This window comes from Kitasatospora cinereorecta (genome assembly GCF_024172095.1).
Classification (GTDB): domain Bacteria; phylum Actinomycetota; class Actinomycetes; order Streptomycetales; family Streptomycetaceae; genus Kitasatospora; species Kitasatospora cinereorecta.
Genome location: NZ_JAMZDX010000002.1, coordinates 569,353 through 625,481 on the forward strand (window position 1 = coordinate 569,353; position 56,129 = coordinate 625,481).

Here is a 56,129-nt window from a genome sequence, read left to right on the forward strand (position 1 = left end):
GCCAGCAGGACGTCCCGGAAGCCCGAGCGGACCAGCCAGATCGACTCGGCCAGGGTGAAGCTCATGATCCCGGCGAAACCGTCCGTCGCCAGCACCCGCTCCAGCAGCGCCCGGCAGCGCACCGACTTGCTGGCCACCCGGATCGGCTTCCCCGCCGCCCGGCGGACCAGATCGGCCGCGTTGGCGTCGAACGCCGCCAGGTCGACGATGGCCAGCGGGGCGTCCAGGTGCGCGGTGGCCCGGTCGTAGCGGGCGCGGTCGGAGGCGGTGGCGCCGAGAACCGGCGCGAGATCCAGGGCCATGCGCGCAGACTGCCACATCGCGCTACCGGTGGGTAGAGGTGTCGCGCGAGGCCGGGGGAGCCGCCGCCGTTCGGTGGCATACGCTCACGGGGTGGAGCGCAAGAACATTCCGAACCCCGGATTCGCCGAGGACGACGGCACCGCCGATCCCCGACTCGCCGCCGCCCTGGCCGCCTGGGCCGCCGACCCCGCCACCGAGCCCGACGTGCTGGCCGCGCTGCGGCCCAGCCGGCTGATGGTGCCGATCGTGGCGCTGCTCGGGGAGGTGGAGATCGATGCCCACGGCCACAAGCACGAGAAGACCAGCGACATGGCCGTCCCGGTGGTCCAGGCCGCCGACGGTCGCCGCGCGCTGCCGGCCTTCACCTCGCTGGACGCGATGGCCCGCTGGCGCGCGGACGCCCGCCCCGCCCCGGTGGCCGCGCCGCAGGCCGCAATGGTCGCCTACTCCGAGCAGGCCGACACCCTGCTGGTCGACCCGGCCGGCCCGGTCGCGTACCGGCTGAGCGGCGCCCGGCTGCGCGCCCTCGCCGAGAACCGGCCCTACCTGCCGCCGCTGGAGGACCCCGACGTCCGGGACGCCGTCCGCGCCCTGCTCGCCGCCCAGCCCGCCGTGGTCGCCGCCCACCTGGTCCCCGCCACCGACGCCGACGGCACCCTCGCCGTCCTGCTCGACGCCGACGCCGACCCCCGCGAGCTGGTCACCGCCCTCACCGGCGACCCCACCCTCCGCGTCCGCCTCGACCGCGGCCTTCAACTCGCCGTCCTCCGCGAGCCCCTGCCGGGCGAGCCCTTCTATTCACGCTGACGTGAAAACAGGGGCGCGTGGGGGCACCTCCCGGCCGAAGGCTGGGGGAGAACTGCGCGCCAGCCGAAGGCTCAGGTAGAGCGATGGGCTGGTCGCGCAGTTCCTCGCGCCCCTGAAAAGCCTGCCGGCGCCGCCCCCGCGAGCCCTTGGCGGGCGAGCCTTTCCAAGTGAGGTGAACCCAAAAGGGGCGCGGGGAACTGCGCGCCCAGCCATGCACTCAGGTAGAGCGATGGCTGGTCGCGCAGTTCCCCGCGCCCCTGAAAAAACTTACGAGTACACGGGCCCCGTGAACTTCTCGCCCGGCCCCGCCCCCGGCGCGTCCGGCACCAGCGACGCCTCGCGGAACGCGAGCTGCAGCGAGCGCAGCCCGTCCCGCAGCGGCGCGGCGTGGAAGTTGGAGATCTCCGGCGCACCGGCGGTGACCAGCCCGGCCAGAGCGGTGATCAGCTTGCGGGCCTCGTCGAGGTCCTTGTCGGCCTCGCCGCCCTCGGCGAGCCCGCACTTGACGGCCGCGGCGCTCATCAGGTGCACCGCCACGGTGGTGATCACCTCGACGGCCGGGACCTCCGCGATGTCGCGGGTCAGGTCGTCGAAGCCGAGGGCCTCGTCAGTGTTCTCGGGCTGGCTGGTCAAGGTGGGCTCACTCCGTCGTGCCGACTGCGTACACAGGGAGGGTACAAGGGCGGCTCGCCGGGCCCGGAATACCGGTGGCCCCCGGAACGCTGCTATGATTCGAGACTGACCGGCCAGGAATCCGTAACGGAGACCCGGCCAGCAAGTGGAGGCTCCACCCAGGAGGCCCGAGAGGGCAACCGCGACAGTCTCCCACCCGATCGACCTCCGGGTCGACGGGTCCGGTCCGCGACAGGCGCCGCAAGGATGCCGGTCGCCAGTGGTGTCCGTGAGGACATCCCGGAATCGTGGAGCCCCGCCTGTACCGTGCGGGGCTTTTTTCGTGCGTTCGGTGCCTCTGTCCGAGGACAGTGGCAGCGGAGCATGAATGAAGCCCCGCCCAGTGGTCGAAACCACTACGTGCGACCGCCGCCCGACGGTCGCAACGAAGAAGGTGCAACCGAGGAGGCCCCATCAGCACCGAGCCCCGCATCAACGACCGGATTCGCGTCCCCGAGGTGCGACTCGTCGGTCCCAGCGGCGAGCAGGTCGGCATCGTCCCGCTCGCGAAGGCGCTGGAGCTTGCCCAGGAGTACGACCTCGACCTGGTCGAGGTCGCGGCGACCGCCAGGCCGCCCGTGTGCAAGCTCATGGACTACGGCAAGTTCAAGTACGAGTCGGCGATGAAGGCCCGTGAGGCGCGCAAGAACCAGGCGCACACGGTCATCAAGGAGATGAAGCTCCGGCCGAAGATCGACCCGCACGACTATGACACCAAGAAGGGTCACGTCGTCCGGTTCCTCAAGCAGGGCGACAAGGTCAAGATCACGATCATGTTCCGCGGTCGTGAGCAGTCCCGCCCCGAGCTGGGCTTCCGACTGCTGCAGCGGCTCGCGGACGACGTCCAGGAGCTCGGCTTCGTCGAGTCCTCCGCCAAGCAGGACGGCCGGAACATGATCATGGTTCTTGGCCCGCACAAGAAGAAGACCGAGGCAATGGCCGAGGCCCGCGCCATCGCGGACGCCCGCAAGGCCGAGCGCCAGGGCCGCACCGCTGTCGCGGACGCCGAGGAGTCGGAGGAGGCCGTCGAGGCGGCCGAGACCGTCGAGGCGACCGAGACCGCCGAGGCGCCGGAGGCCCCCGAGGCCGCCGAGGCCGCCGAGGTCGAGCAGCCGGCCGAGGCCGCTCAGGACGTCTGAGCCTGCGGGCTCACGGCGGATCCGAGCGGATCGGCCACGTGGTACCGGGGCACCCGCCCCGGCGACCGAGATCAACACCGGTTCCGGCCCGCACCCCGGGGTGCGGGCCGGAACGGACCGACGAGGAGAAACGGCGACATGCCGAAGCAGAAGACGCACAGCGGCGCCAGCAAGCGCTTCAAGATCACTGGCTCCGGGAAGGTGCTCCGCGAGCGCGCCGGCCGTCGCCACCTGCTCGAGCACAAGCCCTCGACGCTGACCCGCAAGCTGGCCGGCAACGCCGAGATGGCCCCCGGCGACGCCAAGAAGATCAAGAAGCTTCTCGGCAAGTGATCGCCCGCCCGCGGCCCCGCCGCGGGACCAGCTGATCCTTACCGACCGAATCGAATAACGGACCGCCGGCACGACCCACGGTCCGGAACCAAGGAGTAATCAAGTGGCACGCGTCAAGCGGGCAGTCAACGCCCACAAGAAGCGCCGGGTCATCCTCGAGCGGGCCAGCGGTTACCGCGGCCAGCGCTCCCGCCTTTACCGCAAGGCCAAGGAGCAGGTCACCCACTCGCTCGTCTACAACTTCAACGACCGCAAGAAGCGCAAGGGCGACTTCCGTCAGCTGTGGATCCAGCGCATCAACGCTGCGGCCCGCGCCAACGGCATGACCTACAACCGCTTCGTGCAGGGCCTGAAGGCCGCCGGCGTCGAGATCGACCGCAAGATGCTCGCCGAGCTCGCGGTCAACGACGCCGCCACCTTCGCCGCCCTCGTCGAGGTCGCGAAGAAGGCGCTGCCGGAGGACGTCAACGCGCCCAAGGTCGCCGCCTGATCCAGGCAACGCGTCAGTTGAGCTTCTCGGACCCGCAGGTGCCAGTGCCTGCGGGTCCGAGCCGCATTCAGGCCGCTGCGGCCCCTTCAGAGAACGAGACCATGCAGAGCACCGACACCCCCCTGCTCACCTCCGTCCGCTCGCCGCGCGTGGTCGCCGCCCGCAAGCTGGCCCGGCGCAACCAGCGGAGCAAGGAGCGCCGTTTCCTCGCCGAGGGCCCGCAGGCCGTCCGGGAGGCGGTGGCGTACGGCCGGGCACCGGGCTCGAGCGAGCACGCCGTGGTGGAGATCTACCTCACCCAGGACGCCGCCGAGCGGCACGCCGCGATCGTCGCGGACGCGCGGGAGGCCGGCCTGCCGGTGCTCACCGCCACCGACGAGGTGATCGCCGAGATCTGCGACACCGTGACCCCGCAGGGCATCGTGGCGCTCTGCCGCTTCATCGACACCCCGTTCGAGGAGGTGCTGCGGGCCCGCCCGCAGCTGGTCGCCGTGCTGGCGCACGTCCGCGACCCCGGGAACGCGGGCACCGTGCTGCGCACCGCCGACGCGGCCGGCGCGGACGCGGTGATCCTCACCGACGCCTCGGTCGACCCGTACAACCCGAAGGCCGTCCGGGCCTCCGTCGGCAGCCTGTTCCACCTGCCGTTCGCCACCGGGGTGCCGATCGAGGAGGCTGTCGCCCGGCTGCGCGAGGCCGGGGTACGGGTGCTCGCCGCCGACGGCGCGGGGGAGCGCGACTTGGACCAGGAGCTCGACGAGGGCACCCTCGGCGCGCCCGGCGCATGGGTGTTCGGGAACGAGGCGTGGGGTCTGCCGGAGGAGACCCGCGCACTGGCCGACGAGGTGGTGCGCGTCCCCATCCACGGGCATGCCGAGAGTCTCAACCTCGCCACGGCCGCCGCCGTGTGCCTCTACGCCTCCGCCCGCGCCCAGCGCTCTCCCGGAGGGTGTCGCGCGAAGGGCCAGTAGCGCTAGGGTCTGGGGCGGGGAGAAGCGCCGGGGAGGACAGCGATGGGCGGCAGCAGTCGGGCCGAGCTCGACCCGGACGACCTGCCGGACGGCCTGGTCGTCGCCGACGAGCAGGGCCGGGTGACGGTGTTCAACCGGGCGGCCGCCCGGATCACGGGGCTGAGCCCGCAGGCGGTCCTGGGCCGCCCGCTGGAGCAGGCCCTGCCGCTGGAGGACCTGGACGGCCGCCGCTGGTGGCCGCTGACCGACCCGTACGGCGGCCTGGCCATCCGGACCGGACAGCCCGAGCGCAACCTGTTACTGCCCGGCGGCCGCGAGGTGCTGGTCTGCGCCCGCTACCTCCGGGACCGGCCGCTCGGGCCGGTGCGGCGGGTCACCGTCGCGCTGCGCGGCACCGAGGCCCGCCGGCGCACCGAGCGCAGCCACGCCGAGCTGATCGCCACCGTCGCGCACGAGCTGCGCTCCCCGCTGACCAGCGTGAAGGGGTTCACCGCGACCCTGCTGGCCAAGTGGGAGCGGTTCAACGACGGGCAGAAGCGGGTGATGCTGGAGACCGTCGATGCCGACGCGGACCGGGTCACCCGGCTGATCGCCGAGCTGCTGGACATCTCCCGGATCGACGCCGGCCGGCTGGAGCTGCGCAAGCAGCGGGTCGACCTGGCCGCGGCGGTCCGCCGGCACGTGGACGGCAAGGTCGCCGCGGGCACCCCCGCCGAGCGCTTCGACATCCGGATCGCCGAGCCGCTCGGCGAGCTGTGGGCGGACCCGGACAAGGTCGACCAGGTGCTCGCCAACCTGCTGGAAAATGCGGTGCGGCACGGCGAGGGAACTGTCACGATCGAACTGGCGCCCGCCAAGGAAGTGGTCGAGGCGGCCGGCTGGGAGCCCACGGGCACCCCGCCCCGAGTGCTGGAAGGTACGGCGGTCACGGTGAGCGACGAAGGCGGAGGCATCCCCGAGGAGTCGATGCCGCGCGTCTTCACCCGCTTCTGGCGCGGCTCCAAGCGCGGCGGCACCGGCCTCGGCCTCTATATCGTCAAGGGCATCGTGGAGGCCCACGGCGGCGCGATCCGGATCAGCCGGGCGCCCGGCGGCGGTGCTCAGTTCCGATTTATCCTGCCCGCCGCGATCCCGGACTTCATGTACTGACGTCCCCGGCGGGCTTCCCAGCGGGCGGTCACGCGCGGTAGGCGCGTGCGCGCTACGACTACACTCGACCTTTGGCGTTGTGGGACGCCCTGCGCGGCCGCGCCGCGGACACCCCTCCCGATCCCGGGTCCGGGGGCTGCCCGTGCCCCGGCCACGCCGGGCGTGACGCAAGGGCGAGCAACACCCCCTGATCACGAGCAGGAGCACGGGAAAGATAGAGATGTCCGCACCCAACAAGTCGTACGACCCGGTCGAGGTCGAGGCACTCAAGCCCGAGGTGGTGGAGCAGGCGCGGGACGAGGCGTTCGCCGCGTTCGCCGCCGCCGCCAGCCTGGAGGAGCTGAAGCAGGCGAAGGTCGCCCACACCGGGGACCGCTCGCCGCTGGCCCTCGCCAACCGCGAGATCGGCGCCCTGCCCCCGCACGCCAAGGCTGCCGCCGGCAAGCTCATCGGCCAGGCCCGCGGCGCGGTCAACCAGGCCCTGGCCAAGCGCCAGACCGAGCTGGAGGCCGAGCGCGACGCCCGGGTCCTGGTCGAGGAGGCGGTGGACGTCACGCTGCCGTACGACCGGGTTCCGCGCGGCGCCCGGCACCCGCTGACCACCCTGGCCGAGCGGATCGAGGACACCTTCGTGGCCATGGGCTACGAGGTCGCCTCCGGCCCCGAGGTCGAGGCGGAGTGGCTCAACTTCGACGCCCTCAACCTGCACCAGGACCACCCGGCCCGCTCGATGCAGGACACCTTCTTCGTGCAGGCCCCGGACGGCTCGGCCGACTCCGGCGTGGTCATGCGCACCCAGACGTCCCCGGTGCAGATCCGCACCATGCTGGACCGCCGGCCGCCGCTCTACGCGGTCAGCCCCGGCCGGGTCTACCGCACCGACGAGCTGGACGCCACCCACACCCCCGTGTTCCGCCAGGTCGAGGCCATCGCGGTGGACGAGGGCATCACCTTCGCCGACCTCAAGGGCACCATCGAGGCGCTGGTCGAGAAGCTCATCGGCACCGGCCTGGAGTTGCGCTGGCGCCCCTCGTACTTCCCGTTCACCGAGCCCAGCGCCGAGATCGACCTGCAGTGCTTCGTCTGCCGCGGCGCGTCCGTCGGCAACCCCGACCGCCCTTGTCGCACCTGCTCCTCCGAGGGCTGGATCGAGCTGGGCGGCTGCGGCGTGGTCAACCCCCGCGTGCTGGTCGCGGCCGGTGTCGACCCCGACCGCTACAGCGGCTTCGCCTTCGGCCTGGGCCTGGAGCGAATCCTCATGAACCGCCACAACGTCGCCGACATGCGCGACATGGTCGAGGGTGACGTCCGCTTCACCCTCCCGTTCGGGATGGAGATCTGATGCGCGTCCCGCTTTCCTGGCTGCGCGAGTACGTCGACCTGCCGGCCGGTGAGACCGGTCGCGACGTGGCGGCCCGCCTGGTCCGCGCCGGGCTCGAGGTCGAGACCGTCGAGCAGCTCGGCGCCGACCTCAAGGGCCCGCTGGTGGTCGGCGAGGTGCTCTCCATCGACGAGCTCTCCGGCTTCAAGAAGCCGATCCGGCACTGCTTCGTCAACGTCGGCACCGCCAACGGCACCGGCGAGCCGCAGGAGATCGTCTGCGGCGCGACCAACTTCGCCGTCGGCGACAAGGTCGTCGTGGTCCTGCCGGGCGCCGTGCTGCCCGGCCCGTTCCCGATCGCCGCGCGGCAGACCTACGGCCACACCTCGGCCGGCATGATCTGCTCCGCCCGCGAGCTCGGCATGGGTGACGACCACAACGGCATCATCGTGCTGGAGTCGCACCACGAGCCCGGCACCGACGCCGTCGAGCTGCTCCAGCTGGTCGACGAGGTCCTCGACATCGCCGTCACCCCGGACCGCGGCTACTGCCTGTCCATGCGCGGCGTGGCCCGCGAGGCCGCCGCCGCGTACGGCCTTCCGCTGGCCGACCCGGCGCTGCTGGACGTGCCCCCGGCCAACTCCTACGGCTACCCGGTCAAGGTCGCCGACCCGGCCGGCTGCGACCGCTTCGTCGCCCGCACCGTCACCGGCGTCGAGCCGTCCGCCCGGACCCCGATCTGGATGCAGCGCCGCCTGCAGAAGGCCGGCATCCGCCCGATCTCGCTGACCGTCGACATCACCAACTACGTGATGCTCGAGGTCGGCCAGCCGCTGCACGCCTACGACCGGAACCGGGTCGACGGCCCGATCCAGGTCCGCCGGGCCGAGGAGGGCGAGATCCTCACCACCCTCGACGGGGTCAAGCGCAAGCTGTCCGCCGAGGACCTGCTGATCTGCGACAACTCCGGCCCGATCGGTCTGGCCGGCGTCATGGGCGGCGCCACCACCGAGATCCTCGACCCGGTGCTCGACCCGGAGACCGGCCTGGTCACCGGCTCCACCGAGGTGATCGTCGAGGCGGCGCACTTCGACCCGATCGCGGTCGCCCGCACTGCCAAGCGCCACAAGCTGCCCTCCGAGGCGTCCAAGCGCTTCGAGCGCGGCGTCGACCCGGAGGCCGCCCGCGCCGCCGCCCAGCGCGCGGTCGACCTGCTGGTCCTGATCGCCGGCGGCACCGCCGAGGCCGGTGTCACCGACATCGCGGCCCCGCACCCCGTGCGCACCATCTCCATCGCCGCGGACCTGCCGGACCGCGTCGCCGGCACCGAGTACGGCCGCGAGACCGTCACCCGGCGCCTGCAGGAGATCGGCTGCGGCGTGGTCGGCGCCGACACCCTCGAGGTCACCCCGCCGTCCTGGCGCCCCGACCTCACCGACCCGTACGACCTCGCGGAGGAGGTCATCCGGCTGGAGGGCTACGACAACGTGCCCGCCCGGATGCCCACCGTCCCGCCGGGCCGCGGCCTGAGCGAGGCCCAGCGCTTCCACCGCCGGGTCGGCGTGGCGCTGGCCGGCGCCGGCTACGTCGAGATCAACGCCTACCCGTTCCTCGGCGAGGCCGCGTTCGACGGCCTCGGCCTGGACAAGGACGACCGGCGCCGCCGTACCGTCAAGCTGGTCAACCCGCTCAACGACGAGGAGCCGGCGCTGCGCACCACGCTGCTGCCCGGCCTGCTCGGGGCGCTGCGCCGCAACATCGGCCGCGGCAACACCGACCTCGCCCTGTTCGAGACCGGCACCGTCTTCCTGCCCAAGGACGAGCTCAAGGTCGCCCCGCGCCTGCCGGTCGACCGCCGGCCCAGCGACACCGAGATCGCCGAGCTGAACGCCGCCCTCCCGCACCAGCCGCGCCGGGTCGCCGTCGCGCTGGCCGGCGAGCGGCTGCCGTCCGGCTGGTGGGGCAAGGGCTCCGGCGCCGTGTGGGCCGACGCGATCGAGGCCGGCCGTACGGTCGCCGCCGCCGCCGGCGTCGAACTGACCGTCCGCCAGGCCCAGTACGCGCCCTGGCACCCGGGCCGCTGCGCCGAACTGCTGGTCGGCGACGTGGTCGTCGGCCACGCCGGCGAGCTGCACCCGCGGGTCATCAAGGCGCTGCACCTGCCCGAGCGCACCAGCGTGATGGAGCTCGACCTCGACCTGGTCTTCGAGGACGGCCGCCGCGTCAGCGGCCCCGCCGTCTCCGCGTACCCGGTCGCGACCCAGGACGTCGCGCTGATCGTCGACAGCTCGGTGCCGGCCGCCGAGGTCGAGGCCGCGCTGCGCGAGGGCGCCGGCGAGCTGCTGGAGGCGATCCGGCTGTTCGACGTCTTCACCGGCGAGCAGGCGGGCGAGGGCAAGAAGTCGCTGGCGTACACGCTGCGGTTCCGCGCCGCGGACCGCACGCTGACCGCCGACGAGGCCACCGCCGCACGCGAGGCCGCGGTCGCCCTGGCGGGCAGCCGTACGGGCGCGACGCTGCGCGGCTAGTTTCCTTCAGGGGCGCGGGGAACTGCGCGACCAAGCCATCGCTCCACGTGAGCGCGTGGCTGGGCGCGCAGGCCCCGCGCCCCTCGTGGTTGGCCCGCCAGGACCGGTGCCGTCAAGCTGGAGGGAGGGTCCTGCGACCTCCGGAGGCGAGCGTGCCGTGAACATCCACCGCATCGGGCGAGAGATCAGCGTCCTCAGCGACTGCCTGGAGGTGCCCGGGCTGGGCTTCCTCCCGGTGAACGCGTTCGTGCTGCACGCGGCCGAGCCGGTCGTGGTGGACACCGGACTCGGGCTGCCGGACCGGGACTTCCTGGCGGCGGTCGGTGAGGTGCTGGACCCGTCCGAGGTGCGGTGGATCTGGCTGACCCACCCCGACCGCGACCACACCGGCGGCCTGTTCGCGCTGCTGGAGGCGGCCCCCGAGGCGCGACTGGTCACCACCTTCGTGGGAGTGGGCATCCTGTCGTGCGAGACCCCGGTGCCGCTCGACCGGGTGCACCTGCTCAACCCCGGCCAGTCGCTGCCGGTGGGGGACCGGACCCTGCACGCGTTCCGTCCGCCGCTGTGGGACAACCCGGCGACGGTGGGCTTCTACGACGACCGCACCCGCGCCTGCTTCAGCTCGGACTGCTTCGGCGGCGTGATGCCGACCGCCGACGTCGCGGCCGGCGACGACGCGGGGGTGCTGGCCCCCGCCGACCTGCGGGACTCGCAGCTGCTCTGGGCGAGTGTGGACAGCCCGTGGCTGGAACTGGTGGACCGGGACACGTTCCTGACCACGGTGCACCCGCTGCGCGACATGGCGCCGGAGTCGGTGCTGTCGACCCATCTGCCGCCCGCGGTGGACCTGTTGCCCGCGCTGCTGGACTTCGTCAGCGGTGCGCCGGGGCTGACCCCGTTCGTCGGCCCGGACCAGCAGGCGCTGGAGCGGATGCTGGCCGGGTTCGAGCCCGCGGCGCCGTAGCGACCTCTGACGGTCCTCTGTCACAAACCGCCGCAACCCCTTGCGGGGACGGTGGACCTGACGCTTCAATCCTGGTTAGGAAAGTTTCCTATCCTTCCTGCGCGGCACCCCCATGCCCGCACCGAAGCAGACGGAGCGTCACATGCACTCAGCACAGCACCGCGCCGCCCGCACCACCCGTACGAGCCGTACGACCCGCACCGCCCTCGCAGTCCTGCTGGCCGCGGTCCCCCTCACCCTGGCCACCGCGGGCGTCGGCAACGCCGCCCCGGTCCCGGCCGGGGCGGTCCAGCTCGCCGGCGTCGGCCTGGACGACGCCCACAAGAAGGAGATCGCGATGGAGCTGGTCTCCAGCGCGGAGAACTCCTCGCTGGACTGGAAGGCCCAGTACAAGTACATCGAGGACATCCACGACGGCCGCGGCTACACCGGCGGCATCATCGGCTTCTGCTCGGGCACCGGCGATATGCTCGAACTGGTCCAGCACTACACGGACCTGAAGCCCGGCAACATCCTGGCCAAGTACCTGCCCGCGCTGAAGAAGGTCAACGGCAGCGAGTCGCACTCCGGCCTGGGCTCCGCGTTCACCAACGACTGGGCCACCGCCGCCAAGGACACCGTCTTCCAGCAGGCGCAGAACGACGAGCGCGACCGGGTCTACTTCAACCCGGCGGTCAAGCAGGGCAAGGCGGACGGACTGCGCGCGCTCGGCCAGTTCATCTACTACGACGCCATCGTGATGCACGGCCCGGGCTCGGACTCCGACAGCTTCGGCGGCATCCGCGCCGCCGCCATGAAGAAGGCCAAGACCCCGGCCCAGGGCGGCGACGAGGCGACCTACCTCAAGGCGTTCCTGGACGCCCGCAAGGTCGTCATGAAGAAGGAGGAGGCGCACGCCGACACCAGCCGGGTCGACACCGAGCAGCTGGTCTTCCTCAACGCCAAGAACTTCGACCTCAACCCGCCGCTGAAGTGGAAGGTCTACGGCGACCCGTACCAGATCAACAGCTGACCGGCGGCCCGCCCGGCATCGCCGGGAGGGGCGGTCCGCGCCGACCATGGAGACACCATGGCCGCGGCCACCCCTCCCGGCGCCGCGCGGCCTTCGCACTGGCGGCCCGCCTTCGTGCCGGTCCGATAACCGGGCGACAGGCCCGGGACGGACTTGCTAGCTTCCCCGGCATCGCGCTTCGCCGAGGGGAGATGACGGGCAGTCATGGAGTTCAGGCTCGACGGACCGGTCCTGGAAGGCGCACTCGTACGGCTCGAGCCGCTCGAACACCGCCACGCGGCCGACCTGGCCGCCGCGGTGGCGGGCGACCGCAGCTCGTACGGCTTCACCTGGGTGCCCGCGCCCGAGGAGGTGGGAGCGTACATCGACGCCCAGCAGGCCCGGGCGGCCACCGGCCGGCTCGCCCCGTACGCCCAGATCTCGCGGGCCACCGGCCGCGCGGTCGGCGCCACCGCCTACTGGGAGCCGCGGACCTGGCCGGAGAGCGGCGAGCTGTACGCGGTCGAGGTCGGCTTCACCTGGCTCGCCCCCGCGGCCCAGGGCACCGGGCTGAACACCGAGGCCAAGCTGCTGCTGCTCCGGCACGCCTTCGACACCTGGGGCGTGACCCGGGTCGACCTGAAGACCGACGCCCGCAACGCCCGCTCCCGGGCCGCGATCTCCGCGCTCGGCGCCTCCTTCGAGGGCGTGCTGCGCAGCTCCTTCCCGTCCTGGGCGCCCGGCGAGCGCGGGCGGCGGCTGCGCGACACCGCGATCTTCTCCGTCCTCGCCGACGAGTGGCCCGACTGCCGCGCCCGCCTGGAGGACCGGCTGGCCCGACGGCCTACCGGATCTTTCTGATAATCAGGCGACACGGCGCGGCGGGGACGATAGCTTTCCGGACGTGGCGAAACTCAACCAGATCATCGCGGTCGAAAAGGGCGTCAAGTCGAAGTCCTTCCAGGAGCTGACCCAGGCCCACCACGGCCTGCAGAAGCCCGCCCTGCTCGCCGGCATCTCCCGCACGTACCAGCCCAAGGACGAGGAGGGCGAGCAGCTGCCGCCCGAGTCCACCCGGGTGCAGGTGCGGGCCGAGGACATCCTGCGCGACACCGCCGCCTCGCTCACCCGGCTGTTCGACGTCACCGCGACCAAGGACTGGGCGAACTGCGCAGCCCGGGCCGACGTGGTCGTGGACGGGCAGCCGCTGCTGAAGGACGTGCCGGTCACCTATCTGCTCTTCCTGGAGAAGCAGTTGACCGACCTGTACACCTTCGTCCGCAAGCTGCCGGTGCTGGACGCCTCCGAGGCGTGGAGCCCGGACCCGTCCACCGACGCGTGGAAGACCGACCCGGTCCGCACCATCCGCACCAAGAAGGTGCCGCGCAACCACGTCAAGGCCGAGGCGACCGAGAAGCACCCGGCGCAGGTCGAGGTGTACTACGAGGACATCCCGGTCGGGTACTGGACGACGGTGAAGTTCTCCGGTGCGCTGCCCGCCCGCCGGGTCAACGAGCTGGTGCAGCGGGTCGAGAAGCTGCAGCAGGCGGTCCAGTTCGCCCGTGAGGAGGCGAACGGCGGCGACGTCACCGACAAGCGGGTCGGCGATGCCGTGTTCGGCTACCTGTTCGGGTAGCCTCCTGAACGCCCCTCGTGCGAGCGTGGGGGCGCGCCGGGTGTTCCCGGCGCAAAGCTGAAGCTGACAGTTGAAGCTGACGCGGGGTAACGGTGGAGGTTCGAATCCTCCCCCCGGCACGTCCTGCCGGGGTGGCCCAAGCGGTAGAGGCAGCCCCTCAATCTCAGACTCTCGCTCCAGTCTCAGCATTCGCCGCCGAGCGCCGGATCGACCGGACGCGGACCGAAAGTGTCGGATGCGGGTTCAAGTCCCGCCTGTGCCTCTGCTTCCTGGCACGGTAGTTCAAAGGCAGAACACGGCGCTCTTAAGCTGATCCGCGTCCTTAAACGTGCCGGTGCGAGCAATTGGGTGGCACCTCAGGGGCCCGGGAGCTGGATACCGCTCCCGGGCCCCGTCACGCCACCACGTCTGATCAGAACCCTGGAGCCCGACCCCCTGATGCCTTCGCCCGCCGTGTATCGCTCGCCCCGAGCGGCCGCCACCGCCGCCACCGTCCTGCTCGCGGTGAGTGCCGCGACCACGGTGTTCTCGCTCGCCGCCAACATCCACCTGTTCGGGGCGGCCGGTGACCTTGTCCCCGAAAGCTACCTGGTCGACAACGCCGTACTCGCCGACGCCGAGCAACTGTCGCAAAGCGCGGCCACGATCCACCTGCTGGTCCTGCTGTGCTCGGCGGCCACCTTCATCACCTGGTTCCACCGGGTGCGGGTGAATGCCGAGGTGTTCGACCCGTACGGGCACCGGCGCGGTCGAGGCTGGGCGATCGGCGGCTGGTTCACTCCGGTGGTCGTCGTCTGGTTCCCGCGGCAGATCGCCCGCGACACCTGGCAGGCCAGCGTCCGGACGGACGAGTATGGGGTGCGCGCACCGCTCTCCCCGACGCTGCTGAACCTCTGGTGGGGCACCTGGTGGGCGGCCAAACTCCTCGGCCAGATGGGATCGCGGCTCAGCACCGACGCCTTCCAGGCGTACGCCTACCAGGAGGCGGTCGGTTGGCTGATCGCCTCCGACCTGCTGGAGCTGGCCGCCGCCGGCTTCGCGATCGCGCTGGTCCGCCGCCTGACCGCGATGCAGGAGCAGCGCTTCGCCGAGGCCGCCGCCCGCGCCTACGGCGTCCCCGTCGCCACCGTTCACGGCTGATGGACAACGGAAGGGCCCCGGCGGATGCCGGGGCCCTTCGCCGTACCCGGGGTCAGGCGGCGGTGTAGTCGTAGAAGCCGCGGCCGGACTTGCGGCCGAGCAGGCCCGCGTCGACCATCCGGGAGAGCAGCGGGGGAGCGGCGTACAGCGGCTCCTTGTACTCCTCGTACATCGACTCGGCGATCGAGACGATGGTGTCGAGGCCGATCAGGTCGCACAGGCGCAGCGGCCCCATCGGGTGGGCGCAGCCGGCCTCCATGCCCTTGTCGATGTCGGCCGCGGTGGCGACACCCGACTCGAACATCCGGACGGCGGAGAGCAGGTACGGCACCAGCAGGGCGTTGACCACGAAGCCGGCCCGGTCGCGGGCGCGGATCGGCTCCTTGCCGAGCGCCTGCACGGCGAACTCCTCGACCCGGGCGGTGGTCTCGGCGGAGGTGGTGAGGGTGGGGATGACCTCGACCAGCTTCTGCACCGGGGCGGGGTTGAAGAAGTGCAGGCCGATGACCTGCTCGGGCCGGCTGGTGGCGGCGGCCAGCTTCACGATCGGGATCGAGGAGGTGTTGGAGGCCAGGATCGCGTCGCGGCGCTCGACCACGCGGTCCAGGGTCTCGAAGATCTTGATCTTGATGTCCTCGCGCTCGGCGACCGCCTCGACCACCAGGTCGCGGTCGGCGAAGTCGGCGAGGTCGGTGGTGAAGGAGAGCCGGGCGAGTGCGGAGTCGCGGTCCTCCTCGCTCAGCTTGCCGCGCTTGACCGCGGTCTCCAGCGAGTTGATCAGCCGGGTGCGGCCGAACTCGAGGGCTTCGCCGGTGGCCTCGGAGACCAGGACGTCCAGGCCGGAACGGGCGAAGACCTCGGCGATGCCCGACCCCATGAGGCCGCAGCCGACTACTCCGACGCGCGCGATGTCACTCACTCAGTTGCCCTTCACAGTGGTGCTGGGGGTGGCCCAGCCGGGTGCTTCGGCGGCTGCCGGGTGTGGTTCGCCCACAGGTCCGCCCGGACGACGGTACTACTCCGCTCAACGCCCGTTCACCCCCGGTGGCTCCCGCGGCCCGGGGTCTGTCACGTTCGGCCGGACGGGTGACATGTGCGGGGGCGGCCGTGTGGGCCCGGCCGGGGCGGTGAAACGGGGCGAGAATGCCAGGAACCCCAGGAGGGAGCACGGAATGGCGACGGGATCACTCGCGGGCCAGGTGGCGCTGATCACCGGGGCCGGCCGCGGGATCGGCCGGGACATCGCCATCGGCCTGGCCGCCGAGGGCATGGCGGTCGGACTCGTCGGCCGTACCCACCCCACCCTGGTGGAGACGCTCCGGGAGTGCGTCGGACACGGCGCCCGCGGCGTCGCGGTGGCCGCCGACGTCACCCGGCCCGGCAACGTCCGCGAGGCCGTCCGCGCGGTGGAGCGCGACCTCGGCCCGATCGACCTGCTGATCAACAACGCCGGCCAGATCGACCGCGACGAGGTGCCGATCTGGGAGGTGGACTCCACCCAGTGGTGGCAGGTGGTGGAGACCAACCTGCGCGGCCCGTTCAACCTGCTGCGCAGCGTGCTGCCCGGCATGGTCGAACGCGGCCACGGCCGGGTGATCAACCTCAACAGCGGCTTCGCGCTCCGCCCCGACGGCCACTACACCGCGTACGCCACGTCGAAGGGCGCCCTGTTGCAGCTCTCCGACAACATCGCCGACTCGGTGGCCGAGCACGGCATCGTCGTGCTGGACCTCAGCCCCGGCGCGGTCGCCACCGACATGACCGCGGGCATGCCGATGTTCAAGGACATGAAGGCCTGGGGGTCGATCCCGTACGTGGTCGCCGTCACGGTGGACGCCGCCCGCGGCCGCTTCGACGGCCTGCACGGGCGGTTCATCCACGCCGGCCGGGACAACCTGGAACAGCTGGTGGCCCGGGCCGAGGAGATCCGCGAGGCGGACGCCCGGACGCTGCGGCTGCGCCGGTACGGGCCCGACGACCCGATGGAGTGAGGCCGGGCCCGCCGGCGACCGGCGCGGTGGCCGGCGGGGCGGGGCGGGGCGGGGTCAGGAAGTCAGGAGCAGAGCTGACTGGCGGTCACCGCGTGCAGGCCGCGGGCGGCCAGCCCGTCCAGGATGCCGGGCAGCGCGTCCACGGTGCCGCGGTGGCCCATGTGCAGCGCGACCACCGAACCGCCGGTCACCGCGTTGAGCACCCGCCGCTGCACCACCTCGGCGCCCGGGTCGGAGTAGTCGCGCGGGTCCACGTCGAAGGACAGGCAGTGGTCGTAGCCGACCAGCTTCGCCTGCGTCCGAACCATCGGATTGGCGAACTGCGCGGCGGACGGCCGGAACCAGCGGCCGATCGACCCGGTCAGCCGCTGCAGCCGCTCGGCGCACTGGGCTATCTCGGCGTGCGCCCGGTCCGGGCTCATCGTGGAGATGTCGAGGTGGTTCTGGGTGTGGTTGCCGAGTTCGTGGCCGCCCGAGAGGATCCGCTCCGCCATCTGCGGCTGCTGGTCGAGCCAGCTGCCGACCGCCAGGACGGTCAGCCGGGCGCCGCGCTGCTCGGCGGCCTGCAGGATCGCCGTCGCCACCGCCGGATCACCCTGCCCGTGGAAGGTCAGCGTCACCTGCGGACGGTCGCGCGGCCCGTTGACCACCTCCTCCGGGGTGGACGCGGCCAGCGGCGGAGCGGGCGAGGGCGCGGTGGGGCTCGGCGAGGCCGAGGCGCTCGCGCTGCCGGCGTCCTCGGGCAGGCCGGAGGCGCCCGGCCCGGCCGTGGACAGGTGGCTGGGCTGCGGGCGCGCGGCGAACGAGGACGGCTCGGGCGCGGGCCCGTCCGGGGCGGCGCCGCAGGCGGCCGCGAGCCCGCCGGTGGCGGTGAGCGTGGCCAGGCGGGCCGTGGTGCGCAGCACGGTGCGTCGGTCGACAGTCATCGGACCCCACCTTATGCAGTGCGGAACGCCCGTGCGATTCAGCCTCCCGTCCGGCCCGGTCGGCGGGTCGGGCCCGACCTGGCCCGGGACGCCTGCCCAGCGGCGTCGGACCGCAGTCCGGCCGCCGGACGTTCACCGCCCGTTCGAGGCCCTCACGTCCGGCGGGATGTCACTCTTCCGTGACGACGGCCCGGGCGAGGGCGTCCGGGTTGTCCAGGCTGATGTTGTGGCCCGTGTCGGGTACCGCCACCACCCGCACCCCGGCCGCGGTCAGCTCCGCCTCGCCCGGCAGGCCGCCGTCCTCCGCCGGGTAGAGGAAGGTCCGGGGCAGCTCCAGGCCCAGCAGCAGCTCGCGCGTGCTCGGCTCGGTGCCCCGCGCGAGGTGGACCGCGCTGCGGTACAGCGCCTCCCGCCCCGCCAGGCGCATCGTCGCCCACCACTGCGGGCTCACCGCGTCGCGCACCCGCTCCCAGCCGTCGGCCAGGAACTCCTCCTCGGTGAAACTCGCGATCCCGCTGCTCCCGGCCCCCGGCGGCGCCGGGGTGGGGTTGGCGTCCAGATTCGCGTCCAGCAGCACCAGCCGGGCGACCAGCTCCGGGTGGCGCGCCGCCAGGACGATCGCCACCGCGCCGCCCATGCTGTGCGCGATCAGCTCGGCCGGCCCGGCGTCCGCCGCCTTCAGCACGGCGGCCAGCGCGTCGGCGTGTGCCTCCAGCGTGTAGGCGAAGCCGGTCGGCCGGTCGCTCAGCCCGAAGCCCAACAGGTCCACCAGCAGCGAACGCCGGCCGGCCAGCAGCGGGTGCAGCGCAACCTCGGTGAAGTACGCGCCCGAGGCGGCCCCCAGCCCGTGCACGTACACCCGGGTCGGTTCGGCGCCGGGCAGCTCGATCCAGCGGATCAGGTCGCCCTCCGGCGTCACCGGGGTGCTACGCATCGATGCTCTCCTCCTCCTGTGCGGCCTCTGCTTCCTGTGCTGCCTGGGCTTCTGCGGCCTTGGCCTGCTGCCAGGCCAGGTGCATCGCCAGGAGCCGCTCCCCGAGCGCCGCGCGCTCGGCGGGCGCGAGGTCGGTGAGCGGCAGCTCGAACACCTCGGCGGCGGTGGCGAACCACTCCTCGGCGCCGTCCAGCTCGCGGACCACCGGCTCGCCGCCGTCCTGACGGATCAGCAGCAGGCCGTACAGCGCGTCGAGGCCGTCCGGTCGGCGGCGGAAGAGCGTCAGCACCTGGGCGAACGGCGAGTCCGGCGAGGTGGACAGCCAGGTGTGCCGCTCCAGGAAGTCCGCCGGGACGGCCGGGCGGAGGTCGAAGTCCAGCCCGATCAGGGCGCCGCGCACGTCGTGGTCCAGCCGCCAGCCGCCGGGCACGCTCTGCGAGGGCGCCAGCCGGTACTCGAACGGGCCCTGCCGGTACGTCCCCGCGCGCAGCGGCAGCGGCTCGGCCGGACCGTCGCCGAGCCCCACGTCCACGTACCAGAGCTGCCCCTCGCAGCGGACCGTCAGCACCAGGTGGTCCCCGGTGGCCGGCTGCGGCTCCGGATGGCGGCGGGCCTGCACCCCGGAGAGGTGCCAGGTCACCTCGTACCCGAGCGCCGTCAGCAGCGTGCCGAACGCGCCGTTGAGGTGGTAGCAGTAGCCGCCGCGGCCGTCCAGGACCCGCCGGACCGACTCGGCCGGGTCGATGCCGGCCGCCCGGCCCAGGTGGATGTCGACCGTCTCGTACGGAATGTGTTCCACGTGCGCCCGGTGCAGCGCGGTCAGCGCCGCCACGGTCGGCGACTCGGGGCGGGGGAGGCGCAGACGGCGCAGGTACTCGTCGACGGTAGCGGAGTTGATCACCCGTGGGACCCTATCCGGTATGACCGACCGTCAACAGCGAATTCGTCCGCTCCCCGAACGCGCGCACGAGCTGCTTGCGGCGGTCGACGCGCCGCCGCGGCTGCGCGCCCACCTGGAGCTGGTGCACGACGTCGCGGCGCAGCTGCTCGACGGGCTCGCCGCGCGCTGGCCGCAGCTGGCGGTGGACGGCGAGGCGGTGCGGTTCGGGGCCGCCACCCACGACATCGGCAAGGTGCGGCACCCCGAGGAACTCACCGGACCGGGCCACGCCCACGAGCCCGCGGGCGCCGACCTGCTGGGGGAACTCGGCGTCCCGCCCCACGACGCGCGCTTCGCCCGGACCCACGCCTCCTGGCACCTGCCCGGCATCAGCACCGAGGAACTGCTGGTCAGCCTGGCCGACAAGATCTGGAAGAACCGCCGCCAGACCGACCTGGAGGACCTGGTCGTGGCCCGCCTCGCCGCCGCCTCGGGCGAGCCGTCCTGGGAGGTGTTCCTCGCCCTCGACGACCTGCTCGGCCGCCTCGGCGAGGACGCGGACCGGCGGCTGGCCCACCAGGCTGCCTTCCCGGTGGTGGGCTGACCGTGGGCGTGGCGGGAGGGTGGCCAAGGCGGTCCAGGTGGCCTCAGGCGGGTCCGGCCAGCAGGGCGGGCGGGGCGGCGCGGCGGTCGCCCTCGCGGAGCGGCCCGCCCGAGCGGGCGAGGACCGCGGCGACTGCGTCGGCGAACGGGGCGGCCGGGCCGCCGGCGGCCAGGGTCCGATAGCCGGTCAGGTAGGCGTCGGCCAGGTCGGGGGCGCCGGCGCGCAGGGCGCGGGCGAGCCACTTGCCCTTGCCCCGCCAGATGCCCGCCGCGCCCAGCAGCAGTTCGGCGGCCTGCTGGTGCAGCACCGCGGCGACGGCGAGCCGCTCGTCGGGGTCGCGGGCGTCGAGCAGGTCGTCCCGCAGGTCGGTGACCTGGTACCGCAGGGCGTCCAGGGCGGCCGGGGAGAGCGGTGCGGGGCCGGCGGTGACGGTCCGTCGCGCGTCCTCGGCCACCTGCTCGGCGCAGCCGTCCACCGAGACCAGGACCAGCCCCTCCGCGCAGAGCGACGCCATGGTGGGCACCCCGGCGGCGCGGTCCCAGGCGAACATGGTGCGGACCGACTCGGCGGTGTGGACGAAGAGTTCGGCGGGCCGCCCCTGCCAGCCGACGTTCTCCCGTCGCACCTCGACGGGGGCGCGGCAGATCACCACGACGTCCAGGTCCGAGGTGGCGGTGCCGCGGCCGCGGGCCAGCGACCCGCCGAGGAAGGCGGCCACCGCCTCCGGGAACAGCTCCCGTACCAGTGCCTGTGCCGACTCGATCGCGTCCATGCCGTTCATGGGCCCATCCTGGCTGCTCGCGGGGGGTGTCCGCACCGGGTTATCGCACCGGCTCCACGGTCCGGGAGGCCGGGGTGGTCGTGTGCGCGGCGGTCGGCGGTGCGGGCCGCCGCCCGGTCAGGCCGAGGCAGACACCGGCGCCGACCAGGACGCTGCCCGCCAGTTCACCAGGGTGCAGCACGCCGGAGCCGAGCAGCGCACCGGACAGGGCCGCGCTGACCGGGATCAGCCCGCCGAACAGGCCCGCCCGCTCCGGGCCGAGCCGGCCCAGCGCGCCGTACCAGAGCAGGAACGCCCCGCAGGTCAGCACCGCGCCGAGGTAGAGCAGCGCCAGCAGCTCGCCGCCGGTGGGCACGCGCAGGGCCGCCGATCCGTCCGCCACCAGGGCGGTCAGCGCGAACATCGGGACGGCGAGCGCGGTCGAGTACGCCGACACCCGGACCGCCCCGAGCCGCGGCAGCAGCGGCACTGCCAGCAACGAGAACGCCGCCTCGCAGACCAGGGTGCCGAGCGCGCAGAGGAAGCCGACCGCGTCGCCCGAGCCGAAGCCCTGGACGACCGCCGCGCCCGCCACCACCACGGCCGCCGCCGCGAGCAGCCGCGCCTCGGGCCGCCGTCCGGCCAGCACCGGGCCGAGCACGCCCATCAGCAGCGGGGTGCACCCGATCACGCTGCCCACCACGGCGGGGTCGGTGTGCCGCAGCGCCTGCACCATCAGCACGTTGAAGGCGAACAGGCCGGTCGCGGCCAGCGCCAGCAGCAGGCCCAGCTCGCGGCCGGTCAGCCGCGGACGCAGCCGCCCGGTGCGCCGGGCCAGCGGGAGCAGGACGGCGGCGGCCAGGGTGTAGCGCACCGCCTGCCCGCCGGGCAGCGGGTACGAGCCGAGCAGCGCGGTGACACCCGTGGAACAGCCGAGCACCGTCATCGCCACGGCGGCGCGCAGCCCGCCGGACAGGGTGGGGGAGAGAGCCATGACGGCCACGCTAGATGCGATGTGGTCCACTGGACAGGACCACTTGGCAAGCCATGGAGAGGACCACCTGTGCGGGAGCTGCTGATCACCGTCGACCACACCGCCGGCGACCTCACCGGCCAGCTCACCCGCGCCGTCCGGGCCGCCGTCCGGGACGGCCGGCTGGCCGCCGGCACCCGGCTGCCCGCCACCCGCGCGCTGGCCGGGGAACTCGGCGTCTCCCGCGGCGTCGCCGTTGAGGCGTACGCCCAACTCGTCGCCGAGGGCTACCTGGTGAGCCGCCACGGCTCCGGCACCACGGTCGCCCCCGGCGTCACCCCGACCGGCCCGGCCGCCCCGCCCCGCCCGCCCGGACCGGCGCTCGGGTACGACCTCAAGCCCGGCACCCCCGACCTGGCCGCCTTCCCCCGCGCCGCCTGGATCACCGCCGCCCGCAAGGCCCTCGCCGACGTCCCGCACCGCGACCTCGGGTACGGCGACCCGGCGGGCCTGCCGGCCGTCCGCGCCGACCTCGCCGCCTACCTCGGCCGGGTCCGCGCCGCGACCGCCACCCCGGACCGGGTGATGGTGGTCAGCGGCGTCGGCCAGAGCCTCGCCCTGCTGGTCCACCTGCTCGCCGCGCACGGCCACCGGCGGCTCGCCGTCGAGGACCCCTGCTCGCCCGGGGCACTCGGCCTGCTCCGCGCCCATGGCCTCGACCCGGTCGGCGTCCCCGTCGACGAGGAGGGCCTGCGGGTCGCCGACCTGGAGGCGAGCGGCGCCGACGCCGTCCTGCTCACCCCCGCGCACCAGTACCCGACCGGGGTGGTGCTCTCACCGGACCGCCGCACCGCCCTCGCCGCCTGGGCGCACCGCACCGGCGGCGTGGTGATCGAGGACGACTACGACGCCGAATTCCGCTACGACCGGGAGCCGGTCGGCTGCCTCCAGGGGCTGGCCCACGACCGGGTGATCCACCTCGGCTCGGTCAGCAAATCGCTCGCCCCGGGCCTGCGCCTCGGCTGGGCGGTCCTGCCGCAGTGGCTCACCGACGACTTCCGCGAGGCCAAGCGGTACGCCGACCTCGGCACCGGCGTGGTCGACCAGCTCGCCTTCGCCGGACTGCTCACCAGCGGCGGCTACGACCGCCACCTGCGCACCCTCCGCGCCCGCTACCGGCTGCGCCGCGACGCCCTGGTCGACGCGCTCGGCCGCGAGCTGCCCGGCGCCGCCGTACGCGGCGTCGCCGCCGGGCTGCACCTCTACCTCGACCTGCCGGCCGGCACCGACGAGGCCGCCGTGGTGGCCGCCGCCGCGGAGCGCGGGCTGCGGGTCGAGCCGGTCGCCCCCATGCGACTCGCTCCCGGCGGGCCCGCCCTCGCCCTCGGCTACGCGGGCCTGCCCGAGCACCGCCTGCGCGAGGCCGCCGCGCTGCTGGCGCAGGCCGTCGAGGCAGTGGGCTGACGCCAGCCACTGAGGGGCGCGTGGGGGCACCTCCCGGCCGGAGGCTGGGGGAGAACTGCGCGACCAGCCGACAGCTGAGGTAGGGCGGTGGCTGGTCGCGCAGTTCCCCGCGCCCCTCAGTGGTTGACGTCAACTCAGGTGAGGTCGGCCGCCAGGAGGTCCATCAGCAGGCCGTCGTGCCAGCGCCCGTCCGTGCCGCGTTCGTACGCCCGCAGGACGCCGACCGGGCGGAATCCCACGCGGCGGTAGCAGGCGATGGCGGCCGCGTTGTCGGCGGCCGGGTCGATGACCAGGCGGTGGTGGCCGTGGTCCTCGATCAGGTGGCGGGCCAGGGTGCGGACGGCGTCCGTGCCGAGGCCCCGGCCGTGCACCGCCGGGTCGAGGTAGACGTCGATGCCGGCGTGGCGGTACTCGGGGTCCTCCTCGGCGTACCACTGGATCTGGCCGACCACCCGGCCCTCGTACTCGATCGCGAAGACCCGGGTGTCCGCGTCGGCGAGGTCCCCGGCGACCTCCGCGGCCAGGTCCGGTCCGCCCCGCCACCACCGCCGGACCTCGGGCGTGGCCCGGATCGCGGCCAGTGCCGGGACGTCCCGCTCCTCGGCGGGCCGCAGGACGGCGCCGCGCCGGCCGTGCAGGGTGGGCAGGGCGGACGGCTCGGTGCTCATGGGCCCGACGCTACGCGCTCCAGGGGGTGTTCGCCGCGAGGTCGGCGGTCTTCAGCAGCGTCAGGACGACCAGGACGCCGAGGACGGCCACCGCGCCGGCCGCCTGCACCAGCGCCTGCCGCGACCGCGGCGCGAAGGCGTACGCCGCACCGACGGCGAGGCCCGCCAGCAGGCCGCCGAGGTGGCCCTCCCAGGACGTGAAGCCGGCCGAGACGACCATCCAGACCACGAAGGTGGCGAGCAACTGGCCGCCGCCGAGCGGGTCGTGGTGCAGCCGCCGGCTGAGCACGAAGTACCCGCCGGCCAGGCCGAAGATCGCGCCGGACGCGCCGAGCGAGGGCTGGCCGGGGTCGGCGAGCAGGTAGCCCAGCACCGAGCCGCCGAGCGCGGAGAGCAGGTAGAGGGCCAGGTAGCGGACGGCGCCGAGGCGCTCCTCGACGACCCGGCCGAGCACCCACAGCCAGTACATGTTGAACAGGATGTGGGTGATGCCGAAGACCCCGCCGGTGGGCGGCAGGTGGAGGAACGCCGAGGTGATCAGGCGGTACCACTCGCCGTGCGCCACGCCGACCGCGTGGTAGCCGGTCGGCAGCCAGGACGAGTGGACCAGGTAGTGGCCGCCGTCCGGGCCGATCACCGCCTGCCCGAGGTTGGCGAACCGGTCCACCACGTCGGGCTTGGCCAGCTCCAGCAGGTACGCCAGCACGTTGAGGACGATCAGGCCGACGGTCACCACCGGGACGCCGCCCCTCGGTATCCGTCCGCCGAACACCGACGTGGCCTGCCGGAGGCCCTTGTTGCCCTCCCGGACGCACTCCACGCACTGGTAGCCGACTGCCGCCTCGCGCCGGCAGTCCGGGCAGCTGTAGCGGTCGCAGCGGGTGCACCGCACGTACGACTCCCGCTCCGGGTGGCGGAAGCAGACGGCGGGCGGGGCGGCGGCCCCGGCCGTCGTGGTGGCGGTGTTCTCGGCGTCCATGACCTGCGTCGTTTCCCCTCGATCGGCTGACGCCCCGGCACGGGCGGCCGCGGGCGCGCCCACCCTAGGGGTAGCCACGGACAGCGATCAAGGTCCTGGTGCAGGTCAGCGGCGTACCGCGCGCAGGATCACGAACTTCGGGTTGGCCGCGACGGTCTCGCAGTTGCCGAACACCCGGCGGAGCTTGACGTGGTATCCGAGGTGCCGGTTGCCGACCACCCACAGCTCGCCGCCCGGCCGCAGCACCCGGCGCGCGCCGGTGAACATCCGCCACGCCACCGCGTCGGTGGTCGCCTGGTGGGTGTGGAACGGCGGGTTGTTGAGCACCAGGTCGGCGCAGCCGTCCGGGACGCCGGCCAGGCCGTCGCCGACCCGGAACTCGGCGGCGCGGTCCGGGCCGAGGTTCTCCCGGAAGGTCGCCTCCGCCGAGGCAACCGCCTGGAAGGACTCGTCCACGAACAGCAGTTCCGCCGCCGGATTGCCGAGCGCCGCCGCCGTACCGACCACACCGTTGCCGCAGCCCAGGTCCACCACCCGCGCCGTGTCCCGCCGCTCGGGCAGGTGCTCCAGCAGGAAGCGGGTGCCGATGTCGAGGCGCTCGGCGCAGAACACGCCCGCGTGGTTGACCACCGGACGGCCGGAGACCGCGCCCACCCCCGCAGGGAGCCGGTAGCCGTGCGGCCACGGATTGGCCGGGCGGACCAGCTCCGGGTCCGGGGTGGCGAAGATCAGCCGGGCCTTGCGCACCGCCAGCGAGGTCCTGGTCGGGCCGACCAGCTGCTCGAACAGCTTCAGCGTGGAGGTGTGGATCTCGGTCACCATGCCGGTGCCCACCACCACCGTGCCCGGGTGGAGCGACGGCGCCAGCCGGTGCAGCTGGTCCTCCAGCAGCGCCAGGCTCTTCGGCACCCGTACCAGCAGCACGTCGATCCGCTCCGGCACCGCGTCACGGGTGGTCAGCAGCCGCACCGCGTCGGCGGCGATCCCGTTGCGGGCCAGGTTGGCGGCGGCTGCGGAGCGTCCCAGGAAGGAGTCGCCGATCAGCGTCGGGCGGTGCCCCGCCAGCGCCGTGCCGAGCGCGCCCCAGCGGTCGCCGACCACCACCACGCTCCCGGAGAGGTCGACCGGTTCGGAGCGTTCGATCCCCTTGAGTTCCAGCCCCGCCAGATGGCGCAGCAGGTACTCGTCGGAGGCGTCCCAGGCACGCAGCGGGTCGCGGGGGTCCTCGGGGAACCGGGCGAGTTCGAACTCGCCCCAGGGCGTGGTGAAGCAGTTCATCGTCCCCTCAGGCTATCCGAGCCCCCACCTCGCGCCCGCCCACTACGCTGCCGCCATGGACCGCACCTCCCGTGCCGCCGGCACCGTCATCGGCTCCGCTGTCGGCGACGCCCTCGGCGCGCCCTTCGAGTTCGGCCCGGCGGGCGTCTTCGGCGGCCGCTTCCCGGTGGCCGGCGCGGGCGGCGAGATGTGCGGGGGCGGCGGCTGGGATCCGGGCGAGGCCACCGACGACACCCAGATGGCGGTCCACGTCGCCGAGTCGCTGCTCGAACGCGGCCGGCTCGACCTGCCCGACATCTACGACCGCTTCCGCCGCTGGGCCGCCGCCGATCCCAAGGACATCGGCCTGCAGACCGAGGCGGTGCTCGGCTCCGGCCTTCCGTGGGATCTGGCCGCCGAAACCCACTTCGCGACCAGCGGCCGCGCCGCCGGCAACGGCTCGCTGATGCGGGCCGCGCCGTCCGCCGTCCACTTCGCCCGGGCCGGCCGCGCCGCCACCATGGACGCCGCCCGGCGGATCGCCGCCCTCACCCACGGGGACCGCGCCGCGTGGGAGGGCACCGCGATCCTCCACGAGCTGATCCGGGTCGCCCTGGACGGCGGGGACCCGGTGGCCGCCCTGCCCGACACCCTCGCCGCCGTCCATCCCGACCACCGGGCGCGGTACGCCACCGTCCTCGCCGACGGCTGGCATCCCGACGACGCCACCGAGAACAACGGCGCGGTCTGGCCCTGCCTCGGGTCCGCGGTGTGGGCGCTGCGGACCACCGGCTCGTACGAGGACGCGGTCCGCGCCGCGATCGACCTGGGCGGCGACACCGACACCGTCGCCGCTGTCACCGGCGCGCTGGCCGGCGCGGTGTACGGCATCGATGCCGTTCCGCACCGGTGGACGGCCCCGCTGCACGTCCCGCTGCCGGGCAGCGTCCCGGGCCGGGTGCTGCGGCTGCCCGAACTCCTCGACCTGGCACGGCGCCTGACCGATGGTCCCCGCTAGCGGGGTGGTTCGGCGCCGGTGAGGTCGACGTCGTCGAAGAGTTCCAGCATCCGGGTCAGGACGCGGACGCAGGCGGTGACCTCCGCGTCGGTGAGGTCGCCGGCGGTCCGGCCGAGCAGGGCGTGCTCGCGCGAGGTGACGGCGGTGATCGCGGTGCGTCCGGCGTCGGTCAGCCGGATCAGCGAGGAGCGCTGGTGGGCGGGGTTGGGGATGGTCTCCACCAGGCCGCGCGCGGCGGCGTCGTTGACCATCCGCTGGACGAACTGGCGGCTCAGCGACTGGGCCCGGCCCATCTGCGGGACGGTCATCGGGCCGTGCTCGCGCAGCAGGTCGAGGACGGCGCGGACGCCGACGGACAGGCCCTGTGCGGCGTCCAGCTCGATCTTGCGCTGAACCCGGCGGTAGAGCGGTCCGACGAGGGCGAATACCTCCATCAGGCGCTCCGGGAGCTCTGTGGGGGAGAGGGGGCGGGCGGTCTCGGTCATGGATCCATCATGACACCTCGGTTGTCATTCTTGGAAGAACATGGCACCTTGGTTGTCATGACTGAGACCTCGATCCCCGTCGCCGGCGTCCCCACGTTCGACACCTTCGCCTCCGCGGACGGCCCGCTCGCCTACCGCGACGCCGGGCCCCGTGACGGCCGCCCGCTGGTGCTGCTGCACGCCTCGTTCGTGGACCACACCCAGTTCGACAACCTGGTGCCGGGCCTGGTCGCCCACGGCTACCGGGTGATCGCCCCGGACGCCCGCGGCCACGGCTTCTCGGCCAACGCGAGCCGGCCGTTCCGGCAGACCGACGACCTCGCCGCGCTGCTGCGCCACCTCGACCTCGACGAGCCTGCGGTGCTGGTCGGCGTGTCGATGGGCGCGATGATCGGCGTGGACACCGCCGTCGAGCACCCGGAGCTGGTCCGGGCCCTGGTGGTCAGCGGCCGCGGCATCGGCGAGCCGGACCCGTCCGACCCGTGGACCGCCGCCCGCGGGCAGGCGCAGTTCGCAGCCCTGATGGCCGGCGACATCCCGGGCTGGCTGGAGCAGTTCACGCTCTGGATCGCCGGCCCCACCCGCACCCTCGCCGACGTCGACCCCGCGCTCGTCGACCACGTCCGCGACATGGCCCTGCGGACGCTGATGAAGCACAGCCCCGGCGAGGTCGACCACACCGTGCCGGTCCAGGACGTGGCCGGCCGCGCCCGCGGGATCACCGTCCCGGTGCTGGCGATCGACGGCGCGCTCGACGCGCCCGGCGTGCTCGCCACCGTCGACGCGCTGCTCTCCGCCGTCCCGCACGGCCGCGCCACCCGGCTGGACGGCGCCGCCCACTTCACCACCTCGGAACAGCCGGAGGAGTTCACCCGGATCCTGCTCGCCTTCCTGGCGGAACTGGACGAACCGCAGGCGTGATCCGAAGGAGAAGGCCTAGCCTCGACGGCATGACCCGTGAGTTCGACCTCCGGCTCGGCGACGGCCGCACCCTGCACGCGTACGACACCGGCGACGGCCGCGCCGACGACCGGCTCGCCGTGGTCTGGCACCACGGCACCCCCAACCTCGGCTCGCCGCCCGCCCCGCTGTTCGCCGCCGCCGACCGGCTCGGGCTGCGCTGGGTGTCGTACGACCGGCCCGGCTACGGCGGTTCGACGCCCGATCCCGGTCGGGACGTGGCGTCCGCCGCGGCGTGCACGGCGGCGGTCGCCGACGCGCTGGGCATCGAGCGGTTCGCCGTGGTGGGCCACTCCGGCGGCGGCCCGCACGCCCTCGCCTGCGCCGCGCTGCTGCCGGAACGGGTGGCCGGCGTGATCGCCGCCGCCTCGCTCGCGCCGTACGACGCCGAGGGCCTCGACTGGTACGCGGGCATGGCCGACTCCGGGGTCGCCTCCCTGCGGGCCGCGGCGGCCGGGCGGGAGGCCAAGAAGCGCCACGAGCGCTCCGGCGCGGAGTACGACCCGGAGTTCACTCCCGACGACCTCGCCGCGCTGGCGGGGGAGTGGCACTGGCTGCACTCGGTCGTCGGCCCGGCCGCGGCCGCGGGTCCGGCCGCCCTGATCGACGACGACCTCGCGTACGTCCACCCGTGGGGCTTCGATCCGGCCCGGATCACCGCGCCGCTGCTGCTGCTCCACGGCGAGCGCGACCGGGTGGTGCCGGCCGCCCACGGCGCATGGCTGGCCCGGCACTGCCCCGGCGCCGAGCTGCGCCTGACCCCCGAGGACGGGCATGTCTCCGTCCTCACCGGTGCCGCCGACGCCCTCGCCCGGCTGTGCGAGCGGATGGCGGATCCGGCGTAGGAGGCCCGGTCGGGCGTAGGCGGCGCGGTCAGGCGGAGAGCGCCGAGCCGAGGGAGTCGGCGCCCAGCGGCTTGGGGGCGCCCTCCTCGTAGAAGGCGTCCACCTCGGTGAGGGCGAACCCGGCCGTGGCGAGCAGTTCCGTGATGGGACGGGTCAGGTGGCAGCCGCCGAAGACCCGCATCTGGAGCGGTTCGAGCCGGTACTGCCAGCGGCGGACCTTCACGTCCTGCTCGGGGGCGAGCCCGTGTTCCAGGAAGCGCAGCACCCCGCCGGGCTTGAGCACCCGGCGCAGTTCGGTGAGCGCGGCCTGGACGTCGGGGATGGTGCACAGCGTCCAGGTGGACAGGGCGGAGTCGAAGCTGGCGTCGGCGAACGGCAGCCGCTGCCCGTCCAGCCCGGCGCGGCGCACCAGGATGTGCGACTTCTCGACCCGCTCGGACGCCAGGCGCCAGCCCACGTCGGACGGTTCGACCGCCGACACGGAACGGACCGCGGCCGGGTAGAACGGCACGTTGTGCCCGGAGCCGAACCCGATCTCCACGACGTCGCCGACCAGGCCCGTACAGACCCGGCGGCGCAGCGGCCGGGCCGATTTCACCCCGCAGGCGACGTTGATGATCCGCGGCAGCACCTGCTCGTCGTACCAGCCCATGGCGGCCTCCGTCCCTCGACTCCAGGATGGCCGCCCGGCCCCGCCGCGCGCACCTCGCGCCACGCGGACGCCGAGGGACTCAGGGCGCCGGGGTGAAGACCAGCGAGGCGTTGTGCCCGCCGAAGCCGAAGGAGTTGGCGAGGGCCGCGGTGAGCGGGCCGCGCCGGACCCCGCCGGTGACGACGTCGAGGGCGATCCGCGGGTCGGGGGTGTCGAGGTTGCGGGTCGGCGGGATCGCGCCGTCCCGGACGGCGAGCAGGGCGGCGAGGGCACCGATCGCGCCGGCCGCGCCGAACAGGTGCCCGGTCATCGACTTGGTGGCGGTGACGGCGGCGTGGGTGCCGATCGCCTCGGTGACCGATCCGGCCTCGACCAGGTCGCCCAGCGGGGTGGAGGTGGCGTGGGCGTGGACGAGTCCGATCGCCTGCGGCGGCAGTCCGGCGGCGGCCAGCGCCAGACGCATCGCCCGCACCTGCCCGTCCGGGTGGGCGGCGGTGATGTGGTGGGCGTCGGAGGTGACGCCCGCGCCGGCCAGGGTGGCGTGGGCGCGGCCGCCGCGGGCGGCGACCCGGGAGGCCCGCTCCAGCACCAGGACGGTCGCCCCCTCGCCGATCACGAACCCGTCCCGGTCGGCGTCGAAGGGGCGGGAGGCGCGCTCGGGTTCGTCGTTGCGGGTCGAGTGCGCCTTCGCCTGGGCGAACCCGGCGAGCGGCAGCGGGTGGATGCAGGCCTCGGCGCCGCCCGCCACCACCACGTCGGCCCGGCCGAGCCGGATCAGGTCGAGCCCGAGCGCGATCGCCTCGGCGCCCGAGGCGCAGGCGCTGACCGGAGTGTGGGCGCCGCCGCGGGCGCCGAGGTCGATGGAGACCCAGGCGGCCGGACCGTTGGCCATCAGCATGGGCACGGTGTGCGGCGACACCTTCCGGACACCGGAGCGCTCCAGCACGTCGTCCTGGCCCAACAGGGTCAGGGCGCCGCCGGTGCCGGTGCCGATCACCACGGCCAGCCGTTCCGGGTCGACGTCCGGTGCGCCCGCGTCCGCCCACGCCTCGCGGGCCGCCACCAGCGCGACCTGCTCGCAGCGGTCCATCCGCCGGGCCTGCACCCGGTCCAGCTTCTCGGTCGGTTCGACCGCCAGCCGTCCGGCGAGCCGGACCGGCAGTTCGGCCGCCCAGTCCTCCTCGATCGGCCGGATCCCGTTCGCGCCCGCCAGCATCGCCGCCCAGGTGGACGCCACGTCCCCGCCGAGCGGGGTGGTCGCCCCGAGCCCGGTGACCAGCACGGCTTCGGTGTCTGTACGCACTGCCTCGACTCCTCTGTGGAATGGGTACAACAGCTCGGCGGCGGACATCGCTGCGGCGTCCGCCCCGAATGCCACCCTGCCAGCGGAGTTGTGGGGCTCCGGGTGTGATCGTCGACGGAGTATCGGCGTGGATCTTTGTAGGGTGTCGAGGCATGAACGCCGTAATTCGTGTGCGGCACGCAGGGTGGCCGGGCAGGATCGGGCCATGAACGATGTCCTGGTGGGACTGGCCGCCAATCCGTCGCTCCCGGCGGAGCTGATCGACCGTCTGATCGCCCTCGGCGATGAGGAGGTGGCCCACGAGCTGGCGTACCGCGCCGATCTCACCCGGCCGCAGGTGCTCGCGCTCGCGGCGGCCGGCGAAGGAGCGGCGATCCGCCTCGCCCGCGCCGGCCGGCTGACGGCCGGGGACGTCGACCCGGCGGCCCGGCCGGACGCCGCCCTCGCCCTGCTGGACGAGGGCGCCGGGCCACCCGCCTGGGCGCGCCTGTTCGCCGCGGACCCGCTGGCCGAGCGCCGGGAGGAGCTGGCGGGCTGCCCGTGGCTGCCGGCGGACGTGGTGGAGCTGCTCGCCGCCGACCACGCCACCGATGTGGTCGCCGAACTGGCCTGGTCGGTGCGGTCACCGCAGGTCCTGGCCCGGCTGGCCGCCCACCCCCACCTGGAGGTCCGGCGCCACGTCGCGGGCAACCCCGCCACACCGCCGGCGCAGCTCGCGGCGCTCGCGACCGGGGACGGACTGCCGCCCGCGCGCTCCTGCGAGGTCTGCGACCGGGAACCGATCCCTTTCGTCCACCCGCCGGACTGCCCGCGACCGCACTGCGCCCTGCCGCCCGGCGCGGCCTGCGACGGCGGCCACCAGTCCGCGACCCGCGCCCTCCACCACTGCCTGCTGGAGAACCCGGCGACCCCGGTCGCGGCCGTCCTGCGGTTCGCCGAGCACCCCTCCGCGCTGCTGCGGGCCGCCCTCGCCGGACGCCCCGACCTGCCGGACGAGGTGTCCGCGCGGCTGGCGGCGGACGGGATCCCGTTGGTACGGATCGCGCTGGCCCGCAACCCCGCGATCGGCGAGGCGCTCTGCCGCCGCCTGCGGGAGGACGACTACCAGGAGGTCCGGTACGAGCTGGCGCACAACCCGGCGGTGCCACTGGACGTCCTCACCGGCCTCGCCACCACCACCCGGACCGGTCCGGCCGTGCCGGCGCGGATCGCCGCCGCGAGCGAGGCCGAGATCGCGGAGCTGGCGGTGCGACCGCAGGCGGGCGTACGGCTGCTGGTGGCGCAGCGGCGGGACCTGCCGGCAGGGGTGCGGGACGCGCTCGCGGACGACCCGGACGCGAAGGTGGTGCGGGCCGTGCTCGCCCACCCCGGGCTGTCGGCGCAGCGGCTCCGTGCGGCGGTCGACCGGTTCGGGGACAAGGTCGCGGCCGGGGCGGCGGCCAACCCGGACGCGACGGCCGCACTGCTGGAACACCTCGCCGGGCAGCGGCCGCCCGCGCGCAAGGCGCTGCGCGAGATCGCCCGCCACCCGGCGGCGACGGCCGCGGCGCTGCTCCCGTGCCTCGACGACCCGAAGGCCCGCCGCCACGCGGCCGGGCACCCCGCACTCCCGCCCGCGACGATCACCGCCCTGCTCGCCGACGGCGACTACCAGGTGGCCGGTGGAGCCGCGGCCAACCCGTCGCTCCCGCGGGCCGAGATGTTCCGCCTGCTGGAGTGCTGAGCGCGCGGCCGTCCGGCGTCAGCCGCGGCGGCGGGGCTTGCCGGTGGACTTGCCGCCCTTGGTGCCGCGGCCCGGGGCGGGCTTCTGGCGGGCGGCGCCGGCGCCGGTACGCGCGGCGGGCTTGCGGCCGGCCGGCTGCTTGCCGGTCTGCTTGCCTGCCTGCTTTCCGGCCGGCTTGGAGCTCGGCTGGGCCTGGCTCTGCCCGCCGAGGCCGCGGGAGCTGTTGACGGTGCGGCCGCGGACGATGCCGATGAACTCCTCGACCAGCGGCGGCGTGGTCTCGCTCAGCGGCCAGGACAGGGCGATCCGCGAGCCGGGGGCGTCGGCGACCGGACGGAAGGTGAGGTCGCGGCGGTGGTGCAGCCGGGCGAGCGACTGCGGGACGACGAGCAGGCCGATCCCGGCGGCGACCAGTTCGATCGCGTCGCCGGTGGTGGCCGGACGCTCGAACGCGGGCCGACCGGGCGGGGCCTCCCACTCCAGGGTGTCGTCCAGCGGGTGGAGCAGGATGTCGTCCGCCAGGTCGGCGCAGGTGACCTCCTCGGCGGCGGTGACCACGTGGTCCTTGGGGCAGACGGCGACCGTGGTCTCGGTGTAGAGCGGGATGGCGCTGAGGGCGCTCTTGTCGACCGGAAGCCGCAGCAGCGCGGCGTCCAGCTCGCCGGCGAGCAGCAGCCCGGGCGCCTCGGCGGCGGTGGCCGCGACCAGGGTGAGCGGGACGTCGGGCAGTCGCTCGGTCCAGATCCGGACCCACTTGGCGGGCGTCACCCCCGGCACGTAGCCGAGCCGGAAGCTGGCGGGCCGGTGGGCGGCGGGTGCGTCGGAGCTGGTCACGCGGCCAGGTTACCGGGAGTGGTCCGGGTGGGTGCACGCGCTCGATATCCTTGACCCCATGAGCTCGCACCAGACCACCCAGACGATGAAGCCCGCCACCGCGGCGAAGAAGCTGGAGGTCTACCTCCCCGCGACCCCCGCCGACTTCCAGGACGGGGTGGTGACCCGCGCCGAGCTGAACGCGCTGCAGGCGGACCCGCCGGAGTGGCTGCGGGAGCTGCGCCGCACCGGCCCGCACCCGCGCCCGGTGGTGGCGGCGAAGCTCGGGATCTCGATCGCGGGCCTGGCGCGCGGCGGGGTGACCGAGGCGCTGACCACCGAGGAGATCGACGCCCTCAAGGAGCAGAACCCGGACTGGCTGCAGCGCGAGCGCGGCACCCAGGCCGAGGTCCGCAAGGAAGCGGTGCGGATCAAGGAGAAGCAGCTGAAGGACAAGGAGAAGCAGGAGCGGTCGGCCGCCGGGCCGCGTTCCTGACTCTGGACGCCTTCCCCCGGACGCCCGGCCACCCTGTTCGTGGCCGGGCGTTCATTTGGAACTCCTTGCATGAATGTTCCGCACTGCGTATATTCATGCCAAGTTCAAGGAGGGAAGTGCCATGGCATTGCGAGTCGCCGTCGCCGGCGCCAGCGGGTACGCGGGGGGCGAGGTGCTGCGCCTGCTGCTCGGCCACCCGGAGGTGGAGATCGGCGCGCTGACCGGCGCCTCCAACGCGGGCACCAGGCTGGGCGCGCTCCAGCCGCACCTGCTGCCGCTGGCCGACCGGGTGCTGGAGCCCACCAGTGCCGAGACACTGGCCGGTCACGACATCGTCTTCCTCGGCCTGCCGCACGGCCAGTCGGCCGCGGTCGCCGAGCAGCTGGGCGAGGACGTCCTGGTGGTGGACCTCGGCGCCGACCACCGGCTCACCTCGGCGGCCGACTGGGAGCAGTTCTACGGCTCGCCGCACGCCGGCACCTGGCCGTACGGCCTGCCCGAGCTGCCCGGCCACCGGCAGGCGCTCAAGGGCGCCCGGCGGATCGCCGTCCCCGGCTGCTACCCGACCGCGGTCTCGCTGGCCCTGTTCCCCGCGTACGCCGAGCGGCTGGTGGAGCCCGAGGCGGTGATCGTGGCGGCGTCCGGCACCTCCGGCGCGGGCAAGGCGGTCAAGCCGCACCTGCTCGGCAGCGAGGTGATGGGCTCGATGAGCCCGTACGGCGTGGGCGGCGGCCACCGGCACACCCCGGAGATGGCGCAGAACCTGAGCCCGCTGGCCGGCGAGCCGGTGACGGTCTCGTTCACCCCGACCCTGGCGCCGATGCCGCGCGGCATCCTGGCGACCTGCAGCGCCAAGGCGAAGCCGGGCGTCACCGCCGAGCGGCTGCGCGCCGCGTACGCCGAGGCGTACGGCGCCGAACCCTTCGTCCACCTGCTGCCCGAGGGGCAGTGGCCGCACACCGGCTCGGTGTACGGCTCCAACGCCGCGCTGGTCCAGGTCGCCCTGGACCAGCACGCCGGGCGGGTGGTCGCGATCAGCGCGATCGACAACCTGGTGAAGGGCACCGCCGGCGGCGCGGTGCAGAGCATGAACATCGCCCTCGGACTGCCCGAGGAGCTCGGCCTCCCGCTGAACGGAGTCGCACCGTGACCGACAGCCAGAACATCGGAGTGACCGCGGCGAAGGGCTTCCGCGCGGCCGGCGTCACCGCCGGCATCAAGGCCTCCGGCACCCCCGACCTCTCCCTCGTGGTCAACGACGGCCCGACCTTCGCGGCGGCCGGCGTCTTCACCTCCAACCGGGTCAAGGCCGCGCCGGTGCTCTGGTCGGAGCAGGTGCTCAGGACCGGCGAGCTGGCCGCCGTCGTCCTCAACTCCGGTGGCGCCAACGCCTGCACCGGCCCCGCCGGCTTCCAGGACACCCACGCCACCGCCGAGAAGGTGGCCGCCGAGCTGAACGTCGGCGCCGGCGAGGTCGCGGTCTGCTCGACCGGCCTGATCGGCGTCCGGCTGCCGATGGACATCCTGCTGCCCGGCGTGGACCAGGCCGTCGCGGCGCTCTCGCCGACCGGCGGCGAGCAGGCCGCGATCGCCATCAAGACCACCGACACCGTGCACAAGACCGCCCAGGTCACCCACGCCCAGGGCTGGACGGTCGGCGGCATGGCCAAGGGCGCGGGCATGCTGGCGCCCGGCCTGGCCACCATGCTGGTCGTGGTCACCACCGACGCGCGGGTGGACGCCGCCGGGCTGGACGCCGCGCTGCGCGGAGCCACCCGCACCACCTTCGACCGGGTCGACTCCGACGGCTGCATGTCCACCAACGACACGGTGCTGCTGCTGGCCTCCGGCGCCTCGGACGTGACCCCGGCCGCGGAGGAGTTCGCCGAGGCCGTCCGCACCGTCTGCGCCGATCTGGCGCGCCAGCTGATCGGCGACGCCGAGGGCGCCTCCAAGGACATCCGGATCGACGTGGTGGGCGCCGCCACCGAGGACGAGGCGGTGGACGTGGCCCGCACCGTCGCCCGCAACAACCTGCTCAAGTGCGCCATCCACGGCGAGGACCCCAACTGGGGCCGGGTGCTGGCCGCCATCGGCACCACCGCCGCCGCCTTCGACCCGAACGAGCTGGACGTCGCCATCAACGGCGTCTGGGTCTGCCGCGACGGCAGCGTCGGCGAGGACCGCGACCTGGTGTCGATGAAGGACCGCGAGGTGGTCATCACCGCCGACCTGAAGGCCGGCACCGCGAGCGCCACGGTGTGGACCAACGACCTCACCGCCGACTACGTGCACGAGAACAGCGCCTACTCCACCTGATCCGGGGGGAACGAGAGACCGTGAAGATCGCACCCAAGGGCGAACAGGCCCGCAGCAACGCCGCGTTGCCCAAGGCCCGCACCCTCATCGAGGCGCTCCCGTGGCTGGAGCGCTTCCACGGCAAGACCGTCGTCATCAAGTTCGGCGGCAACGCCATGGTGGACGAGGAGCTGAAGTCCGCCTTCGCCCAGGACGTGGTCTTCCTCCGCTACGCCGGCCTCAACCCGGTGGTCGTCCACGGCGGCGGCCCGCAGATCAGCGCCCAGCTGGACAAGTTGGGCCTGGAGTCCTCCTTCACCGCGGGCCTTCGGGTCACCACCCCCGAGACCATGGACGTGGTCCGGATGGTGCTGGCCGGCCAGGTCCAGCGCGAACTGGTCGGACTACTGAACGGGCACGGCCCGTTCGCGGTCGGCATGACCGGCGAGGACGCCCACACCATGACCGCGATCAAGCGGTACGCGGTGGTGGACGGCGAGCAGGTCGACATCGGCCTGGTCGGCGACATCGTCAACATCGAGGCCGGCGCGGTGAAGGCGCTGATCGCGGACGGCCGGATCCCGGTCATCTCCTCGATCGCCCGCGGCGCCGACGGCCACGTCTACAACATCAACGCCGACACCGCGGCCGCCGCCCTGGCGGTGGCGCTGGGCGCCGAGATGCTGGTGGTGCTCACCGACGTGGAGGGCCTGTACAAGGACTGGCCCGACTCCGACGACGTGATCAGCCAGCTGAGCGCGAGCGAGCTGGAGGAGATGATGCCCGGCCTGGCCAGCGGCATGCTGCCGAAGATGGAGGGCTGCCTGCGCGCCGTCCGCTCCGGTGTCCACACCGCCCGCGTCCTGGACGGGCGGGTGCAGCACTCGCTGCTGCTGGAGATCTTCACCGACGAGGGCGTCGGCACCATGGTCGTCCCCGACGACGAGCCGCCCGTGACCGGAGGACTGGCATGACCAACACGCAGATCACCCAGCGGTGGCAGCACGCGCTGATGGACAACTACGGCACCCCGCGGATCCCGCTGGTCCGCGGCGAGGGCTCGAAGGTCTGGGACGCCGACGGCAAGGAGTACCTGGACCTGGTCGCCGGCATCGCGGTCAACGCGCTCGGCACCGCCCACCCGGCGATCGTCGAGGCGGTCACCGCGCAGATCTCCACCCTCGGCCACGTCTCCAACCTGTTCATGGCCGAGCCCACCATCAAGCTGGCCGAGCAGCTGCTGGAACTCTCCGGCCGCGAGGGCCGGGTGTTCTTCTGCAACTCCGGCGCCGAGGCCAACGAGGCCGCCTTCAAGATCGGCCGGCTGACCGGCCGCAGCCACGTGGTCTCGCTCCAGGGCTCCTTCCACGGCCGCACCATGGGCGCGCTCACGCTGACCGCCCAGTCGGCCAAGCAGGACCCGTTCCGGCCGCTGCTCCCGGACGCCACCCACGTCCCGTTCGGCGACATCGAGGCGCTGCGGGCGGCCGTCACCACCGACACCGCCGCGGTCTTCCTGGAGCCGATCCAGGGCGAGAACGGCGCCATCCCGCTGCCGGACGGCTACCTGCGGGCGGCCCGCGAGATCACCCGGGCCACCGGCACCCTGCTGGTGCTGGACGAGGTGCAGACCGGCATCGGCCGCACCGGCCACTGGTTCGCCCACCAGGCGTACGAGGGTGTGGAGCCGGACATCGTGACGCTGGCCAAGGGCCTCGGCGGCGGTCTGCCGATCGGCGCCGTCCTGGCCTTCGGCGACACCGCCCAGCTGCTCCACCCGGGCCACCACGGCACCACCTTCGGCGGCAATCCGGTGGTGGCGGCGGCCGGCCTCGCGGTGCTGGGGACGATCCGCGAGCAGGGGCTGCTGGAGCACGTGCAGAAGGTCGGCGAGCAGCTGCGCAGCGGCATCGAGGCGATCGGCGACCCGCTGGTCGACCACGTCCGGGGCGCGGGCCTGCTGCTCGGCATCGTGCTCACCGAACCGGTCGCCGCCGAGGTCCAGGCCGCCGCGCAGCAGGCCGGTTTCCTGGTCAACGCGGCGGTGCCGGACGCGATCCGGCTGGTCCCGCCGCTGGTGCTGACCGAGCAGGAGGCGGACGCCTTCCTCGCCGCGCTGCCGGAGATCCTCCGCTCGGTCCGCGGGGACGCCCCCGGCGCGACCAGCTGACCTCGGTCCGGGAGAATCTTCATATGACCGCACCTCACGCCGACCAGCCCGCCGCCGGTCCGACGCCGCAGGTCCCGCAGACCCGCACCGCGCGCCACCGGCGGATCGTGGACCTGTTGACCCGTCAGCCCGTCCGCTCGCAGAGCCAGCTGGCCAAGCTGCTCGCCGACGACGGCCTGGTGGTCACCCAGGCCACGCTCTCGCGGGACCTGGACGAGCTGGGTGCGGTGAAGATCCGCAACCGGGACGGCGCGCTCATCTACGCCGTCCCGGCCGAGGGCGGCGACCGCACGCCGCGCGCGCCACTGGGGGAGTCCGCCACCGAGGGCAGGATGGCCCGGCTGGCGGGCGAACTCATGGTCTCCGCCACCGCCTCCGGCAACCTCGTCGTGCTGCGCACCCCGCCGGGCGCGGCCCAGTTCCTCGCGTCCGCGATCGACGCCGCCGAGGTGTTCGAGATCATCGGCACCATCGCCGGCGACGACACCGTGCTGCTGATCAGCCGCGACCCGGCCGGCGGCCAGGCGCTGGCCGACCACCTGATGCAGTTGGCCCAGGCCAAGGCCCAGTAGCAGCCGCCTCGTACCCCTGTTTGTGAAACTCATACGCGGTAGTGCATACTTATGCCTATCGCCGCATGGAACACTGTGAAGGAGCAAGCCGTGACCGAGCGCGTCGTACTCGCCTATTCGGGCGGTCTGGACACGTCCGTCTGCATCGGCTGGATCGCCGAGGAGACGGGCGCGGAGGTCATCGCCGTCGCCGTCGACGTCGGCCAGGGCGGCGAGGACCTGGACGTCATCCGCCAGCGTGCGCTGGACTGCGGTGCCGTCGAGGCCGAGGTCGCGGACGCCCGCACCGAGTTCGCCGACGAGTACTGCCTCCCGGCCCTCAAGGCCAACGCCCTGTACCAGGGCCAGTACCCGCTGGTGTCGGCCCTGTCCCGGCCGGTGATCGTCAAGCACCTGGTCGCCGCCGCGCAGAAGCACGGCGCCACCACCGTCGCCCACGGCTGCACCGGCAAGGGCAACGACCAGGTCCGCTTCGAGGTCGGCATCAACTCGCTGGCGCCCAGCCTCAAGTGCATCGCCCCGGTCCGCGACTACGCGATGACCCGCGACAAGGCCATCGCCTTCGCCGAGGCCAAGGGCCTGCCGATCGCGACCACCAAGAAGTCCCCGTACTCGATCGACCAGAACGTCTTCGGCCGCGCCGTTGAGACCGGCTTCCTCGAGGACATCTGGAACGCCCCGATCGAGGACGTCTACGAGTACACCCAGAACCCCGCCACCCCGCGCGAGGCCGACGAGGTCGTCATCACCTTCGAGGCCGGCGTCCCGGTCGCGATCGACGGCCGCAAGGTCACCGTCCTCCAGGCCATCGAGGAGCTGAACAAGCGGGCCGGCGCCCAGGGCATCGGCCGCCTCGACATGGTCGAGGACCGGCTCGTCGGCATCAAGTCCCGCGAGATCTACGAGGCCCCCGGCGCGATCGCCCTGATCACCGCCCACCAGGCCCTGGAGAACGTCACCGTCGAGCGCGAGCTGGCCCGCTACAAGCGGCAGGTCGAGCAGCGCTGGGCCGAGCTGGTCTACGACGGCCTGTGGTTCTCCCCGCTCAAGCGCGCCCTGGACGGCTTCGTCAACGAGGCCAACCAGTCCGTCTCCGGCGACATCCGGATGGTCCTGCACGGCGGCCGCGCCGTCGTCAACGGCCGCAAGTCCGACCAGTCGCTGTACGACTTCAACCTCGCCACCTACGACACCGGCGACACCTTCGACCAGTCGATGTCCAAGGGCTTCATCGAGATCTTCGGCATGTCCTCGAAGATCGCCGCCCGCCGCGACCTCGCCTGAGCCGTCGCCCCAGCCCACCCCCCCTGAGCCCCGGCCGTCCGACCCCCCTGCGACGGCCGGGGCTCGCCCCCTACCCGCACACCCGTAAGGAGCCCACGCGATGACCGCCGAAAAGCCCGCAGACGTCCGCCTCTGGGGCGCGCGCTTCGCCGACGGCCCCTCCGAGGCGCTGGCCAAGCTCTCCGCCTCGGTCCACTTCGACTGGCGGCTCGCCCCCTACGACATCGCCGGCTCCAAGGCCCACGCCCGGGTCCTGCACCAGGCCGGACTGCTCAGCGACACCGAACTGGACGGCATGCTCGCCGGCCTCGACCGGCTGCTCGCCGATGTCGAGTCCGGCGCCTTCGTCGGAACGGTCGCCGACGAGGACGTGCACACCGCGCTCGAGCGCGGCCTGCTGGAGCGGCTCGGCCCCGACCTCGGCGGCAAGCTGCGGGCCGGCCGCTCGCGCAACGACCAGATCGCCACCCTGTTCCGGATGTACCTGCGCGACCACGCCAAGACCATCGGCGGGCTGGTCCTCGACCTCCAGCACGCCCTGGTCGGCCTCGCCGAGGCCCACCCGGACACCGCCATGCCCGGCCGCACCCACCTCCAGCACGCCCAGCCCGTGCTCTTCGCCCACCACGTCCTCGCGCACGTCCAGGCCCTCGGCCGGGACGCCGAGCGGCTGCGCCAGTGGGACACCCGCACCGCCGTCTCCCCGTACGGCTCCGGCGCCCTCGCCGGCTCCTCGCTCGGCCTCGACCCGCAGGCCGTCGCCGCCGAACTCGGCTTCGAGCGGGGCTCGGTCGGCAACTCCATCGACGGCACCGCCTCGCGCGACTTCGTCGCCGAGTTCGCCTTCGTCACCGCGATGATCGGCATCAACCTCTCGCGCATCGCGGAGGAGATCATCATCTGGAACACCAAGGAGTTCGGCTTCATCACGCTGCACGACGCCTTCTCCACCGGGTCGTCGATCATGCCCCAGAAGAAGAACCCCGACATCGCCGAACTCGCCCGCGGCAAGTCCGGCCGCCTGATCGGCAACCTGACCGGCCTGCTCGCCACCCTCAAGGCGCTGCCGCTCGCCTACAACCGCGACCTCCAGGAGGACAAGGAGCCCGTCTTCGACTCCTGCGACACCCTGGAGGTCCTGCTGCCGGCCTTCACCGGCATGATCGCCACCCTCACCGTCCATCGCGAGCGCCTCGAGGAGCTCGCCCCGGCCGGCTTCTCGCTCGCCACCGACATCGCCGAGTGGCTGGTCAAGCAGGGTGTGCCGTTCCGCGTGGCGCACGAGGTGGCCGGGGCCTGCGTCAAGGTCTGCGAGGCCGAGGGCATCGAGCTCTCCGACCTGACCGACGAGCAGTTCGCCGCGATCTCGGAGCACCTCACACCCGACGTGCGGTCCGTTCTGAGCGTCCACGGCGCGATCGCGTCCCGCAATGGGCGCGGCGGCACCGCCCCCTCCGCCGTCGCCACCCAGCTCGCCGAGATCAAGGCCGACCTCGCCACCCAGCAGACCTGGCTGGGCTGATCCCAGGCAAGTGGGGCTAACCCCAGGGGCGCGAGGAACTGCGCGACCAGCCATGCAACCACGTGCTGCCGGGCTGGTCGCGCAGTTCCTCGCGCCCCTCAGTGGTTGGCCCGACCTCGCAAAGTCCGCCGCGCCCCTGACGGCAACTCCCGTGATACTGGACCCGTGGGTCACAAGGCGGCCGCCGCTCTCGCCGAGGGGTTCCGCGGGCAGGTGGTGGTGCCCGGGGATCCCGAGTACGACGCGGCCCGGGCGGTGTGGAACGGCGCGATCGACCGCCGTCCGGAGGTGATCGCGCGTTGCACCGGCACCGCCGACGTCCTGCGCGCCGTCGCCGTCGCCCGCGAGTACGGCCTGCTGGCGGCGGTCCGCGGCGGCGGCCACAGCATCGCGGGGCTGGGCGTGTGCGACGGCGGCATGGTGATCGACCTGTCGCCGATGCGCGGCGTCCGGGTGAACACGGAGCACCGGATCGCGCGGGCGCAGCCGGGGACGACGTGGGGCGGGTTCGACCACGAGACGCAGGCGTTCGGCCTGGCCACCCCGGGCGGGCTGATGTCGGGCACGGGCATCGCCGGTTTCACCCTCGGCGGGGGTTTCGGCTGGCTGAGCCGGGCGTACGGGCTGGCGTGCGACAACCTGCTGGAGGCGGACGTGGTGACCGCCGAGGGGCGGGTGCTGACGGCGAGCTCGGCGTCGCATCCGGACCTGTTCTGGGGACTGCGCGGGGGCGGCGGCAACTTCGGCATCGTCACCTCCTTCACCTACCGGCTGCACCGGCTCGGTCCGGCGGTGCTGTGCGGGGCGGTGTTCCTGCCGGGGGAGCGGCTGGCGGAGGTGCTGGCCATCGTCCGGGACCACATGCTCGACGCGCCGGACGAGCTGTTCGCCTCCTGCGTGGCGGGGGCGGCCCCGGCGGCGCCGTACCTGCCGGCCGAGTACCACGGCCGTCCGGTGGTGCGGGTCGGGGTGTGCTGGGCGGGCCGGCCGGATCGCGGGCGGGAGGCGGTGGCTCCGCTGCGCGCGGCGCTGGCGCCGTTCCAGCCGGTCGCGGACACGGTGCAGGCACGCTCGTACGCCCAGTGGCAGCAGGCGCTGGATCCGGGCTGGGGGCCGGGTGCGCGCAACTACTGGAAGGCGGAGTACCTGTCGGTGCTGGACGACGGCGCGATCCGTGCGATCGCCGCCAACACGGCCCGGACGACGTCCCCGCTGTCGGACGTGCGGCTGGCGTTCCTGGGCGGGGCGATCGCCCGGGTGGGCGCCGACGACACCGCGTACACCCACCGCTCGGCGCCGTACCTGCTGACGGTGAACAGTCGCTGGGAGGGCGGCGAGGCGGAGCCGCACATCGGGTGGACGCGGCGGTTCTGGAGCGAGATGCGGCCGTACTCCTCCGGCGGGGCGTACGTGAACTTCCTGGGGCAGGAGGGGCCGGGGCGGGTGCTGGAGGCGTACGGGCGGGCGAAGTACGAGCGGCTGACCGCGCTCAAGGACCGCTACGACCCGGACAACTTCTTCCGCGTCAACCAGAACATCCCGCCGAGCTCCTGACCGGGTGGCGGCGCGTCACCTCGGGGCGGGTGCGCAGGTCATACCGGGTGTGCTTCCCCTCACCGTGACTCCCACCCATGAGCTGAGCCCCGACCTGGCCGCGATGGCGGCGTTCCTCGCGGTGCTGGCGGAGGGCGGCGGGCTGGAGCGGGAGGACCTGGAGCAGGCGGTGTGGCTGCGGGCGGTGGAGCGGACAGCGGCGGCCGGGGTGCCGCGGGACCGGCGGGCGTGGCTGCGCGGGCTGGCGGTGCGCGAGGCGCTGGCCGGCCGGCGGTGGGGCCGGGAGACCCCGGTGGCGAAGGTGACGCAGCGTCACCGCGGCCCGGAGGAGGAGCTGCTCAGGGCGGAGCGGCTGAAGGTGCTGCGCCGGGCGCTGGCGGAGCTGCCGGGGCGGTGCCGGGAGCTGTTGGAGGCGCTGGCGGCGTCGCCGGACCTGTCGTACCGGCAGCTCGCCGAGCGGCTGGAACTGCCGCGGGGCTCGATCGGGCCGCTGCGCTCGCGGTGTCTGGGGTGTCTGCGGCCGCTGGTGGCGTCGCTGCGGGGCGAGTGACGCTCGCCACGTCCGGGCGTCCGGGAGGTTGAGTTCACCCGTCCGGCGGGTAGAGCGGTGGCGAACGTCTCTCTTGACGGTCGCCCGGCCTCCCGGATACTGAGCGTGAGCAAGGATCCCTCCAGGCCCGGCGGTACCACCGGCGGGCGGGGCGTCTCCGTGCTTTCCCCCGGGCCGGGCCGATCCCCGTCCGGGCACACCTCGGACAGACGGCCGGCGCGACACCCTCACACGCGCGCCGGGCAGTGACGATGGGGAGGCCCCCGCACATGGGCATGAGTGTGATCATCTCGTCCGCGAACCCGGACGAGGCCGAGCAGATCCTGAAGCTCCAGTACCTCGGTTACCAGGGCGAGGCGGAACTGTACGGCGACTGGACGATCGACCCGCTGACCCAGACCCTGGACAGCCTGCGCGAGGAGCTGGCGGACCGGCACGTGCTGGTCGCCCGGCTCGGCGACGAGGTGGTCGGGACGGTCCGCGGCTGGGTGGACGAGGAGGGCGTCGGGCAGATCGGACGCCTGGTGGTGCACCCGCGGATGCAGCGTCACGGCCTGGGCCGCCGGCTGCTGGCGGCCCTCGAGGAGCGGCTCGCGGGGGAGGGCGTCACCGGGTACGAGCTGTTCACCGGTCACCGCAGCCTCGGCAACCTGCGGCTCTACCAGCGCCTCGGCTACCGCGAGACGGCGGTGCGCGAGGTGACCCGCAAGCTGTCGATCGTCACGCTGAACAAGCCGCTGGCGGCCTCCCTGGCGGCCTGACCGGGCCGCGAAACGCGCCCGACCGAACGTCCGGACGGCGTCCGACCCGCATGGGTCGGACGCCGTCGGGCTTGGTATCACTGGCTTGTGTCCACATATCGGACGGTCACTTCTGATAATTGGGACCGCGTCCCTATGTCTGATTAACTTGCATCCATGACTGCGACGACGAACTGCACCCCCACCGGCACCGTGCCGGCAGGTGAGCGCTGCATGTGTCGTCGAATGTGTCGCTGCTGAGGGCCGTTCCGCCCCGCACTCCCCCCTCCCGCTGTCGCGGGTGACCCGCCCGGGCCGTGCCCGCGCGCATCCCTTGCCGTACCCGGCCACGAACGACCGGCGGCAGCAACCCATCCCCGTTCACGGGCGCCCTCGGCGTGCCGCTGAACCGCCACGGCGCGGGCCGCCACGAGTCGTCCGCCAACGAACCACGGAAGCAGCTGTGATCACCACCAAGGGCCTGACGAAGGTCTACCGATCCAGGGGCCGCGAGGTCACCGCCCTGCACGGCGTCGACCTGCACGTCCGCGAGGGCGAGGTCTTCGGCGTCGTCGGCACCAGCGGAGCCGGCAAGTCCACCCTCATCCGCTGCGTCAACCTGCTGGAGCGGCCCACCTCCGGCACCGTCACCGTCGACGGCGTGGAGCTGACCGCGCTCCCCGGCGACGAGCAGCGGGCCGGCCGCGAGCTGCGCGAGGCGCGCCGCCGGATCGGCATGGTGTTCCAGCACTTCAACCTGCTCGCCTCGCGCACCGTCCAGCAGAACGTCGAACTCCCGCTGGAGATCATCGGACTGGACCGCACCCAGCGCCGTCGCAAGGCCGCCGAACTGCTCGACCTGGTCGGCCTCGCCGACAAGGCCCGCAGCTACCCGAGCCAGCTGTCCGGTGGTCAGAAGCAGCGCGTGGGCATCGCCCGGGCCCTGGCCGGCGACCCCAAGGTGCTGCTCTCCGACGAGGCGACCAGCGCGCTCGACCCGGAGACCACCCGCTCTGTCCTCAAGCTGCTGCGCGACCTCAACCGGCAGCTGGGCCTGACCGTCCTGCTGATCACCCATGAGATGGACGTCATCAAGACGGTCTGCGACTCGGCCGCACTGATGCGCGGCGGCCGGGTGGTGGAGTCCGGCGCGCTCACCGACCTGCTCGCCGACAACTCCTCCCGGCTGGCCCGCGACCTGTTCCCGCTCGGCGACTTCGCCTCCGGCCACCCCGGCCGCACCGTCCTGGAGATCACCTTCCAGGGCGACACGCCCGCCCAGCCGTTCGTCTCCCAGCTCGCCCGGACGTACCAGATCGACATCAACATCCTCGGCGCCGCGGTGGAGACCATCGCCGGCCGGATGGTCGGCCGGATGCGGGTCGAACTCCCCGGCGCCCACGCCGACAACGTGGTGCCGATCGGCTACCTGCGCGAGCAGGGACTGCAGGTGGACGTACTCGACTTCGACGCGAACGGGGCCGCGGCATGACCTGGGACCAGATGCAGCAACTGATGTGGCCCGCCACTTGGGAGACCCTGGGCATGGTCGGCATCGCCACCCTCGCCACCCTCGCCGTCGGCCTGCCGCTCGGCCTGCTGCTGGTGCTCACCGACAAGGGTGGCCTGCTGCAGAACCCCGCGGTCGCCCGGGTGCTCGGAGTGGTCGTCAACGTCGGGCGCTCGGTCCCGTTCGTGATCCTGATCGTCGCGCTGATCCCGTTCACCCGGTGGGTCACCGGCACCTCGCTCGGCTGGCAGGCCGCGAGCGTGCCGCTGGCCGTCGGCGCGATCCCGTTCTTCGCCCGGCTGGTGGAGACCTCGGTCCGCGAGGTCGAACCGGGCCTGGTCGAGGCGCTCCAGGCGATGGGCGCCTCCACCGCCACCATCGTCCGCAAGACCCTGCTGCCCGAGGCGCTGCCCGCCCTGATCGCCTCGCTCACCACCACGGTGATCGCGCTGATCGGCTACTCCGCGATGGCCGGCACGGTCGGCGGCGGCGGCCTCGGAAACCTCGCCATCACCTACGGCTACCAGCGCTTCGAGACCGGCTTCATGTGGGTCATCGTCGCCGAGCTGGTGATCATCGTGACCGCCCTCCAACTGCTCGGCGACCTCACCGCCCGCCGGCTCTCCCACCGCGGCGAGCACGCCGGCCCGCTCGCCCTCCTCCGCACCGCCACGGCGAAGCCGGGCGCCCGCGACCAGGACCCGGTGTCCTCCCACTGACCCCCGCTCCCACCAGGAGCGGAGCACCACGGCCCACCACGGCCGACAGCAACCCGCAGAAAGGCACTTTTCGTGCGTAACGTTCTGAAGACCACCACCGTCGCCGCCACCGCCGCAGGCCTCGCGCTGACCCTCGCCGCGTGCGGCAGCTCCGGCTCCTCCTCGGGAGCCCCGGCCGACCCGAACAAGGCCCTGACGGTCGTCGCCAGCCCCACCCCGCACGCCCAGATCCTCCAGTACGTGAAGGACAACCTGGCGGCCAAGGCCGGGCTGAAGCTCGACATCAAGGTGGTCAACGACTACGTGACCCCCAACACCTCGGTCCAGGACGGCTCCGCGGACGCCAACTACTTCCAGCACGTCCCCTACCTCGACGAGTTCAACAAGAAGCAGGGCACCAGCATCGTGTCGGTCGGCACGGTCCACCTGGAGCCGCTCGGCCTCTACTCCAAGAAGGTCAAGGCCGTCGCCGACCTCGGCAACGGCGCCCAGGTGGCGATCCCCAACGACGCCACCAACGAGGGCCGCGCGCTCAAGCTGCTCGCCGCCAACAACGTCATCACCCTCAAGTCCGGCGCGGGCACCACCGCCACCGTCCAGGACATCGCGTCCAACCCGAAGAACCTCAAGTTCAAGGAGCTGGAGGCGGCCCAGCTGCCGCGCGCCCTCGCCGACGTCGACGCCGCCGTCGTCAACGGCAACTACGCGCTCGACTCCGGCCTCAAGCCGGCCACCGACGCCATCCTGCTGGAGAAGGCCGACGGCAACCCGTACGCCAACATCCTGGCCGTCAAGAAGGGCCACGAGAACGACGAGCGGGTCAAGAAGCTGATCGACCTGCTGCACTCCGACGAGGTGAAGAAGTACATCACCGACACCTTCCAGGGCTCGGTCGTCACCGCGTCCTGACCCACCGCGACCGGGCCCCGGGCACCTCGCCCGGCGCCCGGTCGGGCCGTATGCGCAGCAAGGGCCCGGTCGCGGCCGCCGCGACGCGCCGTCCCCGGAACGGCCCCGGATCTGACGAGCCGTCGCCGATTAGCGGGTACCCTGGCACGCCCGACGAAGGGGTGGGCGTACGGTGTGTCCACGACCCGGCGAGGAGAGACGGCCATGGCAGCGAGCTTCCCCGAGACCGCCATCAGCACCGAACGGTTGCTGCTGCGCCCGCTTGCGGACGACGACGCCCGGAGCCTGGTCGCGATGATGGCCGACGAGCCGGTGCGGACCTGGACCGACCACCCGCAGCCGTACACCGAGGACCACGCCCGGCAGCTCGTCCGCACCCTCGCCCCCGCCCACCGCGCCGAGGGGCGCGGAATCGTTTTCGCGGTCACCGAACACCTCACCGAGCGGGTGGTCGGCCTGGTCGTCCTGCGCGCCACCGACTGGCGGCTGCGCTCGACCGAGATCAGCTACCTCACCGCCGCCTGGGCCCGCGGCGAGGGCTACGCCCCCGAGGGGGTGCTCGGCGTCGCCCAGTGGCTGTTCGAGGACCGCGGCTTCCTCCGTCTGGAGATGCGCACCGCCGCCGGCAACACCGCTGCCCAGCAGGTCGCCCAGAAGATCGGCTGCATCAGCGAGGGCGTGCTGCGCAGCGCCGGCATAGTCCGCGGCGCGGAGTGGGCCGACGGCGAGGAGCGCACCGACCTGATCGTGTGGAGCCTGCTGCCCGAGGACCTCGACCCGGCCACCCCGAACGGCTGGACCGAGTCGCGGTACGCCCTGCACGACTGACCGCCCGCGGCGGCGCCCGGCACCTCCTCGCTCGGACCCCCTCGTTCGCCGGACCGATTCGCGCGCCAGTGCGGCGTTCGCGGGCGGACAACCGGTAGCCTCTGCTCCTGGACGCGCCGTGGTCGGCGCGCCGATCACGGGGTGGACCAGCGAGGGAGAACTGCCGGAGATGGCTGACCGGATCACGGTCATCGGGTGGGACGGCACACCGCTCACGGACGCGGCCGCGGGCGCACTGGCCGGGGCGACTCTGGTCGCCGGAGCCGCGTACCAGCTGAACGCCCTACCGGTCCCGGCCGGTGCCGAACGGATCGGCCTGGGCGACCTGCAGACCGCCGCCCGCCGGATCGCCGACCACCGCGGCACCGCCGTCGTCGTCGCCGAGGGCGACCCCGGATTCTTCGGCGTGGTCCGCACCCTGCGCCGCCCCGAGTTCGGCCTGGAACTCGAGGTGCTGCCCGCCGTCTCCTCGGTCGCCACCGCCTTCGCCCGCGCCGGCATGGCCTGGGAGGACGCCCAGGTGGTCTCCGCCCACGGCGGCCGGCTGCGCCGCGCGGCCAACATCTGCCGGGCCCACCCCAAGGTCGCCGTCCTGACCACCGCCGACGCCGGCCCCAGCGAACTCGCCCTGATGCTGCGCGGCGTCCCGCGCACCTTCGTGGTCTGCGAGGCGCTCGGCACCCCCGACGAGGACGTCACCGTCCTCACCTCCGAGCGGGTGCCCGACCACGACTGGCGCGACCCCAGCGTGGTCCTGGTCATCGGCGGCGGCACCCAGCCCGCCGACGAGGCCGCCGGCTGGCTGGCCGGCCACCCGATCGGCTTCCCCGGCGCCGACCGCGGCTGGGCGCTGCCCGATCCGGCGTACGCGGGCGCGGACGCCGGGGAGGGGCGCCTCCGGGCGCTGCCGGCCCACGTCCGCGCGCTGGTACTCGCCCGACTCGCTCCCGTTCCCGGCGACCTGGTCTGGACCGTTGGCGCCGGCGACGGCGCGCTCGCCGTCGAGGCCGCCCGCTTCGGCGCCGCCGTGGTCGCGGTCGAGGCCGACCCGGCCGCCCGCGCCCGGACCGCCGCCAACGCCCGCCGGTACGGCGTCGAGGTCGAAACGGTCACCGGCGAGGGTGCCGAGGTGCTCGGTGGCCTGCCCGAACCCGACGCCGTGGCGGTCGAGTCGGGCGGGGTCGAGATGGTCCGCGCCGTGGTCGACCGACGCCCCGAACGGGTCGTCGCGGTCGCCGGCTCGCTCGCCGAGGCCGACGGGATCCGCCAGGTCCTGACCAATGCCGGGTACCGCGCCGACGGACTGCTGCTGCAGTCCGCCCCGCTCTCCCCGGAGCCCGCCAAGGGCTCCGGAGCGGCCTTCGGCCGGGGCGACTACACCCTCCTGCTGTGGGCCGAACAGACCGACTGACCACGCCTCGGACCGGGACGGTGATCCCCGTCGCATCCGGACACCGATTCGAGATCGTGTCGGCCCCGGCCGGTAGGGTTGGCCCCGGGTTCTGCGTCCGCCCGATCGGTGCGCATCGTGTCCGATCCGGCATGGTCCGCACCTTTTTGACGTGTTGCAATCCCGATGACCCGGTTCGCGGGCATTCGACGTGGTGCGCACCGGCCCGGAAGAATGCCGTAGGGTCCGGAGCGGTCGTGCCGGTTGCCCGGGGGTGTCGTTGTTTCTGATGGCGCGCCACCCGAGCGGGTGACGCCCGACCGGCGTGCCGCGGCGCGCCGGGCCGGCCGCCGTCCCCGTCACCCGGGGCGGGCCGGCCAGTAGGTGCAGACAGGGGCGGGTCGGTGCGGACGCGCCCCCGGCGGAGTTGGGCGTGGCGGTCGGCGACCGCGGCGCCGAGGACGCGCAAGCGGCCTGGAAGGAGCTTTGACATGACCGATGGCGGCCACGTCCCCAGTGACGCCCCCCTCGCGCCCGAGCCCGGGCCGGGCGGGCGCACGCCGGAGCAGCCGCTCGGCGCGCCCGAGGGATTCGGCGTGCCCGGCGTGCCCGGCATGCCCGTCCCCGGTGCTCCGCTCGACCCCGCCGCCACCTGGGCCGCCCAGCCCCGGCCCGCGTACACCTTCCTCGACCAGCCCGACCAGCTGGACGAGGAGGAGGACGTCCTGCTGATGCCCGGCCCGCAGGGCAGCTGGGGCGAGCCCATCCACGGCGCCGACGCCGCTGTCGGCGACACCGTGCCGCTGCGCACCGTCGAGGACGCCGCCGCGCCCGCCGGTACGCCGGTCGCCCCGTCCTGGCCGCCGCTGGCCCCGCCCGTCCCGGGCGCCGTGGCGGAACCGGTCGCCCAGCCGGTCGCCGCCCAGCCCGTCGCGCCGGTCGCCGACCCGCTGACGCAGCCTCAGGCCGCCCGTCGGCCGCTGCACGCGGGCCCGCCGATCCCGGACCCCTCGCTGATGACCGGCCACGTCCCGGTCCGCTCGCTCGCCGACCGCGGCCCCTCCACCGTCGGCGGCACCCCCGCGTACGGCGTGCCGGTCGCCCCCGGCCAGCCGGGCCAGCCGGTCGCCGACCCCGCGCAGGCGTACGCCGGCGTGCCGGTGGCGCAGCCGCTCGCCCCGGAGGCCCAGCCGACCGCGCTGGACGGCTACCCGCAGCCGGTCGTGCCGGTCGCCCCCGTCGCTCCGGTGGCTCCGGTGGCGCCGGTCGCTCCCGTGGCGGCGGAACTGCCGCAGCCGCCGGTCGACGGTCCGGTGGCCGCGCCGGTGGAGCAGGCCCCTCCGGTCGTCCCGGTCGTCGCCGTGCCGGTCGAGGCGGTCCCGGTGGCCGAGGTCGCCCAGTCGGCCGCGGTGCCGGTCGACGCCGTGCAGCCGGTCGTGGTGCCGGTGGAGGCCGTTCCCGGGGAAGCCGTGCAGCCGGTCGCGCCCGCCGTTCCGGTCGAGCCCGTCCAGGCGGTCGACGCCGCGCAGCCGGCCGAGGCCGTGCCGCCGGTCGCCGCCGAGACGCAGACCGTCCAGCTGGCGCCGCAGGCCGAGCAGCCCGCCCCGATCGCCGTCGAGGCGCAGAGCGTCGAGCCGGCCCAGCCGATCGAGCCGGCACCCGCCGCCGAGCAGCCCGCGGCTGCCGCGGCCGCCGTCGCCAGGGCCCCCGAGCACCTGGCCGAGGTCGCCCAGCCAGGCGCGGTCGCCGTCGCGGAGGCCGTCGCCGCCCCGGCCGAGGCCGAGCAGGCGCCGGCCGCCATCCCCGCCCAGCAGGGCGGCGGCGGACAGCACCGCCGGATCTCCGCCTTCCTCGCCGCGCCCGCCCCGGCCGGCCTGCCGGTGCCCGAGGCCGGCCTGCCCGCCGGAACCGGCGAGCTGGTCGACGCGGCCACCACCGGGACGGACACCACCGCCCAGCCGGTTGCGGAGGCCGCCGTTGCCGCCGAGCCGGTGGTGGCGGACCCGCAGCCCGTAGCCGAGCAGCCCACCGGGGAGCAGGCCGACCCGGTGCAGGTCACCGCGGAGCAGCCCGCCGTCGAGCCGGTCGCACTCCAGCCGGAGGATGCCGCGCCCCTGGATGCCGCGCCGCTGGAGGCCGAGCAGTCCGAGCAGCCGGTGGTCGACTCCGCCGAGTCCGCCGTGGCCGAGACCCCCGCCGAGCCCGTTGCCGAGGAACCGATCGAGACCGTGCAGACTGCCGAAGCCGCCGAGACCGCCCCCGCCCAGCCCGCCGTCCAGGTCGCCGTCCAGGCCGAGGAGCAGGCGCCCGCCGCCGAGACCGTCGAGTCGGCCGAGACCGTCGAGCGGACGGAGGCCGACGGGGACGAAGCCGCCGAGGACGCGGAGCGGGTCCCGGCCGCGCCCGGCTACGACGACGCCGGCCGCGAGGCGGTGCACCAGGTGATCCGCGAGCGCCGCGACATCCGCAACGGCTTCCGCCCCGACCCGATCCCGCACGAGGTGCTGATCCGGGTCCTGGAGGCCGCGCACACCGCGCCCAGCGTCGGCTACTCGCAGCCGTGGGACTTCGTGGTGATCCGCAACGCCAAGACCCGCCAGAAGATGCACGCCCTGGCGATGCGCCAGCGCGACGCGTACGCGGACTCGCTGCCCAAGGGCCGGGCGAAGCAGTTCAAGGAAATCAAGATCGAGGCGATCCTGGAGACGCCGGTCAACATCGTGGTGACCGCCGACCGCACCCGCGGCGGCCGGCACACCCTGGGCCGGCACACCCAGCCGCAGATGGCGCCGTACTCGGCCGCCCTCGCCGTCGAGAACCTGTGGCTGGCCGCCCGCGCCGAGGGCCTGGGCGTCGGCTGGGTGAGCTTCTTCGACGAGGAGGAGATGGTCCGCGAGCTCGGGCTGCCCGAGCACCTGGAGGTCGTCGCCTACCTGTGCATCGGCTTCGTCGACTCCTTCCCGGACGAGCCCGAGCTGCAGCAGCAGGGCTGGGCCAAGAAGCGCCCGCTCTCCTGGGTGGTCCACGAGGAGCAGTACGGCAACCGTGCGCTGCCCGGCGAGGAGCCGCACGACCTGCTGACCGAGACCCTGCGCGGCATCCGCCCGCTGGACGCCAAGGCGCTCGGCGAGGCCTGGGACCGCCAGAAGCGGATGACCAAGCCGGCCGGCTCGCTGGGCATGCTGGAGATAATCGCCGCGCAGCTCAGCGGCCTGTCCCGGAAGTGCCCGCCGCCGATCCCGGAGCCCGGCTGCGTGGCGATCTTCGCCGGCGACCACGGCGTGCACGCCCAGGGCGTCACCCCGTGGCCGCAGGAGGTCACCGCGCAGATGGTCGCCAACTTCCTGGCCGGCGGAGCGGTGGTCAACTCCTTCGCCAACCAGGTCGGCACCGAGGTCTGCGTGATCGACGTCGGCGTCAAGAGCGACCTGCCGGACGCCGTCCAGCAGGGCCGCACCACCGGTCTGCTCCCGCGCAAGGTCAAGCCGGGCACCGACGACATGACCCAGGGCCCGGCGATGAGCCGCGACGAGGCCCTGCGGGCGATCGAGGTCGGCATCGAGACCGCCCGCGACCTGGTCGCCGCCGGCAACAAGGTGCTGATCACCGGCGACATGGGCATCGCCAACACCACCGCCTCCGCCGCCCTGATCGCCGTCTTCACCGGCGCCGACGCGGCCGACGTCACCGGCCGGGGCACCGGCATCGACGATCAGACCCACACCCGCAAGGTCGAGGTCGTCCGCCAGGCCCTCGCCCTGCACCAGCCCGACCCGGCCGACCCGATCGGCGTGCTCGCCGCCGTCGGCGGCCTCGAGCACGCGGCCATCGCCGGCTTCCTGCTCGGCGCCGCCAGCCTGCGCACCCCGGTCATCCTCGACGGGGTCATCGCCGGCTCGGCCGCCCTGGTCGCCAAGGCCATCGCCCCCGAGGTGCTGGCCGCCTGCATCGCCGGCCACCGCTCCGCCGAGCCCGGCCACCAGGCCGCGCTCGCCAAGCTCGGCCTGCGGCCGCTGATCGACCTCGACCTGCGGCTCGGCGAGGGCACCGGCGCCCTGCTGGCCCTCCCGCTGGTGCAGAGTGCCGCCCGCGCGATGCACGATGTAGCCACCTTCGACTCCGCCGGGGTCACCGAGAAGGCGTGACAACTCGAGGGGTGACCCCGTGCCGGCCCGAGGGCGCGCCGGCACGGGGCACTCCCTTGCCCTCCCGTACGGCCGCCACCCCCACCCAGGAGCCCTGAGCCCATGACCGCGCCCAGCCCCCACCCCAGCACCGAGGGGATCACCCCGTACCCGGTCGGCCTGCTGCTCGCCGGCCGCCGGGTGGTCGTCGTCGGCGGCGGCCAGGTCGCCCAGCGCCGACTGCCCGCCCTGATCGCCTCGGGCGCGGACGTCCACCTGATATCGCCCTCCACCACGCCGGCCGTCTCCGCCATGGCTGACGCCGGTGAGATCACCTGGCACGAGCGCCGGTACGCCGAGGGCGACCTCGCGGACACCTGGTACGTCCTGGTCGCCACCGACGACCCGGCCGTCAACACCGCCGTCTCCGCCGAGGCCGAGCAGCAGCGGGTGTTCTGCTCCCGCAGCGACGACGCCTCCGCCGCCACCGCCTGGACCCCCGCCTCCGGCCACGACGGCGGCGCCACCGTCGCCGTCCTCACCGGCGACCCCCGGCACTCCGCCGCCCTGCGCGACTCCATCGTCGCCGGCCTGCGCGACGGCTCCCTCGCCGCCCGCCAGTACCGCGCCCACGCCGCCGGCGTCGCCCTGGTCGGCGGCGGCCCCGGCGACCCGGACCTGATCACCGTGCGCGGCCGCCGCCTGCTCGCCGACGCCGACGTGGTGGTCGCCGACCGCCTCGCCCCGCGCGAGCTGCTCGCCGAACTGCCCCCGCACGTCGAGGTGATCGACGCCTCCAAGATCCCGTACGGGCGCTTCATGGCGCAGGAGGCGATCAACCAGACACTGATCGACCACGCCAAGGCCGGCAAGTTCGTGGTCCGGCTCAAGGGCGGCGACCCGTACGTGTTCGGGCGCGGCGGCGAGGAACTGCTCGCCTGCGCGGAGGCCGGCATCCCGGTCACCGTGGTCCCCGGCATCTCCAGCTCCATCAGCGTCCCGGCCGCCGTCGGCATCCCGGTCACCCACCGCGGGATGACCCACGAGTTCACCGTCATCTCCGGCCACATCGGCCCCGACGACGAGCGCTCCCTCACCAACTGGGACGCGCTCGCCCGGATGTCCGGCACGCTCGTCCTGCTGATGGCCGTCGACAAGATCGGCGCCATCGCCGCCAAGCTGATCGCCTGCGGCCGCCCCGCCGACACCCCGGTCGCCGTCGTCCAGGAAGGCACCACCGCCGCCCAGCGCCGCGTCGACGCCACCCTCGCCACCGTCGCCGAAACCGTCACCGCCGCCGGCGTGAAGCCCCCGGCCGTCATCGTCATCGGCGACGTGGTCCACGTCCTCGAGAGCTGACGACACCCCAGCGACGCGAGCCACCCTGCGGGTGACGACACCCCAGGGACGCGAGCCACCTTGCGGGTGAGGGCATCCCAGGGGCGCGGGGAACTGCGCGCGGCGGAAGGTACGTTGCCGCAGTCTCCCCGCCCTCCCGCCGTCCGGCTCACGCCACCACTGGTGGGCCTCGCAGTTCCCCGAGCCCCTGCTGGCGCAAGGCTCGCGACGTGCGAAAATCGTGCGGTGTCCGAGCCAATGACCGTCACCGACCCCGCCGACCCGCGTCTCGCCGACTACACCGGCCTGACCGACGTCGAGCTCCGCCGCCGTCGCGAGCCCGCCGAGGGCCTGTTCATCGCCGAGGGCGAGAAGGTCATCCGTCGCGCGCTCGGGGCGGGCTACCGGATGCGGTCGATGCTGCTCACGGCGAAGTGGCTCGGCGT

General features: G+C 73.8%; 54 protein-coding genes and 1 tRNA gene (2 of these 55 only partly in view). 40 read left to right on the forward strand and 15 right to left on the reverse strand.

Going from position 1 to position 56,129, the window contains the following annotated elements; genetic code table 11:
* A protein-coding gene (locus FHR36_RS09470; protein ID WP_253795640.1) for an alanine racemase crosses the window boundary here: on the reverse strand, positions 1–302 show its 5' end (the start). 919 nt of this gene lie to the left of the window's left edge; 302 of the gene's 1,221 nt are visible here — the first part of the coding sequence; the start codon lies at positions 300–302; its stop codon lies beyond the left edge, outside the window.
* 91 nt (positions 303–393) lie between these two features.
* Here FHR36_RS09470 and FHR36_RS09475 point away from each other — a divergent pair, with 91 nt between their 5' ends.
* On the forward strand, positions 394–1,110 hold the full coding sequence (locus FHR36_RS09475) for an SseB family protein (protein ID WP_253795641.1): 717 nt from the start codon (positions 394–396) through the stop codon (positions 1,108–1,110).
* Positions 1,111–1,377: 267 nt separating this feature from the next.
* On the opposite strand, the gene FHR36_RS09480 is transcribed toward FHR36_RS09475, so the two are convergent.
* Positions 1,378–1,743, reverse strand: coding sequence for a DUF1844 domain-containing protein (locus tag FHR36_RS09480; protein ID WP_253795642.1), 366 nt, complete (start codon positions 1,741–1,743; stop codon positions 1,378–1,380).
* Positions 1,744–2,195: 452 nt separating this feature from the next.
* Between FHR36_RS09480 and infC the strand changes: the two genes are divergently transcribed.
* The 13 genes from infC to FHR36_RS09545 all read left to right on the forward strand — a co-directional run bounded on the left by infC (position 2,196) and on the right by FHR36_RS09545 (position 14,444).
* Positions 2,196–2,921: a translation initiation factor IF-3 gene (infC, locus tag FHR36_RS09485; protein WP_253796721.1), complete on the forward strand. Its 726-nt coding sequence runs from the start codon at positions 2,196–2,198 to the stop codon at positions 2,919–2,921.
* Between the two features lie 138 nt (positions 2,922–3,059).
* Complete coding sequence (gene rpmI, locus FHR36_RS09490; protein ID WP_030268653.1) at positions 3,060–3,254, forward strand: 50S ribosomal protein L35; 195 nt, start codon at positions 3,060–3,062, stop codon at positions 3,252–3,254.
* A gap of 103 nt (positions 3,255–3,357) precedes the next feature.
* Positions 3,358–3,744: a 50S ribosomal protein L20 gene (gene rplT / locus FHR36_RS09495; protein ID WP_253795644.1), complete on the forward strand. Its 387-nt coding sequence runs from the start codon at positions 3,358–3,360 to the stop codon at positions 3,742–3,744.
* A 101-nt stretch (positions 3,745–3,845) separates the two neighbouring features.
* Positions 3,846–4,715 (forward strand): TrmH family RNA methyltransferase, encoded by an 870-nt coding sequence (locus tag FHR36_RS09500; RefSeq protein ID WP_253795646.1) that lies wholly within the window; start codon positions 3,846–3,848, stop codon positions 4,713–4,715.
* A 42-nt stretch (positions 4,716–4,757) separates the two neighbouring features.
* Positions 4,758–5,864, forward strand: a complete 1,107-nt coding sequence (locus FHR36_RS09505) for an ATP-binding protein (protein WP_253795647.1) — start codon at positions 4,758–4,760, stop codon at positions 5,862–5,864.
* A 220-nt stretch (positions 5,865–6,084) separates the two neighbouring features.
* Positions 6,085–7,206 (forward strand): phenylalanine--tRNA ligase subunit alpha, encoded by a 1,122-nt coding sequence (pheS, locus tag FHR36_RS09510; RefSeq protein ID WP_253795648.1) that lies wholly within the window; start codon positions 6,085–6,087, stop codon positions 7,204–7,206.
* Positions 7,206–9,713 carry a phenylalanine--tRNA ligase subunit beta gene (pheT, locus tag FHR36_RS09515; RefSeq protein ID WP_253795649.1) on the forward strand — a complete coding sequence of 836 codons (2,508 nt, stop codon included), beginning with the start codon at positions 7,206–7,208 and terminating at the stop codon, positions 9,711–9,713. The genes pheS and pheT overlap by 1 nt, the downstream gene beginning before the upstream one ends.
* A gap of 157 nt (positions 9,714–9,870) precedes the next feature.
* Positions 9,871–10,677, forward strand: a complete 807-nt coding sequence (locus FHR36_RS09520; protein ID WP_253795650.1) for an MBL fold metallo-hydrolase — start codon at positions 9,871–9,873, stop codon at positions 10,675–10,677.
* Positions 10,678–10,819: 142 nt separating this feature from the next.
* Complete coding sequence (locus FHR36_RS09525) at positions 10,820–11,689, forward strand: chitosanase (protein WP_253795651.1); 870 nt, start codon at positions 10,820–10,822, stop codon at positions 11,687–11,689.
* Positions 11,690–11,893: 204 nt separating this feature from the next.
* The gene (locus tag FHR36_RS09530; RefSeq protein WP_253795652.1) at positions 11,894–12,529 is read left to right on the forward strand and encodes a GNAT family N-acetyltransferase; all 636 of its coding nucleotides are present in this window, start codon (positions 11,894–11,896) and stop codon (positions 12,527–12,529) included.
* Positions 12,530–12,572: 43 nt separating this feature from the next.
* Positions 12,573–13,304: a DUF7873 family protein gene (locus FHR36_RS09535; RefSeq protein WP_253795653.1), complete on the forward strand. Its 732-nt coding sequence runs from the start codon at positions 12,573–12,575 to the stop codon at positions 13,302–13,304.
* A gap of 35 nt (positions 13,305–13,339) precedes the next feature.
* A tRNA-OTHER gene (locus FHR36_RS09540) sits at positions 13,340–13,423 on the forward strand.
* 319 nt (positions 13,424–13,742) lie between these two features.
* Positions 13,743–14,444 carry a DUF4328 domain-containing protein gene (locus tag FHR36_RS09545; RefSeq protein WP_253795655.1) on the forward strand — a complete coding sequence of 234 codons (702 nt, stop codon included), beginning with the start codon at positions 13,743–13,745 and terminating at the stop codon, positions 14,442–14,444.
* Between the two features lie 52 nt (positions 14,445–14,496).
* Here the strand turns inward: FHR36_RS09545 and FHR36_RS09550 are convergent, their stop codons facing one another.
* Positions 14,497–15,363 (reverse strand): 3-hydroxybutyryl-CoA dehydrogenase, encoded by an 867-nt coding sequence (locus tag FHR36_RS09550; protein ID WP_253795657.1) that lies wholly within the window; start codon positions 15,361–15,363, stop codon positions 14,497–14,499.
* 253 nt (positions 15,364–15,616) lie between these two features.
* On the opposite strand from FHR36_RS09550, the gene FHR36_RS09555 reads away from it, so the two are divergent.
* Positions 15,617–16,435, forward strand: coding sequence for an SDR family NAD(P)-dependent oxidoreductase (locus FHR36_RS09555; protein ID WP_253795659.1), 819 nt, complete (start codon positions 15,617–15,619; stop codon positions 16,433–16,435).
* A gap of 62 nt (positions 16,436–16,497) precedes the next feature.
* Here the strand turns inward: FHR36_RS09555 and FHR36_RS09560 are convergent, their stop codons facing one another.
* The 3 genes from FHR36_RS09560 to FHR36_RS09570 form a co-directional block, all read right to left on the reverse strand.
* Entirely contained in the window at positions 16,498–17,361 is an 864-nt protein-coding gene (locus tag FHR36_RS09560; RefSeq protein ID WP_253795661.1) for a polysaccharide deacetylase family protein, read from the reverse strand.
* 169 nt (positions 17,362–17,530) lie between these two features.
* On the reverse strand, positions 17,531–18,295 hold the full coding sequence (locus FHR36_RS09565; protein ID WP_253795663.1) for an alpha/beta fold hydrolase: 765 nt from the start codon (positions 18,293–18,295) through the stop codon (positions 17,531–17,533).
* Positions 18,288–19,196, reverse strand: coding sequence for an arylamine N-acetyltransferase family protein (locus FHR36_RS09570; protein ID WP_253795664.1), 909 nt, complete (start codon positions 19,194–19,196; stop codon positions 18,288–18,290). The genes FHR36_RS09565 and FHR36_RS09570 overlap by 8 nt, the downstream gene beginning before the upstream one ends.
* 19 nt (positions 19,197–19,215) lie before the next feature.
* Here FHR36_RS09570 and FHR36_RS09575 point away from each other — a divergent pair, with 19 nt between their 5' ends.
* Complete coding sequence (locus tag FHR36_RS09575) at positions 19,216–19,779, forward strand: HD domain-containing protein (RefSeq protein ID WP_253795666.1); 564 nt, start codon at positions 19,216–19,218, stop codon at positions 19,777–19,779.
* A gap of 43 nt (positions 19,780–19,822) precedes the next feature.
* Here the strand turns inward: FHR36_RS09575 and FHR36_RS09580 are convergent, their stop codons facing one another.
* The gene (locus FHR36_RS09580; RefSeq protein WP_253795668.1) at positions 19,823–20,560 is read right to left on the reverse strand and encodes a nucleotidyltransferase domain-containing protein; all 738 of its coding nucleotides are present in this window, start codon (positions 20,558–20,560) and stop codon (positions 19,823–19,825) included.
* 40 nt (positions 20,561–20,600) lie between these two features.
* Positions 20,601–21,533 carry a DMT family transporter gene (locus FHR36_RS09585; protein WP_253795670.1) on the reverse strand — a complete coding sequence of 311 codons (933 nt, stop codon included), beginning with the start codon at positions 21,531–21,533 and terminating at the stop codon, positions 20,601–20,603.
* A gap of 69 nt (positions 21,534–21,602) precedes the next feature.
* Here FHR36_RS09585 and pdxR point away from each other — a divergent pair, with 69 nt between their 5' ends.
* Entirely contained in the window at positions 21,603–22,976 is a 1,374-nt protein-coding gene (pdxR, locus tag FHR36_RS09590; RefSeq protein WP_253795672.1) for a MocR-like pyridoxine biosynthesis transcription factor PdxR, read from the forward strand.
* Between the two features lie 134 nt (positions 22,977–23,110).
* Here pdxR and FHR36_RS09595 read toward each other — a convergent pair whose 3' ends face one another.
* From FHR36_RS09595 to FHR36_RS09605, 3 genes are all read right to left on the reverse strand, one after another.
* On the reverse strand, positions 23,111–23,644 hold the full coding sequence (locus FHR36_RS09595; protein ID WP_253795674.1) for a GNAT family N-acetyltransferase: 534 nt from the start codon (positions 23,642–23,644) through the stop codon (positions 23,111–23,113).
* A gap of 10 nt (positions 23,645–23,654) precedes the next feature.
* Entirely contained in the window at positions 23,655–24,623 is a 969-nt protein-coding gene (locus FHR36_RS09600) for a rhomboid family intramembrane serine protease (RefSeq protein ID WP_253795676.1), read from the reverse strand.
* 105 nt (positions 24,624–24,728) lie between these two features.
* Positions 24,729–25,901 carry a methyltransferase gene (locus FHR36_RS09605; protein WP_253795677.1) on the reverse strand — a complete coding sequence of 391 codons (1,173 nt, stop codon included), beginning with the start codon at positions 25,899–25,901 and terminating at the stop codon, positions 24,729–24,731.
* Positions 25,902–25,956: 55 nt separating this feature from the next.
* On the opposite strand from FHR36_RS09605, the gene FHR36_RS09610 reads away from it, so the two are divergent.
* Positions 25,957–26,898, forward strand: a complete 942-nt coding sequence (locus tag FHR36_RS09610) for an ADP-ribosylglycohydrolase family protein (protein ID WP_253795678.1) — start codon at positions 25,957–25,959, stop codon at positions 26,896–26,898.
* On the opposite strand, the gene FHR36_RS09615 is transcribed toward FHR36_RS09610, so the two are convergent.
* Positions 26,895–27,383, reverse strand: coding sequence for a MarR family winged helix-turn-helix transcriptional regulator (locus tag FHR36_RS09615; protein ID WP_253795679.1), 489 nt, complete (start codon positions 27,381–27,383; stop codon positions 26,895–26,897). The genes FHR36_RS09610 and FHR36_RS09615 overlap by 4 nt on opposite strands.
* 57 nt (positions 27,384–27,440) lie before the next feature.
* On the opposite strand from FHR36_RS09615, the gene FHR36_RS09620 reads away from it, so the two are divergent.
* Positions 27,441–28,304, forward strand: a complete 864-nt coding sequence (locus FHR36_RS09620; RefSeq protein WP_253795680.1) for an alpha/beta fold hydrolase — start codon at positions 27,441–27,443, stop codon at positions 28,302–28,304.
* 29 nt (positions 28,305–28,333) lie between these two features.
* Positions 28,334–29,188 carry an alpha/beta fold hydrolase gene (locus tag FHR36_RS09625; protein WP_253795681.1) on the forward strand — a complete coding sequence of 285 codons (855 nt, stop codon included), beginning with the start codon at positions 28,334–28,336 and terminating at the stop codon, positions 29,186–29,188.
* 28 nt (positions 29,189–29,216) lie between these two features.
* Here the strand turns inward: FHR36_RS09625 and FHR36_RS09630 are convergent, their stop codons facing one another.
* Both FHR36_RS09630 and FHR36_RS09635 read right to left on the reverse strand, forming a co-directional pair.
* On the reverse strand, positions 29,217–29,840 hold the full coding sequence (locus FHR36_RS09630; RefSeq protein ID WP_253795683.1) for a class I SAM-dependent methyltransferase: 624 nt from the start codon (positions 29,838–29,840) through the stop codon (positions 29,217–29,219).
* A 79-nt stretch (positions 29,841–29,919) separates the two neighbouring features.
* Entirely contained in the window at positions 29,920–31,143 is a 1,224-nt protein-coding gene (locus FHR36_RS09635; RefSeq protein ID WP_253795685.1) for a beta-ketoacyl-[acyl-carrier-protein] synthase family protein, read from the reverse strand.
* A 205-nt stretch (positions 31,144–31,348) separates the two neighbouring features.
* Between FHR36_RS09635 and FHR36_RS09640 the strand changes: the two genes are divergently transcribed.
* Positions 31,349–32,866: a hypothetical protein gene (locus FHR36_RS09640; RefSeq protein WP_253795687.1), complete on the forward strand. Its 1,518-nt coding sequence runs from the start codon at positions 31,349–31,351 to the stop codon at positions 32,864–32,866.
* Between the two features lie 18 nt (positions 32,867–32,884).
* Here the strand turns inward: FHR36_RS09640 and FHR36_RS09645 are convergent, their stop codons facing one another.
* Positions 32,885–33,700: a LysR family transcriptional regulator substrate-binding protein gene (locus FHR36_RS09645; RefSeq protein WP_253795689.1), complete on the reverse strand. Its 816-nt coding sequence runs from the start codon at positions 33,698–33,700 to the stop codon at positions 32,885–32,887.
* Positions 33,701–33,758: 58 nt separating this feature from the next.
* Between FHR36_RS09645 and FHR36_RS09650 the strand changes: the two genes are divergently transcribed.
* The 19 genes from FHR36_RS09650 to FHR36_RS09740 all read left to right on the forward strand — a co-directional run.
* Entirely contained in the window at positions 33,759–34,175 is a 417-nt protein-coding gene (locus tag FHR36_RS09650) for a DUF5997 family protein (RefSeq protein WP_253795691.1), read from the forward strand.
* 121 nt (positions 34,176–34,296) lie between these two features.
* Positions 34,297–35,325: an N-acetyl-gamma-glutamyl-phosphate reductase gene (gene argC, locus FHR36_RS09655; protein ID WP_253795693.1), complete on the forward strand. Its 1,029-nt coding sequence runs from the start codon at positions 34,297–34,299 to the stop codon at positions 35,323–35,325.
* A 14-nt stretch (positions 35,326–35,339) separates the two neighbouring features.
* Positions 35,340–36,494, forward strand: coding sequence for a bifunctional glutamate N-acetyltransferase/amino-acid acetyltransferase ArgJ (gene argJ / locus FHR36_RS09660; RefSeq protein WP_253796722.1), 1,155 nt, complete (start codon positions 35,340–35,342; stop codon positions 36,492–36,494).
* A 20-nt stretch (positions 36,495–36,514) separates the two neighbouring features.
* Positions 36,515–37,447 (forward strand): acetylglutamate kinase, encoded by a 933-nt coding sequence (gene argB, locus FHR36_RS09665; protein ID WP_253795695.1) that lies wholly within the window; start codon positions 36,515–36,517, stop codon positions 37,445–37,447.
* Complete coding sequence (locus FHR36_RS09670) at positions 37,444–38,643, forward strand: acetylornithine transaminase (protein ID WP_253795697.1); 1,200 nt, start codon at positions 37,444–37,446, stop codon at positions 38,641–38,643. Before argB ends, FHR36_RS09670 begins: the two co-directional genes overlap by 4 nt.
* Before the next feature lie 23 nt (positions 38,644–38,666).
* Entirely contained in the window at positions 38,667–39,215 is a 549-nt protein-coding gene (locus tag FHR36_RS09675; RefSeq protein WP_253795698.1) for an arginine repressor, read from the forward strand.
* 90 nt (positions 39,216–39,305) lie between these two features.
* Positions 39,306–40,499, forward strand: a complete 1,194-nt coding sequence (locus FHR36_RS09680) for an argininosuccinate synthase (RefSeq protein WP_253795700.1) — start codon at positions 39,306–39,308, stop codon at positions 40,497–40,499.
* Between the two features lie 100 nt (positions 40,500–40,599).
* Positions 40,600–42,021 carry an argininosuccinate lyase gene (gene argH, locus FHR36_RS09685; protein WP_253795702.1) on the forward strand — a complete coding sequence of 474 codons (1,422 nt, stop codon included), beginning with the start codon at positions 40,600–40,602 and terminating at the stop codon, positions 42,019–42,021.
* A gap of 165 nt (positions 42,022–42,186) precedes the next feature.
* Positions 42,187–43,575: an FAD-binding oxidoreductase gene (locus tag FHR36_RS09690; RefSeq protein WP_253795704.1), complete on the forward strand. Its 1,389-nt coding sequence runs from the start codon at positions 42,187–42,189 to the stop codon at positions 43,573–43,575.
* 64 nt (positions 43,576–43,639) lie between these two features.
* Positions 43,640–44,125 (forward strand): RNA polymerase sigma factor, encoded by a 486-nt coding sequence (locus tag FHR36_RS09695; RefSeq protein ID WP_253795706.1) that lies wholly within the window; start codon positions 43,640–43,642, stop codon positions 44,123–44,125.
* 269 nt (positions 44,126–44,394) lie between these two features.
* Positions 44,395–44,886, forward strand: coding sequence for a GNAT family N-acetyltransferase (locus tag FHR36_RS09700; RefSeq protein ID WP_253795708.1), 492 nt, complete (start codon positions 44,395–44,397; stop codon positions 44,884–44,886).
* Positions 44,887–45,328: 442 nt separating this feature from the next.
* Positions 45,329–46,357, forward strand: coding sequence for a methionine ABC transporter ATP-binding protein (locus FHR36_RS09705; RefSeq protein ID WP_253795710.1), 1,029 nt, complete (start codon positions 45,329–45,331; stop codon positions 46,355–46,357).
* A complete protein-coding gene (locus FHR36_RS09710; protein WP_253795712.1) occupies positions 46,354–47,094 on the forward strand; it encodes a methionine ABC transporter permease in 741 nt (246 codons plus the stop codon). Before FHR36_RS09705 ends, FHR36_RS09710 begins: the two co-directional genes overlap by 4 nt.
* Positions 47,095–47,166: 72 nt before the next feature.
* Positions 47,167–48,003: a MetQ/NlpA family ABC transporter substrate-binding protein gene (locus FHR36_RS09715; protein ID WP_253795713.1), complete on the forward strand. Its 837-nt coding sequence runs from the start codon at positions 47,167–47,169 to the stop codon at positions 48,001–48,003.
* Between the two features lie 204 nt (positions 48,004–48,207).
* Positions 48,208–48,831, forward strand: a complete 624-nt coding sequence (locus tag FHR36_RS09720) for a GNAT family N-acetyltransferase (protein WP_253795714.1) — start codon at positions 48,208–48,210, stop codon at positions 48,829–48,831.
* Between the two features lie 169 nt (positions 48,832–49,000).
* The gene (gene cbiE / locus FHR36_RS09725; RefSeq protein ID WP_253795715.1) at positions 49,001–50,242 is read left to right on the forward strand and encodes a precorrin-6y C5,15-methyltransferase (decarboxylating) subunit CbiE; all 1,242 of its coding nucleotides are present in this window, start codon (positions 49,001–49,003) and stop codon (positions 50,240–50,242) included.
* Between the two features lie 470 nt (positions 50,243–50,712).
* Entirely contained in the window at positions 50,713–54,366 is a 3,654-nt protein-coding gene (cobT, locus tag FHR36_RS09730) for a nicotinate-nucleotide--dimethylbenzimidazole phosphoribosyltransferase (RefSeq protein ID WP_407660810.1), read from the forward strand.
* A gap of 102 nt (positions 54,367–54,468) precedes the next feature.
* The gene (cobA, locus tag FHR36_RS09735) at positions 54,469–55,704 is read left to right on the forward strand and encodes a uroporphyrinogen-III C-methyltransferase (protein WP_253795716.1); all 1,236 of its coding nucleotides are present in this window, start codon (positions 54,469–54,471) and stop codon (positions 55,702–55,704) included.
* A gap of 225 nt (positions 55,705–55,929) precedes the next feature.
* Positions 55,930–56,129 carry the beginning of a TrmH family RNA methyltransferase gene (locus tag FHR36_RS09740; RefSeq protein ID WP_253795717.1) on the forward strand. 610 nt of this gene lie beyond the right edge of the window, so only the first 200 of its 810 coding nucleotides appear in the window; the start codon lies at positions 55,930–55,932; the stop codon falls past the right edge of the window.

What these genes read in the sequence shown, in the direction of transcription:
- FHR36_RS09575 (WP_253795666.1), top strand. Translation starts at nt 19,216, where the DNA reads ATGACCGACCGTCAACAGCGAATTCGTCCGCTCCCCGAACGCGCGCAC.
- cbiE (WP_253795715.1), top strand. Translation starts at nt 49,001, where the DNA reads ATGGCTGACCGGATCACGGTCATCGGGTGGGACGGCACACCGCTCACG.
- argH (WP_253795702.1), top strand. Translation starts at nt 40,600, where the DNA reads ATGACCGCCGAAAAGCCCGCAGACGTCCGCCTCTGGGGCGCGCGCTTC.
- FHR36_RS09700 (WP_253795708.1), top strand. Translation starts at nt 44,395, where the DNA reads ATGGGCATGAGTGTGATCATCTCGTCCGCGAACCCGGACGAGGCCGAG.
- FHR36_RS09525 (WP_253795651.1), top strand. Translation starts at nt 10,820, where the DNA reads ATGCACTCAGCACAGCACCGCGCCGCCCGCACCACCCGTACGAGCCGT.
- FHR36_RS09530 (WP_253795652.1), top strand. Translation starts at nt 11,894, where the DNA reads ATGGAGTTCAGGCTCGACGGACCGGTCCTGGAAGGCGCACTCGTACGG.
- cobT (WP_407660810.1), top strand. Translation starts at nt 50,713, where the DNA reads ATGACCGATGGCGGCCACGTCCCCAGTGACGCCCCCCTCGCGCCCGAG.
- argC (WP_253795693.1), top strand. Translation starts at nt 34,297, where the DNA reads ATGGCATTGCGAGTCGCCGTCGCCGGCGCCAGCGGGTACGCGGGGGGC.
- cobA (WP_253795716.1), top strand. Translation starts at nt 54,469, where the DNA reads ATGACCGCGCCCAGCCCCCACCCCAGCACCGAGGGGATCACCCCGTAC.
- FHR36_RS09595 (WP_253795674.1), bottom strand. Translation starts at nt 23,644, where the DNA reads ATGAGCACCGAGCCGTCCGCCCTGCCCACCCTGCACGGCCGGCGCGGC.
- FHR36_RS09650 (WP_253795691.1), top strand. Translation starts at nt 33,759, where the DNA reads ATGAGCTCGCACCAGACCACCCAGACGATGAAGCCCGCCACCGCGGCG.
- FHR36_RS09585 (WP_253795670.1), bottom strand. Translation starts at nt 21,533, where the DNA reads ATGGCTCTCTCCCCCACCCTGTCCGGCGGGCTGCGCGCCGCCGTGGCG.
- FHR36_RS09600 (WP_253795676.1), bottom strand. Translation starts at nt 24,623, where the DNA reads ATGGACGCCGAGAACACCGCCACCACGACGGCCGGGGCCGCCGCCCCG.
- FHR36_RS09710 (WP_253795712.1), top strand. Translation starts at nt 46,354, where the DNA reads ATGACCTGGGACCAGATGCAGCAACTGATGTGGCCCGCCACTTGGGAG.
- FHR36_RS09625 (WP_253795681.1), top strand. Translation starts at nt 28,334, where the DNA reads ATGACCCGTGAGTTCGACCTCCGGCTCGGCGACGGCCGCACCCTGCAC.
- FHR36_RS09620 (WP_253795680.1), top strand. Translation starts at nt 27,441, where the DNA reads ATGACTGAGACCTCGATCCCCGTCGCCGGCGTCCCCACGTTCGACACC.
- FHR36_RS09560 (WP_253795661.1), bottom strand. Translation starts at nt 17,361, where the DNA reads ATGACTGTCGACCGACGCACCGTGCTGCGCACCACGGCCCGCCTGGCC.
- FHR36_RS09630 (WP_253795683.1), bottom strand. Translation starts at nt 29,840, where the DNA reads ATGGGCTGGTACGACGAGCAGGTGCTGCCGCGGATCATCAACGTCGCC.
- FHR36_RS09605 (WP_253795677.1), bottom strand. Translation starts at nt 25,901, where the DNA reads ATGAACTGCTTCACCACGCCCTGGGGCGAGTTCGAACTCGCCCGGTTC.
- FHR36_RS09615 (WP_253795679.1), bottom strand. Translation starts at nt 27,383, where the DNA reads ATGACCGAGACCGCCCGCCCCCTCTCCCCCACAGAGCTCCCGGAGCGC.
- pheS (WP_253795648.1), top strand. Translation starts at nt 6,085, where the DNA reads ATGTCCGCACCCAACAAGTCGTACGACCCGGTCGAGGTCGAGGCACTC.
- FHR36_RS09670 (WP_253795697.1), top strand. Translation starts at nt 37,444, where the DNA reads ATGACCAACACGCAGATCACCCAGCGGTGGCAGCACGCGCTGATGGAC.
- FHR36_RS09640 (WP_253795687.1), top strand. Translation starts at nt 31,349, where the DNA reads ATGAACGATGTCCTGGTGGGACTGGCCGCCAATCCGTCGCTCCCGGCG.
- rpmI (WP_030268653.1), top strand. Translation starts at nt 3,060, where the DNA reads ATGCCGAAGCAGAAGACGCACAGCGGCGCCAGCAAGCGCTTCAAGATC.
- FHR36_RS09505 (WP_253795647.1), top strand. Translation starts at nt 4,758, where the DNA reads ATGGGCGGCAGCAGTCGGGCCGAGCTCGACCCGGACGACCTGCCGGAC.
- FHR36_RS09555 (WP_253795659.1), top strand. Translation starts at nt 15,617, where the DNA reads ATGGCGACGGGATCACTCGCGGGCCAGGTGGCGCTGATCACCGGGGCC.
- FHR36_RS09565 (WP_253795663.1), bottom strand. Translation starts at nt 18,295, where the DNA reads ATGCGTAGCACCCCGGTGACGCCGGAGGGCGACCTGATCCGCTGGATC.
- FHR36_RS09675 (WP_253795698.1), top strand. Translation starts at nt 38,667, where the DNA reads ATGACCGCACCTCACGCCGACCAGCCCGCCGCCGGTCCGACGCCGCAG.
- FHR36_RS09580 (WP_253795668.1), bottom strand. Translation starts at nt 20,560, where the DNA reads ATGAACGGCATGGACGCGATCGAGTCGGCACAGGCACTGGTACGGGAG.
- pheT (WP_253795649.1), top strand. Translation starts at nt 7,206, where the DNA reads ATGCGCGTCCCGCTTTCCTGGCTGCGCGAGTACGTCGACCTGCCGGCC.
- FHR36_RS09720 (WP_253795714.1), top strand. Translation starts at nt 48,208, where the DNA reads ATGGCAGCGAGCTTCCCCGAGACCGCCATCAGCACCGAACGGTTGCTG.
- FHR36_RS09545 (WP_253795655.1), top strand. Translation starts at nt 13,743, where the DNA reads ATGCCTTCGCCCGCCGTGTATCGCTCGCCCCGAGCGGCCGCCACCGCC.
- FHR36_RS09500 (WP_253795646.1), top strand. Translation starts at nt 3,846, where the DNA reads ATGCAGAGCACCGACACCCCCCTGCTCACCTCCGTCCGCTCGCCGCGC.
- FHR36_RS09610 (WP_253795678.1), top strand. Translation starts at nt 25,957, where the DNA reads ATGGACCGCACCTCCCGTGCCGCCGGCACCGTCATCGGCTCCGCTGTC.